This is a genomic window from Streptomyces sp. NPDC003042, assembly GCF_053591315.1.
In genome coordinates, this window is the sequence record NZ_JBSFTP010000067.1 from 1 (window position 1) to 40,619 (window position 40,619).

General features: G+C 71.3%; 37 protein-coding genes and 2 pseudogenes. 20 read left to right on the forward strand and 19 right to left on the reverse strand.

Annotated elements, in window-relative coordinates; all coding sequences use genetic code 11:
- Positions 1-100: 100 nt before the first annotated feature.
- The gene (locus tag ACWDYJ_RS27145; RefSeq protein WP_451568210.1) at positions 101-1,687 is read right to left on the reverse strand and encodes an amidohydrolase; all 1,587 of its coding nucleotides are present in this window, start codon (positions 1,685-1,687) and stop codon (positions 101-103) included.
- On the reverse strand, positions 1,663-3,168 hold the full coding sequence (locus ACWDYJ_RS27150) for an APC family permease (RefSeq protein WP_451568211.1): 1,506 nt from the start codon (positions 3,166-3,168) through the stop codon (positions 1,663-1,665). The genes ACWDYJ_RS27145 and ACWDYJ_RS27150 overlap by 25 nt, the downstream gene beginning before the upstream one ends.
- Before the next feature lie 122 nt (positions 3,169-3,290).
- Here ACWDYJ_RS27150 and ACWDYJ_RS27155 point away from each other — a divergent pair, with 122 nt between their 5' ends.
- Positions 3,291-3,926: a TetR/AcrR family transcriptional regulator gene (locus ACWDYJ_RS27155; protein WP_451568212.1), complete on the forward strand. Its 636-nt coding sequence runs from the start codon at positions 3,291-3,293 to the stop codon at positions 3,924-3,926.
- 184 nt (positions 3,927-4,110) lie between these two features.
- Here the strand turns inward: ACWDYJ_RS27155 and ACWDYJ_RS27160 are convergent, their stop codons facing one another.
- Positions 4,111-4,686, reverse strand: a complete 576-nt coding sequence (locus ACWDYJ_RS27160) for a rhodanese-like domain-containing protein (protein WP_451568213.1) — start codon at positions 4,684-4,686, stop codon at positions 4,111-4,113.
- 342 nt (positions 4,687-5,028) lie between these two features.
- Positions 5,029-5,415, reverse strand: a complete 387-nt coding sequence (locus tag ACWDYJ_RS27165) for a VOC family protein (RefSeq protein WP_451568214.1) — start codon at positions 5,413-5,415, stop codon at positions 5,029-5,031.
- Positions 5,416-5,478: 63 nt separating this feature from the next.
- On the opposite strand from ACWDYJ_RS27165, the gene ACWDYJ_RS27170 reads away from it, so the two are divergent.
- Positions 5,479-6,444 carry a helix-turn-helix transcriptional regulator gene (locus tag ACWDYJ_RS27170; protein WP_451568215.1) on the forward strand — a complete coding sequence of 322 codons (966 nt, stop codon included), beginning with the start codon at positions 5,479-5,481 and terminating at the stop codon, positions 6,442-6,444.
- A 125-nt stretch (positions 6,445-6,569) separates the two neighbouring features.
- On the opposite strand, the gene ACWDYJ_RS27175 is transcribed toward ACWDYJ_RS27170, so the two are convergent.
- On the reverse strand, positions 6,570-6,872 hold the full coding sequence (locus ACWDYJ_RS27175) for a hypothetical protein (protein WP_451568216.1): 303 nt from the start codon (positions 6,870-6,872) through the stop codon (positions 6,570-6,572).
- A 287-nt stretch (positions 6,873-7,159) separates the two neighbouring features.
- On the opposite strand from ACWDYJ_RS27175, the gene ACWDYJ_RS27180 reads away from it, so the two are divergent.
- Both ACWDYJ_RS27180 and ACWDYJ_RS27185 read left to right on the forward strand, forming a co-directional pair.
- Complete coding sequence (locus ACWDYJ_RS27180) at positions 7,160-7,378, forward strand: MafI family immunity protein (RefSeq protein WP_451568245.1); 219 nt, start codon at positions 7,160-7,162, stop codon at positions 7,376-7,378.
- 84 nt (positions 7,379-7,462) lie between these two features.
- Positions 7,463-7,892 (forward strand): annotated as a pseudogene (locus ACWDYJ_RS27185) (hypothetical protein).
- A gap of 79 nt (positions 7,893-7,971) precedes the next feature.
- Here ACWDYJ_RS27185 and ACWDYJ_RS27190 read toward each other — a convergent pair.
- Positions 7,972-9,699, reverse strand: coding sequence for a cytochrome P450 (locus ACWDYJ_RS27190; protein ID WP_451568217.1), 1,728 nt, complete (start codon positions 9,697-9,699; stop codon positions 7,972-7,974).
- 271 nt (positions 9,700-9,970) lie between these two features.
- On the opposite strand from ACWDYJ_RS27190, the gene ACWDYJ_RS27195 reads away from it, so the two are divergent.
- On the forward strand, positions 9,971-10,273 hold the full coding sequence (locus tag ACWDYJ_RS27195; RefSeq protein WP_451568218.1) for a hypothetical protein: 303 nt from the start codon (positions 9,971-9,973) through the stop codon (positions 10,271-10,273).
- Positions 10,274-10,512: 239 nt separating this feature from the next.
- Here the strand turns inward: ACWDYJ_RS27195 and ACWDYJ_RS27200 are convergent.
- The 3 genes and pseudogenes from ACWDYJ_RS27200 to ACWDYJ_RS27210 form a co-directional block, all read right to left on the reverse strand.
- Positions 10,513-11,240, reverse strand: a pseudogene (locus ACWDYJ_RS27200) (hypothetical protein); the annotation flags it as partial.
- Positions 11,241-11,572: 332 nt separating this feature from the next.
- Positions 11,573-11,830 carry a DUF397 domain-containing protein gene (locus ACWDYJ_RS27205; protein ID WP_451568219.1) on the reverse strand — a complete coding sequence of 86 codons (258 nt, stop codon included), beginning with the start codon at positions 11,828-11,830 and terminating at the stop codon, positions 11,573-11,575.
- Positions 11,827-12,684 carry a helix-turn-helix domain-containing protein gene (locus ACWDYJ_RS27210; protein WP_451568220.1) on the reverse strand — a complete coding sequence of 286 codons (858 nt, stop codon included), beginning with the start codon at positions 12,682-12,684 and terminating at the stop codon, positions 11,827-11,829. Before ACWDYJ_RS27210 ends, ACWDYJ_RS27205 begins: the two co-directional genes overlap by 4 nt.
- A gap of 111 nt (positions 12,685-12,795) precedes the next feature.
- On the opposite strand from ACWDYJ_RS27210, the gene ACWDYJ_RS27215 reads away from it, so the two are divergent.
- Together ACWDYJ_RS27215 and ACWDYJ_RS27220 are read left to right on the forward strand one after the other, a co-directional pair.
- A complete protein-coding gene (locus ACWDYJ_RS27215; protein ID WP_451568221.1) occupies positions 12,796-13,281 on the forward strand; it encodes an ATP-binding protein in 486 nt (161 codons plus the stop codon).
- 178 nt (positions 13,282-13,459) lie between these two features.
- Positions 13,460-14,344, forward strand: a complete 885-nt coding sequence (locus ACWDYJ_RS27220; protein ID WP_451568222.1) for a helix-turn-helix domain-containing protein — start codon at positions 13,460-13,462, stop codon at positions 14,342-14,344.
- A 25-nt stretch (positions 14,345-14,369) separates the two neighbouring features.
- On the opposite strand, the gene ACWDYJ_RS27225 is transcribed toward ACWDYJ_RS27220, so the two are convergent.
- From ACWDYJ_RS27225 to ACWDYJ_RS27240, 4 genes are all read right to left on the reverse strand, one after another.
- Entirely contained in the window at positions 14,370-14,762 is a 393-nt protein-coding gene (locus tag ACWDYJ_RS27225) for a hypothetical protein (RefSeq protein WP_451568223.1), read from the reverse strand.
- Positions 14,755-15,618, reverse strand: coding sequence for a heavy metal-binding domain-containing protein (locus tag ACWDYJ_RS27230; protein WP_451568224.1), 864 nt, complete (start codon positions 15,616-15,618; stop codon positions 14,755-14,757). Before ACWDYJ_RS27230 ends, ACWDYJ_RS27225 begins: the two co-directional genes overlap by 8 nt.
- 1 nt (position 15,619) lies before the next feature.
- A complete protein-coding gene (locus tag ACWDYJ_RS27235) occupies positions 15,620-16,486 on the reverse strand; it encodes a heavy metal-binding domain-containing protein (protein ID WP_451568225.1) in 867 nt (288 codons plus the stop codon).
- 193 nt (positions 16,487-16,679) lie between these two features.
- Entirely contained in the window at positions 16,680-16,919 is a 240-nt protein-coding gene (locus ACWDYJ_RS27240) for a hypothetical protein (RefSeq protein ID WP_451568226.1), read from the reverse strand.
- Between the two features lie 541 nt (positions 16,920-17,460).
- Between ACWDYJ_RS27240 and ACWDYJ_RS27245 the strand changes: the two genes are divergently transcribed.
- A complete protein-coding gene (locus ACWDYJ_RS27245; RefSeq protein WP_451568227.1) occupies positions 17,461-18,225 on the forward strand; it encodes a CAP domain-containing protein in 765 nt (254 codons plus the stop codon).
- Positions 18,226-18,249: 24 nt separating this feature from the next.
- Here ACWDYJ_RS27245 and ACWDYJ_RS27250 read toward each other — a convergent pair whose 3' ends face one another.
- Positions 18,250-21,237, reverse strand: coding sequence for a bifunctional [glutamine synthetase] adenylyltransferase/[glutamine synthetase]-adenylyl-L-tyrosine phosphorylase (locus ACWDYJ_RS27250; protein WP_451568228.1), 2,988 nt, complete (start codon positions 21,235-21,237; stop codon positions 18,250-18,252).
- A gap of 1,064 nt (positions 21,238-22,301) precedes the next feature.
- Between ACWDYJ_RS27250 and ACWDYJ_RS27255 the strand changes: the two genes are divergently transcribed.
- The 3 genes from ACWDYJ_RS27255 (at position 22,302) to ACWDYJ_RS27265 (ending at position 25,450) form a co-directional block, all read left to right on the forward strand.
- A complete protein-coding gene (locus ACWDYJ_RS27255; RefSeq protein ID WP_451568229.1) occupies positions 22,302-24,383 on the forward strand; it encodes a PIG-L family deacetylase in 2,082 nt (693 codons plus the stop codon).
- A gap of 111 nt (positions 24,384-24,494) precedes the next feature.
- Positions 24,495-24,995, forward strand: coding sequence for a MarR family winged helix-turn-helix transcriptional regulator (locus ACWDYJ_RS27260; protein ID WP_451568230.1), 501 nt, complete (start codon positions 24,495-24,497; stop codon positions 24,993-24,995).
- 2 nt (positions 24,996-24,997) lie between these two features.
- The gene (locus tag ACWDYJ_RS27265) at positions 24,998-25,450 is read left to right on the forward strand and encodes a MarR family transcriptional regulator (protein ID WP_451568231.1); all 453 of its coding nucleotides are present in this window, start codon (positions 24,998-25,000) and stop codon (positions 25,448-25,450) included.
- Between the two features lie 111 nt (positions 25,451-25,561).
- Here ACWDYJ_RS27265 and ACWDYJ_RS27270 read toward each other — a convergent pair whose 3' ends face one another.
- A complete protein-coding gene (locus ACWDYJ_RS27270) occupies positions 25,562-26,923 on the reverse strand; it encodes a glutamine synthetase family protein (RefSeq protein ID WP_451568232.1) in 1,362 nt (453 codons plus the stop codon).
- A gap of 174 nt (positions 26,924-27,097) precedes the next feature.
- On the opposite strand from ACWDYJ_RS27270, the gene ACWDYJ_RS27275 reads away from it, so the two are divergent.
- From ACWDYJ_RS27275 to ACWDYJ_RS27290, 4 genes are all read left to right on the forward strand, one after another.
- Positions 27,098-27,568 carry a hypothetical protein gene (locus ACWDYJ_RS27275; protein ID WP_451568233.1) on the forward strand — a complete coding sequence of 157 codons (471 nt, stop codon included), beginning with the start codon at positions 27,098-27,100 and terminating at the stop codon, positions 27,566-27,568.
- 77 nt (positions 27,569-27,645) lie between these two features.
- Positions 27,646-28,296, forward strand: a complete 651-nt coding sequence (locus ACWDYJ_RS27280; RefSeq protein ID WP_451568234.1) for a DUF3105 domain-containing protein — start codon at positions 27,646-27,648, stop codon at positions 28,294-28,296.
- Positions 28,293-29,030 carry a DUF305 domain-containing protein gene (locus ACWDYJ_RS27285; RefSeq protein ID WP_451568235.1) on the forward strand — a complete coding sequence of 246 codons (738 nt, stop codon included), beginning with the start codon at positions 28,293-28,295 and terminating at the stop codon, positions 29,028-29,030. The genes ACWDYJ_RS27280 and ACWDYJ_RS27285 overlap by 4 nt, the downstream gene beginning before the upstream one ends.
- A gap of 132 nt (positions 29,031-29,162) precedes the next feature.
- The gene (locus tag ACWDYJ_RS27290; protein WP_451568236.1) at positions 29,163-29,582 is read left to right on the forward strand and encodes a CBS domain-containing protein; all 420 of its coding nucleotides are present in this window, start codon (positions 29,163-29,165) and stop codon (positions 29,580-29,582) included.
- On the opposite strand, the gene ACWDYJ_RS27295 is transcribed toward ACWDYJ_RS27290, so the two are convergent.
- Together ACWDYJ_RS27295 and ACWDYJ_RS27300 are read right to left on the reverse strand one after the other, a co-directional pair.
- A complete protein-coding gene (locus ACWDYJ_RS27295; protein ID WP_451568237.1) occupies positions 29,567-30,451 on the reverse strand; it encodes an alpha/beta fold hydrolase in 885 nt (294 codons plus the stop codon). The genes ACWDYJ_RS27290 and ACWDYJ_RS27295 overlap by 16 nt on opposite strands.
- Positions 30,448-31,170 carry a DUF998 domain-containing protein gene (locus ACWDYJ_RS27300; protein WP_451568246.1) on the reverse strand — a complete coding sequence of 241 codons (723 nt, stop codon included), beginning with the start codon at positions 31,168-31,170 and terminating at the stop codon, positions 30,448-30,450. The genes ACWDYJ_RS27295 and ACWDYJ_RS27300 overlap by 4 nt, the downstream gene beginning before the upstream one ends.
- Positions 31,171-31,512: 342 nt before the next feature.
- Between ACWDYJ_RS27300 and ACWDYJ_RS27305 the strand changes: the two genes are divergently transcribed.
- Together ACWDYJ_RS27305 and ACWDYJ_RS27310 are read left to right on the forward strand one after the other, a co-directional pair.
- Positions 31,513-32,652, forward strand: coding sequence for a DUF4190 domain-containing protein (locus ACWDYJ_RS27305; RefSeq protein WP_451568238.1), 1,140 nt, complete (start codon positions 31,513-31,515; stop codon positions 32,650-32,652).
- Between the two features lie 126 nt (positions 32,653-32,778).
- A complete protein-coding gene (locus ACWDYJ_RS27310; protein ID WP_451568239.1) occupies positions 32,779-34,533 on the forward strand; it encodes an NAD+ synthase in 1,755 nt (584 codons plus the stop codon).
- A gap of 85 nt (positions 34,534-34,618) precedes the next feature.
- On the opposite strand, the gene ACWDYJ_RS27315 is transcribed toward ACWDYJ_RS27310, so the two are convergent.
- Positions 34,619-35,656, reverse strand: coding sequence for an endonuclease/exonuclease/phosphatase family protein (locus tag ACWDYJ_RS27315; RefSeq protein WP_451568240.1), 1,038 nt, complete (start codon positions 35,654-35,656; stop codon positions 34,619-34,621).
- Between the two features lie 306 nt (positions 35,657-35,962).
- Between ACWDYJ_RS27315 and panB the strand changes: the two genes are divergently transcribed.
- The 3 genes from panB to ACWDYJ_RS27330 all read left to right on the forward strand — a co-directional run bounded on the left by panB (position 35,963) and on the right by ACWDYJ_RS27330 (position 38,817).
- Complete coding sequence (panB, locus tag ACWDYJ_RS27320) at positions 35,963-36,823, forward strand: 3-methyl-2-oxobutanoate hydroxymethyltransferase (protein WP_451568241.1); 861 nt, start codon at positions 35,963-35,965, stop codon at positions 36,821-36,823.
- A 102-nt stretch (positions 36,824-36,925) separates the two neighbouring features.
- Complete coding sequence (locus ACWDYJ_RS27325) at positions 36,926-37,957, forward strand: ATP-binding cassette domain-containing protein (protein ID WP_451568242.1); 1,032 nt, start codon at positions 36,926-36,928, stop codon at positions 37,955-37,957.
- The gene (locus ACWDYJ_RS27330; protein WP_451568243.1) at positions 37,954-38,817 is read left to right on the forward strand and encodes an ABC transporter permease; all 864 of its coding nucleotides are present in this window, start codon (positions 37,954-37,956) and stop codon (positions 38,815-38,817) included. The genes ACWDYJ_RS27325 and ACWDYJ_RS27330 overlap by 4 nt, the downstream gene beginning before the upstream one ends.
- A 75-nt stretch (positions 38,818-38,892) precedes the next feature.
- Here ACWDYJ_RS27330 and ACWDYJ_RS27335 read toward each other — a convergent pair.
- Positions 38,893-40,619 (reverse strand): ATP-binding protein (locus ACWDYJ_RS27335; RefSeq protein ID WP_451568244.1); only part of this gene is annotated, 1,727 nt, incomplete at its 5' end.

Consider the following 40,619-nt stretch of genomic DNA (forward strand, 5'->3'; position numbering starts at 1 on the left):
TCCTCATACTGGGCGTATTCGGGCGCTCCGACAACGCGGCGAGGTGCCGTAGCTGTCGTCGTGCGCCCGCCGGGGATTACGGGACAGCCCTTAGGCCCGTCTATCGGCCTTCCTGGGCGTGGGTGATACGGCCGCCCGACATCGTCAGGCGTACGGGGGCCTCGGCCAGTTCGTCCGGCCCGGCGGTGACCGGGTCGACGGTGAAGGCCGTCAGGTCCGCCCGGTGGCCGACGGCGATCCGGCCAGCCACCGCCTCCTCCCCCGCCGCCAGCGCGGCGTGCGAAGTCATGCCCTCCAGTGCCATCAGCCCGGTCAGGAACCGTCCTCCCGCTGCCGCCCCGCGCGGGCGCAGAGCGGTGGCGAGGACCTGGCGGGCGTCGTGGTGGGCGATGGGCCAGTCCGAGCCGAGGGCCAGCACCGCGCCCGCGTCCCGCAGGTCGCGGCACCGCCAGGCCCGGCCGGCCCGTTCGTCGCCGAGCCGCTTCGACCACTCGTCGCTGTGGTCTGCCCGGGTGTACGCGGCGTGCGGCGGCTGCATCGAGGCGCTCACCCCCAGCTCCGCGAACCGCTTCAGCTGGTCGTCGGGGACGGTCTCGATGTGCTCGATCCGGTGCCGCGCCCCGGAGCCGCCGCCCAGCGAGGCCACGGTGTCCAGGACGTGCCGGACCGCCGCGTCGCCGATGGCGTGGGTCGCGGTGCCGACCCCGGCGGTGTCGAGGACCCGTACGGCCCGTGCGTACTGCTCCAGGTCCGGCCAGAAGGCGTCGGTGCCCTGGCCGTGGCAGTCGGCGTGCTCCAGCCAGGCGGTGCCGCCCTCGACGGTGCCGTCCATGAAGAACTTCACGCCGCCGACCTGCCAGTGCCGGCCGCCCAGGCGCTGGAGGCCGATCAGCTCCGCCAGCTCCTCGTCCCCCGCCCCGGGCATGCACCAGGGGGCCAGGCGCAGCCGCAGCGGCAGGTGCCCCTCGTACTCGACGGTGGCCAGGAGGGCCGGTACGTCACCGTCGCCGAGGTCCATCACGTGGGCGCCGGTGAGGCCGGTGGCGGCCATGGCGCCGAGCAGTTCGACGAGGCGGGTGCGACGCTCGGCGGAGGTGGGCTTGGGGGCGAGGGCGCCGACGAGGGCCATCGCGGCGTGCTCGATCAGGTGGCCGGTGGGCGTGCCGTCGGCGTCGCAGACGATCTCCGAGCGCTGGGCGAAGGTACGGGGGCCGGTGATGCCCGCGGCGGCCAGGGCCGGGCCGTTCGCCAGGGCGGAGTGGCCGTCGTAGAGGCGCAGGAAGGCCGGGGTCGGGCCGAGCGCGTCCTCGATCAGGGCCCGGTCGACGGGCCGGCCGCCGAAGGCGTTGTGGTCGAGGCCGTGGCCCAGGACCCAGCCGCCGGTGCGGTCGGCGGTGCGCAGGGCGGCGCGGAGCTGGTCGAGGTCCCGGACGGGCGAGAGGTCGGTGCCGGTGGCCATTTCGACGCCCCAGACGGGGTGGCTGTGGGCGTCGGTGAGGCCGGGGGTGAGGGTGGCGCCGCCGAGGTCGACGATCTCGGTGCCGGGGCCGAGCCAGCCTCGTACGTCGTCCTCCTGGCCGACGGCGACGATCTCGCCGCCGTGGACGGCTACCGCGCCGGCTTCGGGGCGGGCGGGGTCGAGGGTCCGGACGCGGGCTCCGGTCAGGACGGTGTCGGCAGCGGGCACGGCTGTGCTCCTTCGGGGAGGGCCTCGTCGTGGAGGGCGTCTTCGGGGAGGGGTTCTTCGGCGAAGCGGGCGTAGACCTCGGGGCGGCGGGTCTTCAGCCGCTGGGCAAGGACGAGGCCGATGAGGAAGACGGTGGGGACGAGGGCGACGAGGACGGTGTTGACGGTCGGGGAGGCCATGGTGAAGAGGTCCACCTTGGAGACGACCAGGAAGATCGCCACGGCGAGCAGGGCGGCGGCGGTGACGGGTGCGACGACGGTCCGCCAGGGGCCCTCCTCGTGCGGGACGCGCCGGAAGTAGACGGGTACGGCGATGGCCGCGAGCAGCATCAGCGCCATGAGGCCGATCATGCCGGGTGTGTTCACCCAGAGCAGCAGCTGCTGGTACGGGTCCGCGTCGGCGAGGGCGAAGCCGACGACGATGACGGCGCCGAGGGCGGTCTGGGCGAGTCCGGCCAGGTACGGGGAACGGTGGCGGTGGTGGACCCGGCCGAGGGCGGCGGGCAGGACGCCTTCCTCGGCGAGGGCGAGGACGTAGCGGTTGATGGCGTTGTGGAAGGCGAGGAGGGAGGCGATGACGCTGGTGACGATGAAGACGTGCATCAGGTCGGCCGCCCAGGGGCCCACGTAGGTGGTGATGGCGGCGAAGAAGAGGCCGCCCGGGTCCTCGGCGGCGGCGGCCATGACCTCCTCGGCGCCGAAGGCCTGGATGACGGTCCAGACGACGAAGGCGTAGAAGAGGCCGAGGAAGGCGACGGCGATGTAGGTGGCGCGCGGGATGGTCCGGTCGGGGTCGCGGGCCTCGCGGCGGTAGATGACGGTCGACTCGAAGCCGGTGAAGGCCGCGAACGCGAAGGCCAGGACGGCCGCGGTGCCGGGGACGAGGACCGCGCCAGGAGCGAAGGAGGCGGCCGACAGCCCGTGGGCGCCGCCCTTGATCAATACTCCCGCGGCGAGGAGGACGAGTATCCCCGTCTCGGCGACGAGGAGGACGCCGAGCAGCTTGGCGCCGAAGTCGATGGAGCGGAAGCCGCCGTACCAGATGAGCGCGAGGCCGGCGAGGGAGACGGGCAGCCAGGGGATGTCGAGGCCCCACAGGGCGCGGCCGGTGTCGGCGGTGGTGGTGCCGAGGAGCCCGTAGACGCCGATCTCCATGCCGTTGTAGCCGATGAGGGCGAGCAGGGCGGCGCCGATGCCGACGCGCTTGCCGAGGCCGCGGGAGATGTACGCGTAGAAGGCGCCGCCGCTGCGGACGTGGCGGCTCATGGTGGTGAAGCCGACGGCGAAGACGGCGAGGGTGAGGCCGGCGATGAGGTACCCGGCGGGGGCGCCGATGCCGCCGAGGAGGATCGCGACGGGGGCGACTCCGGCCATGACGGTGAGGGGGGCGGCTGCGGAGACGACGAAGAAGGAGATGTCGGCGGTTCCGAGGGCGCCCTTGCGCAGGGCGGATCCGGCTGGTGGCTCTGGCGTTTCGGGCATGCGGAGGCACCCTTCTGCGTACGGCAGGCGGCGGGGGGACCGGAAACCTAAAGGCTTTCGGTTCGCGGCAATGTAGCCTCCGGTTTTGGCGTACGGGAAGACCTGACGGCGGGAGAACATCGATGGCACGGCCGCGCATCCCCCTCCTGGACCGGGAGCGGATCGCCACGACCGCGCTGCAACTCGTCGCGGAGCAAGGGGAGTTCAGCGTCCCGCAGATCGCCCGGGCGCTGGGCGTGCAGACGGGCTCGGTGTATCACCACGTGGACGGCCGGGCCGGGGTGGTGGAGCTGATACGGGAGCGGGTGTCCGACCGGATCGCCGACGACGCCCTGGCCCTGACCCCCTGGGACCGGGCCCTGGAGGAGTGGGCGCGGTCCTACCGGGCCGCCTTCGCCGCCTACCCCCGGGCCATCCCGCTGCTTATGACCACGCCGGTCCGGGCCCCGAAGGTGCTGGCCCACTACGAGCGCGCGGTGGGTCTGCTGCTGGCGGCCGGTTTCCCCGAGGAGCGGGTGATGCCGCTGCTGACCGGCCTGGAGAACCTGATCCTCGGCTCGGCCCTGGACCTGGCGGCCCCCGAGGCCATGTGGGAGCCGTCCCCGCAGACCCCGCTCCTGACCCGCGCCCTGGCGGCCGTCGGACCCCACCGCGCGGACACGGCCTTCGACCTGGCCCTGGCCGCCTTCCTGACGTACGCGCGCACGCTGCGGGACGAGGCGGAACCGGGCGGCCCCCCGGGGCCGGAGCCGACGTAGGCCCGGAGCCCTGGACGGCCCTGATCGAGGTCTGGACGCTGCTCGAAGACGACATGAAGCGGGTGCGGAACAAGTCCGGCGCACACGACTGATCACGAACACCAGGACGGCCCTCACCCGCCTGCCGCCGCCCAACGCTCAACGCTCACGTGGCACCGTAGGCGGTCCTGCTCAGGCCTGGCTGTCAGTCGGTCAGGGCGGCGAGGGTGGCGAGGGTGGCGTCGAGGTCGGTGGCCTTGGGCTGATTGTGGGGGAGCTTGGCGAGGATCATGGCCATGCCGCAGGTGTTGGTGAGGGCGGAGAAGACCAGGCCGGCGGCCACACCTGCGGAGAGCCAGCGAGCCTTGTTCCAGCGCTGCCCGGCGATGATGCCGGTCAGGACGAGGGATCCGGCGGCGAGGCGGACCTGGCGGTCCATGGCCCAGGGGGCGGGGGTGCCGGTGGGGCGGTGGGTGTCGTGGCCGAGCTGAGTCCAGGCGGTGGTGCCGCCGGTGAGGGTGGCGGCGGCGACCCCCCGCTCGGCCAGGCGCTGGCAGGCGGTCGCGGAGCGGGCGCCGGAGGCGCACACGACGAGGAGGTCGCCACGGTCGGCGGCCGTCTTGAGGGCGGGCAGGGCGGCATCGAGGTGGTCGAGGGGAATGTTGTGGGCGCCGGGCAGGTGGCCGGAGGCGTATTCGCCGGGGGTGCGTACGTCGATGACGGTCAGCTCGTGAAGGCGGGCGTGGGCCTGGACGGCGGTGAGGGAGGTGGTGGGTGCCATGGGGGACTCCGTTCGGGATGCGCGCAGCGACAGGCAATAGGTCCAAGACCCACTCCTGCTCACTGATGAGGAACGGTAACCCCAACCGAGCAAAGGAAACCGTGCCCACCGCCCCCCGCTACTGGCTCAAGCCCTGTCGTTCTGTCAGCACCCACGTCATCAGTGGCGCGACGGGCATGTCGGGGCCGGGTCGTACGCGACCTGGCCGCAGGAATGACCTCCGAACAGGCCGTTCCTGTGGCCGGGGGCGTGTGTCAGAGCTGGCCACCCTCAGCAGGACAGCGGCGAGTTCGCCGCCTCCGCCTGCGTGCGCTGTCATGGTCATCAGTCTGCCGATCATGCTCAGACCAGGGTGGTGATGCAGAACGGGTGACCTGCGGGGTCCAGCAGGACCCGCCACCGGTCGGGTTCCGGCTGGACGGCGGGCTCGACGGCCCCCAGGGCGAGCAGCCGGGCCTGGGCGTCATCCAAGTTGTCGACGCCCAGTTCGATGTGGGCCTGCTTCTCCTGGGAGGGGTCCGGCCAGGTGGGCCGTCGGTAGTCGGCCAGGCGGTTGAACCCCAGTCCGGCCGAGCCCTCCTGGCCAAGCAGGATGAAGTCTTCAGTGGAGTAGGCAACGGGCAGGCCAAGGGCGTCGCCGTAGAAGCGGGCCAGTTCGGCGGGGTCCGGGCAGTCGAATGTGACGGCCGAGTAGCGGATCGCGGGTGCGGACGTGTTTCCAGTGCTCATGGGAAAGACGCTATGACGGGACCAGGACAGATTCGGTCCTGGTCATGCGGGACACTTCACGATGTGATCAGCACCTCCGCCCGCCTGCTGCGACTGGTCTCACTGCTGTCCGCGCGGCCCTCGTGGACCTGCGGTGAGCTGGCCGCCCAGATGGCGGTCACTGAGCGCACGGTGCGGCGGGACGTCGCCAGGCTCCGGGAACTCGGCTACGGAGTCGAGTCCGACCCCGGGCCGTGGGGCGGCTATCGCCTCAGTGCCGGGGCCCGGGTGCCGCCGTTGATCCTCGATGACGAAGAGGCACTCGCAGTGGCTGTCGGGCTACGGGAGGCGGCGCTCAGCGGCGTTCTCGGCGGCGACCAAGCCGCGCTGTCTGCTCTGCTGAAACTGCGGCAGGTTCTGCCACGCCGGATCGCGGACCGGCTGGGCGAGATGGACGCCGCCTTTGTTCACACCCCAAGGCCCGATGAGGCGCAGATCGCGCCCGGCATGCTGCTGGAACTGGCCGCCGCGTGTCGCCGGGGCGAGCGCAGCCGCCTGTCGTACCGCGATCGGGAAGGAAGGGCCACGGTCCGGGACGTCGACCCGTACCGCCTCGTGCACACGGGACGCCGTTGGTACTTCGTCGCCCGGGACGTGACGCGGGACGATTGGCGGACCTTCCGGGCCGACAGGGTTGGCCAGCTACAGCCGACCGGGCGCCCGGTGGAATTCATCGACCCACCTGACCCGGCGCTGCTTGTCTCCCGCTCCATCGCGGCCGGCGCCTACCCGCTGTACGTGACGATCCGCCTCCCTTTGCCCGTAGAGCAGGCACTGCGGCTGATCCCGCCGACGGTCGGTACCCACCGCCCGGAAGGCCCCGGCGCCACGATCGTCGACATCGGCGGCCCCGACGCGGACGGGCTCGCCAGGTACCTCCTCAGCCTGGCCACACCGCTGCGGGTCCTGTCACCGGACGGCGTACGGGAAGCGCTGCTGCGCCGTACCCGGGAACTGTTCGAGGACAACGTGAACGGTCAGACCCGGTAGAGAGACGTTGCACCGGGAACGAACGTTGGGCCCCGTCCGGTGCCGGAGACTGCTCGGTGCCGTCTGTCTGTTCGCCATGCCGGTGACGAGGACGTTGGCTTCTGGCCAAGGTGTGGTGGGGGGCGTCAAGGCAGGTCCAGGGCCCCGCGTTGGGTCAGCAGTTCGGCAAGCTGGGCTTCGAGTTCGGCGACACGCTTGTCGAGAAATCGGTTGTTCTCGCGTGCCCCCTTCAACCGGTCTTCCAGGCTCCTGCGTTCGCTGGTGAGTTGCTGGATCCGGCGCTTGAGGGTGGTGTTCTCCGTCATCACGCGCTGGACGGCATCCCTGGGCAGATCCTGTTCCGGCGCGGGATGTCGAGCTGGCCGAACAGGGACTTCGCCGAGGCGTAGTTGGAGACCGGCGCCGGACATGCCCGCCTGGAGGTCCACGACAGCCGTAACCGGCGCACACAGAATCCCGAGGGCGCCCCACCCCGCCGCCACCGACGCCAGCGGCCGGGGCCTGCTGATCGTCGAGGCCCGACCGCGCCCACCGCCCCCGCTACTGGCTCACGCCCTGTCCGCCGTGGGCACCGGTCGCACGGACTCGGCCTTCGACCTGGGGCCTGTCCGCGTTCCTGACGTACGCGCGCACGCTGCTGAGCGACAAGGCCGAGAAGAAGCTGACCGGGATGCTCCGCAGCGGACTGGCCGACGCGATGAGTCCACAGCCCCTGATGCCTGCTGGTTCTCGACCGCTCACCTCGGAGGCGGTCGTCACGGATCTGCGCCATCTGCTCTCGCACGGAGAGGAGGCATTGGCGTTCGACACCATGTGCTCGTGGATCTACGAGGACGCTCTGCCGATCACGCGGCAGTATCACGCGGCCCTGGTCGCCATGGCCGATGAGAGATGGGCACTCCGCGTTCCGTCCAGCGTCTTGACGAGCTGTTGATCGACTGATTTCACCTCTCGGCGATCTCGACGAGGGGTGATCTTTCGCGTGATTGGTGTGATCACGGCGTCGGAGCCGTCCTGGATGGGCCCGTTCAGCGGTCTGAGCCCGCGCTGCTTCCGCAAGCTGGTGACCGCACTGCGGCGGGAGGGAGCGGACGCGGCCCGGCGGGGCCGGCCGTGGATCCTGCCGCTGGAGGACCGTGTGCTGCTGGTCGCTGCCTACCAGTCGTCGTGGACGCCGACACCCGGCTCGTCGTCGTGGTCGGCCGACCGCTGCCGGGTAACCGCAACGACTGCAAAGCGTGGGAGCTATCCGGCGCAAAGGCGGCCGTCGGCAACACGACAGTGATCGCCGACGGCGGCTGTCGAGGCACCGGCCTCGTCATCCCGCACCGCCGGGAACGTGGCCAGACCGCCCTGAGATCCTCCGTGACTGCCGCCTCAAGGGCGACGGCGTCCATCACGCAATGCTCGGCATCGCCCGCCTCCACAACATCACCCTCGCTGGATAGACCGAGGAGGCCCCGGCCACAGACCATGGCCACAGACCTGGCTGGCTCAGCTACTCGATCATTGCGGGACAAACCTTAGTCATCTGCAAGCCCTTAGCGGCTGGAGTCTCACGGGAATACATGAAGGGACAACGGCAACTTTCGCAGTGAGGGTCATGGCTGCGTCATTAACCGGTTCCACAGAAAATGCTCTGAGGATGTGGGACAAGAGCGCAATGCAGAGTTGTTCTGCAGCCTGACTGCCGATGCAATGGCGGGGACCGGCACCGAACGGCAAGAAGTCTGCCAAGCTAGCCCCCTCCTCGAACCTGCTCGGATCAAATCGGAGCGGTTCCTCGAATGTCTCGGGGTTGACGCCAATCGCCGGTTTCGCCCAAAGGAGATTCGTTCCGGCTGGTATGAGGATCCCGCCCTCTTCCACGTCTAGTCGATCTGAACGCTTGGAGCTGAACGGAACCGGGGGGTGGAGTCTCAGCGTCTCATAGAACACCGCCCGCACAATCTCTGACGCCTCCTTGTTTTTACTGGGTTCCCCGTCCCCTGCCTGAGCCCAGGAGGCCTGCACCTTGCACTGAATTTGTGGATTGCGTGATAGTTCGACAAGAGATTGAGTGATGGCGTACGTCATGGCGTCGGTACCACCAAGTACTAGCGACATCGCTTCTTCGATTCGCTGCCGCCGCCTCCAGCCACCCTCTTTCCTTATTCGTTCAGCGACAGTCGCGCGATCTTCTCCAGTGCCTTTAGTGGCGACAGGGCACCCTCGATTATCCAACATCGCACTTAGGGTTGAAGCCAGATATCTGTATGCGGATCGAGTCTGAAGGGTGCGGTGCAGGAAGATGAAGCGGCGGAAGGATGGATGGAAAGCGCGATAGCCGATCTCTTCTTCGATTCGCCCGAGGCAATCCAGGTACCTGGGAAGATCAGGAAGACGCCAGGATGTCCCAAAAAGTAGACTCCCCAGAGAGTTGGCACTCCAGCTTTGCACTTCACGGAGGAGGGCCGTCGGGCTTTCGGGACCCTCTGCCCCGTCCGCTCCGTTTCTCTTGGTGAACTGAACGGCGAATGCGTCTGCCTCGTGCTTGAAATGGCCTAGCGCGTTCCTGTTGAGAAGGCCACCGATCGAGCGTCGGTGGCTTTGCAGTTCTTCCCCGCCGGGCATCCCCATCATGCTGATGGGGAGAACGGTTTTATCTGCTTGCCGATTGGAGTCGAAAGATCTGTTGTGGAGGTTCTTGGATGCCCTATTAGCTGAAACATAAGGGCGGGAGCCCCACCCTAGGTGAATGCGAACGATCGGCCCATATTTTTCGTGCAATTTCCTCAGGGCTAGATCCCGGTGCCCCTGCCCGAACGTCAAAAGATCTGCTAGATTTCCCATGAAGAAGGCGGGCTTCGGACCTGGTATGTGTTGCCGCAAGCGGAATTCTCGATGTCGTTTATGGTATGCGAGAAAAAGAGTCAAGCCCGACACTGCCGCGATGGGCCCGAAGATCCAAGGCTGCACATTGCCAATCGCCATCAATGCGGCAGTAACTGCAACAAGAACAAGCACTCCGGTTGCTGTAAGGTAAATCGCTAGATACAGGCGGAGGAGGGTTCTGTCGGCTGAGCTTGACGCCCTGGATATCCTTGATCTTGCGTTCGACATGCCTGGCCCCCTCGGATGTTCGGTGTCGGTGGTGACCCTTGCGGTTGTCGTGGTGGGAGCGGCGAAAGCCGTGGAGGAGAGCGAGGCGCCTCCGCCGGCCAGGAGGGTGGCGATCAGGAGGGGGACGACACGTCGGGTCCGGGTGGCGGTCATGGGGGAAAGGCTCCTCAGGAGAGGTCGTGGAATTCGGTGGGGCGCTTGCCCGTCCGCCGTCTTTCGGCGTCAACCGTCACTCCATTGCGCCCCACCCACGGGCCTGCGGTCACGGCACGGAAGCTCGGGACTTGACAAACCAGCCCACCCGGCCATTCACGGGCTGTAGGCGGTGGCCCACCACTACCCCGCGTTCGGAGCGCGCGGGGAGGCGGAGGCCGCGCCGGGCCGGCCCGTGGGACGCGACGAGCAGCCCTGCGTTGTTCCCGGCATGGACGAGACGCTGGAGGTCTGGCCCGGCGAGGCAGCAGGCAAGGTCCGCGCCACCAGCGGCGTGCAGCTCGACAACGCGGTCAACGGCGGTACCCGTCGGCGCACACCCGCGGAATCGGCACGGCCTATGCCGGCGGGCAGGACCGAGGTGTGGATGGACACCGCCGTGCATGTGCTGCTGTACCGGTTCACCTGCGGCATCGCCGACTCCATCGCTGCGCTCGGAGCCAAGGCCTCGGGAGTCGTTGCGCGACGTACGGAGTGGTACGAGGAGCTGACTAAACAGACGGGTCGCCGGTAGTCCGCCTGCCACGGCGGAACGGCGGTCGTCCAAATTCAAGCGCGACGCGGGCCTGCTGTGAGCCGTTGGGTGGGCGCGGGCTGGAATCGCCGACGCGCTTCGGGGGCGACCTGGCGTGAGCGTGTCAGGCTGCACCCGCGACCATCCGGCGATCTTCGTGTGGTAGAGGCGGCCTGCGGTGCCCATCAGCTTCAAGAGTCCTGAGACATTCGCTCTCGCGCCGGCCTGTTCCCCCCTGGTCACCGTCGCCGGGGGCCGGCGGCCCCCTCGCTCATGGCCCTAATGCCCTCGATGCTGGCCAGCATCATCGAGGGTGGCGGGGTCGGACAGCAGGATGTGACCGTGGGGCGGTTTCCAGGCGGACCCGCTGCATCGGAGCGTCGGTCGCGGCCGTGCTGCGGGCGATGTCGATGAAGTGCAAGGCATGGGCCAGGTCACCGGACCCCCAGTGGGCCAGGGCGAGCTTCTGGTGGGCGACCGACCAGTCCTCGGGCTCGGCGAGGTCCTCGAACTCCCGGGTCGCGGCGAGCATGACGCGGGAGGCATAGCTGTGGTTGCCGTCCTTGCTCAGGGCGGTCCCCACCCACAGCCGGGCCCTGGCCCGGTCGCGGCGGGAGAGTCGGTCGTCGACCGCCAGGGACTCGTACTGCTGGGCCGCGATCTCCAGCCTCCCCGACATCTCCGCGACGACCGCGAGGGACAGATCGAGCTGGGCGATGCGGCGCGGGATGTCGAGCTGGCCGAACAGGGACTTCGCCGAGGCATAGGAGTGCTGGGCCGAGAGCGGGCCGATCACGGACCCTTGATCGCGCTGGAGATCACCGAGGAGGGCGGTTGAACGGGCGAAGAGGTACCGGCCCTTGTCATCGAGCCCGTTCGGCTTGAACCTGCCGAGCCAGCGGCGGATCAGGCTGTCCGCGAAGGTGAAGTCCTGCCGGGAGAGGGCCACAACGGCCCGATCCACGTCCAGCAGCTCGCCGACCCTGCCCCTCCGGGTAGCCGAGGTAGCGGCCGACCGCGCACCGGACTCGCCCTGTCGGTGACTCGCGTCCTGCGGCCCGGAGCCACGGCGCCGGACGCCCACGGCATGTCACGGCGACGTGGCACGACCTGGACGGCACGTCGACCCGGGGCGTGTTCGCGGTTCTGCGTGCGTGAGACCTCCCACCCCGATCATTCGGGGCGGGAGGTCTCACGATGTACGTACGCACGAAGGCGCCGACGGCGGTGACCACCGCTCTGCCCTCACAGCGACCCCGGCCCTGGCGGGCTGCGGCACCACGAAGCCGTCGGCTGACGTCAGCCTCGGGCGTAGCGGACGAAGCCGGTCCAGATGGCGGGGGCCACGGCCAGGTGGGCGCCGTCGGCGTTCTTGGAGTCGCGGATGAGTACCGTCCCCGGGACGGTCGCGACCTCGACGCAGTCGTTGCTGTCGCTGGCGCTGTAGCTGCTCTTCGTCCAGGCGACCTCGACGCACTCATTGCTGCTGCTGGCGCTGTAGCTGCTCTTCACCCACTTCAGTGCGGAAAGATCGCCGACCGAGGGCTTGATACTCATGTCTCTCCCAGCACTTTCTCGATGCAAGCTCTCGACTCCCGTGGACTGAGAGCCTGTGAACGGATGATCCCATACCGGAGTTCCAGAAGCTGGATGTCCTTCGGGTCGGTGATCGGGCGGCTCACCAACTGCACTTCGAGGTAACCGACCGTAGAGCCGTCCCGGAGCTTCAAGACGTCGATCTGACCGCCCATCCCTGCGTGATCCTCACAGTCCGTCGGCATCACCTGGATCTCGACGTTACGCATGTGCCCAACGTCGAGCAGGTGCTCCAGCTGCCTGCGGAGCACTCCCCGACCTCCTACCGGCCGCTCCAGCGTCACCTGCTCAAGTACGAAGGTCAGCGCGGGCAGCGGCCTCCGGTGAAAGATGTCCTGTCGCGCCATGCGGGCAGCGACGTAGCGCTCCACCTCGTCCGGGGAGTAGGCCGGCCGCCGCATCTCGTACAGCGCGCGCGTGTACTCCTCAGTCTGCAGCAGACCGTGCAGGTTGTGGTTCCCGTACGCCCCCAGCTCAACCGCCTCGGACTCCAACTTGGCCAGATCCCGGACCTTCTTGGGATAGCGAGCCCTTTGGACATCCGTCTTCATGGCGGCGATTTTGCCGCCCGCATCGAGGACCTCGTCCGCCTTGTCCAAATACTCGGGCCGTGGAGTCCGAGCTCCCCGTTCGATCTTGTAGATCAGGTTCGGCCCGTAACCCATGCGCGTACCGAACTGCGTGCGGTCAAGCCCGGCGGCCTCCCGCCACATTTTCAACTGGCGGCCGACGGTGGCGATAACCGCCCCCGATTCGTCCTCCGGATCAAGTTCCCAACTCGACTCACTCGACTCATCGGCGCCGTCTGCGTTCACTTCCACCTCCGAGGGGACCGGCAGGGACAGCGCGGGACCGCCCTGGACGGCCGCCGTACACAGCGGCCTCAGTCCTGTTCAGGTTACGCACGGATCGCCACGCTGAGTCACGTGAATCAGGAAATCGCCTTCACCGCCACCCTCCCCGCCACCCCGCACGGCGCTCGCGCCGCCCGGCAGCTCGCCGCCGCCCAACTGGCGGACTGGGGGCTTCCGTTCCATGACGCGGCCCATGTCGTCGCCGAGCTCGCGAACAACGCCGTCACGCACGGTCGGGTCCCCGGTCGGAGGTTCCAGCTCCGGATCACCGCCGCAGGCGCCACGCTCCGTATCGAGGTGAGCGACACCCGAAGGGAGTGCGCACCGCCCTCCACCGCCGAACTCCCGGATCCCGACGCGGAATCAGGCAGGGGGCTGGTCCTCGTCGCGACGCTGGCGGACCGGTGGGGAACTTCCCTCGGCCCGGTACCCCTGAAAACCGTCTGGGCCGAACTCGCCCTACCGGTACCCGCTCCACCGGACCTGGGTTTCCGCGTCCCGGTGGACCGACGGCCGGTTTCGCTCGACGTAAACCAATACAACAACCTTGGGAAATGACCTTTCCCAACCAAACCCCGCCCCGTCACCCGGTCGGGTGAATGCGGCCAATCTGGCTGGCGCATATGCCAATTCGGGGTGCAGGCTCAGCCTCGACAACCCCATAAACGCGAACGGCCCCCGTACGGGACGGCAATCCCGCCCGAGGGCCTGACCGCTGAGGAAGTAAGGCTTCCCCGTGGCTGAGCAGCACCTTAGCGCGCCTGCACGCGCTGCGTACGGCAATCCGACCTCCGGTGTCGGGCACATCAACCACCCCCACCGCGAGCGTTACGTCAAGATCGGCAACCACCTCGCCCAGCACCGCGAGCTGAGCCTGACGGCGATCGGACTGGCCACGCACATCCAGTCCCTGCCCACCGGCGCCAAGGTGTCCATCGCGGCCCTGTCGGAACGCTTCAAGGAGGGCGAGGTCCGCATCGGAACCGCTCTGCGCGAACTGGAGGCGCACGGCTACCTGTCCCGGACCCGGGAGCGACTTCCGTCGGGGCGGGTGATCACCCGTACGGTGTCGTACAACAACCCGGCGGCCCTGCGAGCAGATCCGGACCCGGAGCCGAAGCCACCCGCCCCGAAGCGACACGAACCGGCACCGCCCGCACCGGCACCGGCAGAGACACCGGCACCCCGGCCGCCCGCCGAGGCTCCGCCCCTGCCCACCCCCACCACCGCGCTCACCCCGGAAGCCCATGAGGCGGCGGCCGATCTGCTCGCCCGCCTGCGGTTGCGCGATCCCCGGCTGATGCTCTCCGAGCGCGACGTGGCGCGGCTCGCACCCTCCGTCGGCACCTGGCTGGAGCGCGGCCTGAGCCCCGCCGCCATCAGCGGCACCCTGGCGGGCTGCCTCCCGGCGGAGCCGATCCGCTCACCAGCCGGGTTCCTGGCACACCGGTTGGCGGTGCTCCTGCCGCCCCTCCTCCGGCTGCCCCGGCTCGGCCCGTCGCCCCACCCGGACGGAGAGGTCCACCCGTTCCAGACCTGCGACGGCTGCGAACGCGCCTTCCGCGCCCCCACCCCGGGCCACTGCGAAGCCTGCTCCACAGCCACGGCCACGGCCGCCTGACCTCGTATGCCGAGCCCGGCCACGGTCAGGCCAGGAAGCGTTCGACGGCCTCGCGGGCACGGGCGTTCGAGGCTGCGGCGTCAGCCAGAGACCGGGCCAGGGCATCGATCCACTCGTCCAGGCCCACTGGGCGCCGCGAGAGCACGATGCCCCGTACCTCGTGGCAGATCTCCCCGGTCACCCGGCCCCGGTCCATCCGCAGCGAGAGCCGCTGCTCCCCGAGCGCGACGTCCAGTTCGACGACCGAACCCTCGCGCCCGGCCACCCGTTCCGCGACGGAACGGCTGCGCTTGACCCGCACAGCGCCGGGCGGCAGCGAGTCCGCCAGGTTCGCCGACAGCACTTTGGCGTAGAGGTTCACGTCCGCGCTGTCCTGGCGCAGCGCGGCGGCCAGCAGTTCCACGTCCCTCTCAGGCATCGAGGCTCAGCACCATGGTCGGTCGGTCGATGACGTGGTCGTCACGAAGCGGGCGCACCGCTGTCCCGATGGCGAAGAACTCGGTGGTGTGCGAGCCCCAGGTATGCGAGTGCTGCCTCAGCTGGACCGCCACGATCCCTTCGGCCTCCAGGGCCGTCCCCTCTGCCCGCATGCGGCTCATCGCCAGCTCGCGTGCGTCGTAGAGCGCCTGGGTGAACGGCTCGATCTCGACGTTGCGGCCCGCCGTGCTGAGCACCTGGGCGAAGCGCTGGTGCGCCACGTGGTAGACGCACGACCCCATGACCATGTCCAGCGGCGCGTATCCGGCCCGGATCAGTGTCCAGAAATCCTGGCCGGACAGGTCCGAGGTGAACGGCTTGCCCTTGTTGTTGAGCCAGGTCCCGGCCGGTCCCGGGTCCGCGCCGACCGCCTTCACCGCCGTGCCGATCGCGATGAACTCGGCGATGTCCGAGCCGAACTCCTTGAACTCGATGTCCAGCCGCACCCCCACGATCCCGTCCGCCCCCAAGGCGCTCGCCTCCGCCTCCATCCGGCTCATCGCCAGCTCGCGCGCGTGGTACATGGCCTCTGACAGCTTGGTCAGTTCCTGGTTCTTCGACCACCGGCCGAGCTGGATGCCGACGTGGTAGACCGAGGAGCCGAGGACCAGGCCGAGCGGGCGGAAGCCGGCCTCGCGCACCAGCAGGAACTCGTTCACCGTCAGGTCCGAGGTGAAGAGCGAGCCCTTCTCCCCGGGTTGGAGCCGCGCGAGCCGCCGCATCGCGTCCTCGGCCATGCCCTCCGCAGCCGGCTGCGCGGCTTCCCCGGCCAGTTCCCGCCCCGTTCGCTCGCTCATGTCAGCGCTCGCGCTCCAGTCTCATGATGGTCAAGGGTCCAGGCCCGGCGGGCCGCGCGGAGCGGCCGAACCGGGCGATGGTGGTGCCGACGAGGACGGCCTCCGCGCTGAGGTCCCGCCCGGACGTGGGGCACTCGCTCTCACGCACGCTCAGCTCCACGTCGTCCACCACCACCCCGTCCCCGCCGTGCTTGGCCGCATCGACGGCCAGTTGTTCGCGGGCCTCTTGGCGGACGTGGCCGATCAACTGGGTATAGCCGTCGACCTCCTGGTTCCCGGCGGTCCAGGGAATCAGGCGGGAGGCGCGCCAGTCGTCGTGCCGGATCTCCAGGCCGATACCGAAGGCCAGTCCGGTCGGCACCCATCCGGCGTGTACGAGCTTGGCGAAGTCCTGGCCGCTCAGGTGCGACGTGAAGGGCTGGCGCGGCCGGATGCGCGAGCGGGCCCGGACCGCGGTACCGAGCGCGGTGAACTCCAGACACTCCTGCGCGAACTCATCGACCCGCAGCTCCACCCCGACGATCCCGTCGCCGCCGAGCGCGCGGCACTCGGCCACCGCGCGGGCCAGCGCCAGCCTGCGCGCCGCGTACATCGTCCTCGCCAGCTGCGACAAGGACGACGCCCAGATCGAGGACGGCACCTTCGTGCCGCCTGTGACCGACCACGCGCCCGGGCAGCCCCAGACGCCGGTGTACCCGATGTTGAAGACGGCCGTGCCGACTACCTGCCCGACCGGCTCGAACCCGGCACCCTTGATCGCAGAGAACTCCTCGGACGACAGCGCCGAGTCCCAGGTATCACCGGCCCGGGGCCTTGCCGTCCCCCCGGCGGCGGGCCCCGCCGGACCGGCGTCTCGTCCGTGTGTCATCGACCCCTGTGCCATCGACCTCTCGGCTCACCGCGCGGATCGCGTGGCCATGCGGCAGCGTATGCCATCGGATGGATCAACGAAACGATCCTCCCCGCCTCCAACGACTCTTCCCGTCAAGGCCCTTGGGCCAGAGCGCCGTCACCACGCTCGGGCGGCGCAGCCCGGTCGGAGGGCACCACTGCGGCCCGCGCTACGTCCGGCCGGGCGCGAGGGTGATGTGCCAGTCGCCGGTGGAGTGGAGGTGGACAAGGGCGGGGCCGGTCAGGTGGGCCTGGCCGGTACAGGTGCCCTTGCCCGTGAGCAGGCGTTCGCCCGGCTCGAAGTCGTCCGTCAGCTCCTCGATGCGGAGGGTGCCGCCGCCGCGCTGGGAGATCCGGAGGGCGGCCCGGCCGTGCCAGTTCCTCCGGCCGCTGCCGCCGGAACAGTCCACGCCACGCACGACCCATGCCGCCGCCCCCACAATGCCCGTCCCCGCGTACCACGCGGCCCGCCGGCCCTGCGGCCCGCGTCCACGAGATCGTGGTAGAGGGCTGCCCGGTGACCGGCCGCCCCTCCAGAGCTCCGATCGGAGACAGGCCGAAGGCCGGACCGGGAACGCGTGACATGCGTCACGGCATACACGTCGGTGCGGCACGTCCCTCACAGGGCGTCACCCCGTCGACATTTCGATATTTGTCTGTTTTGGAATCGACATTCCCCTCTCCGGCGGGAAGAGAATCCGCGGTTCCGATGGACTCGCTCCCGACCGGCCTGGTCACAGCCTTTCCTGAATGCCCATCAGGCGGTTGCGGGAGTGACCGAATCGTGACCATGCACGATCACGGGCCCGTTTCAAGCCGGGCCTCGAATCCCCTGGGTGGATGGCCGGCGGAGACTTGCCAGGCCGTTGGGGGGCTTTTAAGAATGGCGGCTCCTCCGGCGCCTTGCGGTTCAGGCGCCGGAAGCTTCGCGATCACCGAATGAGGTCACGCATGCAGAAGCATCGGAAGAAGAAGCCCTTCAAGCGAATAGCCATCGCCGTCGGCGCTCTGGGAATCGTGGGTGTCCCCACTGCCGCCATGGCCTGCCTGGACACGGAGGACACCGGTCGCGTACGGGCCACGAGCCAGCAGGAGACGCGTCCGTGGGACAGCGTCCCCTCGGCGACCCCGAGCTCCGAGGCGCCCGTGGACGTCCAGCCCCCGAGCAGTCCCCCGGCCTCCTCTCCCAGCAGCCCCGCAGCGCCCGCGCAGCCGGTCGTACAGACGTCCCCACCCCCGCAGCAGCGGCCGCAGCCGCAAGCGCAGCCGACGAAGCCGCCGGCCGTCACCAAGAAGCCGCAGGCACCCGAGCCCCCGAAGACCTCGGCCCCGCCGGCCTCCGACGCCGCCGCCGCAGTCCTCTCCCTCGTCAACCAGGAGCGCGCCGCCGCCGGGTGCTCGGCCCTCACCCTCAACGCAAGGCTCACGAAGGCCGCGCAGGACCACAGCGAGGACATGGCCGACCACGGCAACATGTCCCACACGGGCTCCGACGGCTCCGACCCGGGCCTGCGCATCACCCGCGCCGGATACACGTGGAGCACGTACGGCGAGAACGTCGCCTACGGCTACAGCTCTCCCGAGAAGGTCATGGAGGGCTGGATGAACAGCCCCGGCCACAGGCAGAACATCCTGAACTGCTCCTTCAAGGAGATCGGCATCGGCCTGGCGCAGCCGAACCACTACTGGACGCAGGCCTTCGGCGCGGCGCGCTGACACCGCCGCCGGGCCCGTGACCACTCAGCCCCCGTAGAACAGCTCGTCGACGACCGCCCGCGCGCGGCGCGTCGTACGGCGGTAGTCGTCCAGCAGCTCGCCGACCCTGCCCTCCGGGTAGCCGAGGTAGCGGCCGACGGCGGCCAGTTCGCGGGCCTCGGACGGGAAGGTGTCCCCGGCGCGACCGCGGACCAGCATGACGGCGTTGCGGACCCGGGTGGCGAGCACCCAGGCCTCGTCGAGGATCGCCGCCTCCTCGGTCGGGATCAGTCCGGCGGCGTGGGCGGCGGCCAGCGCCTCGCGGGTACGGGTGGTGCGCAGGCCCGGTTCGGCCCAGGCGTGCCGCATCTGGATCAGTTGGACGGTCCACTCGACGTCGCTGAGGCCGCCGCGGCCGAGTTTGGTGTGCAGGGTCGGGTCGGCCCCGCGCGGCAGCCGCTCGGACTCCATCCGCGCCTTGAGCCGGCGGATCTCCCGTACGGCGTCCTCGCCCAGGCCCTCCACGGGGTAGCGCAGCGGGTCGATCAGGTCGATGAAGCGGCGGCCGAGCTCCTCGTCGCCGGCGACCGGCTCGGCGCGCAGCAGCGCCTGGCTCTCCCAGGTCAGGGACCAGCGGCGGTAGTAGGCGGCGTAGGAGGTCAGCGTGCGCACCAGCGGGCCGGAGCGGCCCTCGGGCCGCAGGTCGGCGTCGATGAGCAGCGGCGGGTCGGCGGTGGGCAGTTGGAGCAGCCTGCGCATCTCGGAGACGACGGTCTGGGCGGCCTTCGCGGCCTCCTGCTCGTCGACGCCCTCGCGGGCTTCGTGGACGAACAGGACGTCGGCGTCGGAGCCGTAGCCGAGCTCGTGCCCGCCGAAGCGGCCGACGCCGATGACGGCGAAGCGGGTGGGCAGGGTCTCGCCCCAGTGGGCGCGTACGGCGGCGCGCAGGGCTCCGGCGATGGTGGCGGCGGTGAGGTCGGAGACGGCTTTGCCGACGCGGTCGACGAGGGCGCCGGGGTCGGTCTCGGCCGGGCTGTCCTCCGTACCGTAGGAGGAGATGATGTCGGCGGCGGTGGTGCGGAAGAGCTCGCGGCGGCGCACGCCGCGGGCGGCCGTGACGGCGGCTTCGGCGCTGTCGGCGCGGCCGACGGCGGCGAGCACCTCCTGTTCGAGTGCCTCGTGCGTACGGGGCTCGAGGCCTTCGGGGTCGCCGAGCAGGGCGACGGCCTCGGGGGCGCGCATCAGCAGGTCGGGGGCGAGCCGGCCGGCGGAGAGCACGCGGGCGAGGTTCTCGGCGGCGGCGCCCTCGTCGCGCAGCAGCCGCAGGTACCAGGGGGTTTTGCCGAGGGCGTCGGAGACCTTGCGGAAGTTCAGCAGCCCGGCGTCCGGGTCGGCGGAGTCGGCGAACCAGCCGAGCAGGACGGGGAGCAGGGTGCGCTGGATGGCGGCCTTGCGGGTGACTCCGGAGGCCAGGGCTTCGAGGTGGCGCAGGGCGCTGGCCGGGTCGGCGTAGCCGAGGGCTTCGAGGCGCTGGCCGGCGGCGCGCGGGGAGAGCCGGGTCTCGCCGGGTGCCAGCTGGGCGACGGCGTCGAGGAGCGGCCGGTAGAAGATCTTCTCGTGCAGGCGGCGGACGACGGTGGCGTGCCGTTTCCAGGCTTTGTTGAGCTCGGCGACGGGTTCGGTGCGCAGGCCCATGGAGCGGCCGAGGCGGCGCAGGTCGTTCTCGTCCTCCGGGACCAGGTGGGTGCGGCGCAGCCGGTAGAGCTGGATGCGGTGCTCCATGGCGCGCAGGAAGCGGTACGCGTCGCTCAGCTGGGCGGCGTCGGCGCGGCCGACGTAGCCTCCGGCGGCGAGGGCCTGGAGGGCGTCGAGGGTGCTGCCGGAGTGCAGGGTGGCGTCGCTGCGGCCGTGTACGAGCTGGAGCAGCTGGACGGCGAACTCGACGTCGCGCAGGCCGCCGGGGCCGAGTTTGAGTTCGCGGTCCACCTGGGCGGCGGGGATGTTGTCGACGACGCGGCGGCGCATCTTCTGGACGTCGGCGACGAAGTTCTCGCGCTCGGCGGCCTGCCAGACCAGGGGGCTTATGGCGTCGATGTACTGGGCGCCGAGGGCGGGGTCGCCGGCCACGGCACGGGCCTTGAGCAGGGCCTGGAACTCCCAGGTCTTGGCCCAGCGCTGGTAGTAGGCGAGGTGGGAGGCGAGGGTGCGGACGAGGGGGCCGTTGCGGCCCTCCGGGCGGAGGTTGGCGTCGACGGGCCAGATGGTGCCCTCGACGGTGGTCTCGGAGCAGATCCGCATGAGGTGGGAGGCGAGCCGGGTGGCGGCCTGGACGGCTTTGCCCTCGTCGGCGCCGGGCGCCGCGTCGGCGACGAAGATGACGTCGACGTCGGAGACGTAGTTGAGCTCGTTGCCCCCGCACTTGCCCATCGCGATGACGGCGAGGCGGCACAGCACCGCGTCCTCGGGGGCGGCGGCGGTCGCCATCCGCAGGGCCGCGCGGAGGGTGGCGGTGGCGAGGTCGGCGAGTTCGGCGGCGGTCTGGGCGACGTCGGTCGTGCCGCAGACGTCGCGGGCGGCGATGGAGAGCAGGCAGCGGCGGTAGGACACGCGCAGGGCGACGGGGTCGTGGGCGTCGGCGAGGCCGCTCTCGAAGTCGGCGAGGCCGGGATGCAGGTCGGCGGCCTCGTAGGTGACCAGGGCGTGCCAGTCACGGGGGTGACGGGCAAGGTGGTCGCCGAGGGCTTCGGACGCGCCGAGCACACCGAGGAGGCGGTCGCGCAGCGGCTTGGCGCTGACGAGGGTGTCGAGGAGCCCGGCCAGCTCGCCCGGCGGCTGGGCCTCGGCGAGGCGTACGAGTCCCCGGAGTGCGAGGTCGGGGTCGGCGGTCGCGCCGAGGGCGTCGAGGAGGACCGGGTCGGTGCGTACGGCGGCCAGCGCGTCGCTGTCGAGGAGCCGGGCGGCGGCGGAGGGGTCGGTGAAGCCGCTGCGCAGCAGCCGGCTGAAGGTGCTGCTCCTGCGTCCCGGGACTGTCATCCCACCGCCTCCCGCGTGCGTCGCTGCCGGTGGCCTGGCCGGCCGTGTTGTGAGCCTAGCCGGAGCGAGCGCTGGACTCACGGGCACGCCCGGGGGCGGGGGTGGGCCGCAGGCCGAGGTCGTGGGCCGGGCCGGGCCGGGGCCAGCAGTTGGCCGAGCCGAGGCCAGCCGCCGGGGCCGGGGTCCGGGGCTGGGGCCGGGGGCGGGGGCCGGGCCGGGAACCGGGGGCCGGGGCCGCAGGGCAGGCCGAGCTCAGGGGGCCTGGCCCGCAGGCCGGGGCCGGGGTCGCAGGGCGCAGGCAGGGGCCGCAGGCCGAGGAAGGGCCACGGGCCTGGAGTCGAGGCCGCAAGCCAGGGCCGGGGCAGGCCGGGCCGGGGCCGCAGGCCGAAGTCAGAGGCCGGGGCGCAGGCCGGGCCGGGGGTCGCAGGGCGCAGGCAGGGGCCACAGGCCGAGGAAGGGCCACGGCCGAGAATCGAGGCCGCAGGCCGGGGCCGGGAGTCGCAGGCCGCAAGCCAGGGCCAGGGCCGGAGTCGCGGGCGGAGGGCCACGGCCGAGAGCCTGGCCGCCAGGCCGCGGGCCAGGGGGACGGGGGCCCCGGGGACGGGGGCGTAGGCCAGGGGGCGCCCGGTGGGGGCGCCGGGGGCTCCCCCACGTCCGTACCGCCGCGCTGAAGGGGGACGAGCGGGCGGCGGCGCGGGGGCACGTACTGGCGCACTCGTCGGCAGACGTCCCGCACGCGCACCCGGCGCCGTGGCAGCCGGTGGGCCCGCGCGGCACGGGCCCGCACAACGCACATGAGGCCCAATCAGGCGTTCAACAGCCCACAGCCGCACGCCCGTTGCCCGTCCGCCGGATGAACGACGTCCTTATGACGGGCCCCTGCCCATGCCCCGAACCGCACAAGGCACAATCACATCCGGTCGTTCGCGAAGAAAAACAGGAGCCATCGCACAGTCATCGCCGGAGCCATCGGGGAAATCGGTGAACCAAGTTCGCCGTATTGGCCTCCTTCTGACTGACTGACCGCCAGGGTTTCCGCCCGCGACGACCAAAAGGCGTGACCGATGCCCGATGCCCGCCGCCGCATCCGCCTCGCGGCCCTGCTCGCCGTGCTGACCGCCACCACCACCGGGGTCCTCGTCGTCGCCTCGGGCCGGGAGACGTCCGCGGGCGCCACCCAGGACAAGAACCAGCCCGTCGTTCGGCCCGTCAGCACCACCGCCGGTACGGTCGTCCAGATCGTCGCCCACCCCGACGACGACCTGTTCTTCATGAACCCCGACCTCAGCCGTTCCCTGCTGGCCGGCACCCAGGTCACCACCGCCTACCTCACCTCCGGCGAGGCCGACGGCCGCAACGAGGCCCGCGGCGGCGAGGCCAAGGACCCCGAGCAGCCCGCCGACCACGCCCACTACGCGGAGGCCCGGCAGAACGGCATACGCTCCGCGTACGCCCAGATGGCCACCGGCGACCGCACGAGCGCGTGGAAGCGTACGGTCATACCCACCGCGGGCGGCGGCAGCGCCGAGCTCGACGTCCTCGTCGCGAAGCCGCAGGTCAACCTGGTCTGGCTGCAACTGCGCGAGGCCCGCAGCCCGACCGGGAACAACCCGGACAGCCTGCGCGGCCTGTGGAACGGGAAGATACCCGCGCTCGGCGCCCAGCTGACCTCGGGCACCCCCGTCAAGGAGCCGTACGCGTACACCAAGGACCAGGTGATACAGGCGATAGCCGGGGTCCTGGAGCGGTACGGGCCGACGACGATACGGATGCAGGACCCGACGCCGGGCCGCTACGAGCACACCGGCAAGTACACCGACCACCAGGACCACATGTACGGGGCACGCTTCGTGCAGGCCGCGACCGAACGCTACGCCGAGGTCCAGGGCCGCCCCCACTTCACGCTCCAGAGCTACCTCGGCTACCACAACGGCAGCCTCCCCCACGCCCTGGACCCGCAGACCGCCGAGACGAAGACCGGCTACCTGCGGACGTACGCCTGGCAGGACCGCGCCGACCACTGCGGCAGCCCCTCGGGCTGCGGGGACCGCAAGGTGGCGGGCAGCCCCACCGGCCGCCACTGGGCCCAGTCCCTGCGCTACGCCCGCGCCGACCACACCTCCTGGCTCACCGAGGGAACCCCCGGCCGGCTCTGGGCCTTCTCCACCCTGGACGGCCGGATGGCCGTCTGGACCCGCGACCCGAACGGCACCTGGACGGGCCCGTCCCTGCTCCCCGGCACCGGCATCGACCCCGGCGCGACCACCGCCCGCTTCCCCGACGGCCGCATCGCGGTCCTCGCCACCCGCACGGTCCTCGGCTCCGGGCCGTCCGACTACCTGCGCGAGGTCGTGTACGCCGTCCAGTCCGCGCCCGGCGGCCCGTTCGGGGCGTGGCAGTCGCTCGGCACCCCCGAGGCGGGGGACGAGCCCGGCACCTCCGCGATCAGCGCCCCCTCGGCCTCGGTGGACGCCGGCGGCCTGCTCACCGTCCACGTCCGCGACGCCCGGCGCACGCTGCGCGCCCGCACCCAGCTGCCGTCGGGCGGCTTCACCGACTGGCAGCGCCTGGGCGGCGAGGACCTGCAGAGCGACCCGGTGGCGGTGGTCGACTCGGCCGGTCGGCGCCACGTCTACGCCACGACGGCGACCTCGGTCCTGGCCTGGACCCAGCCCGCCCCCGGCGCCCCGCTCGCCGGGCCGTTCCCCACCGCGCTCCCCGCCACCACGGTGCCCCTGACGGCGGTCCGGGACGGCGCGGGCATCCGCCTCTACTTCCGCCGCCCCGACTCGGGCGTGGTCCGCAGCGCCCTCGTCACGGCGGGCCCGGACGCCCCGCAGGTCTCCAGCGTCACGGAGTCCGGCGGCCGGGCCGGCTACGGCGCGGTCGGCGTCGCGGGCCGCCTCCTGACGGGGCGCGCGGACACCGGCACGATCAGCACCACCACCCTCGGCGGCCCGCCGGCCTGGACGGAGTCCCGGATGCTCTACGCGGGCGCCCCCTCGGCGGTCCAGGAACCCACGGGCGCCACCACCACGGCGGTCCTCGGCCTCGACGCCCAACTCCACACCACCACAACCCCCGCCACCCCCGCCACCCCCACCCCCCACCCGGCCTGGCACCCGGCAATCGCCCCGACCCCCTGACTTCGCCCGGCCTGCCCGCACTTGCCTGCGAGGGCAACTCCTTGTGGGTACGCGGAGTTGATGCAGTGATTTAGTAGCCATGGCTACTATAGCCATGTACCGTATTTTCCCATGAGCCCAACACCAGACGGCCCGTACGACGACTCGGCCCGCCCACCCGGTCCGACCCCTGGATTCCTCGTATGGCGGCTCTCGATGAAATGGCGGGTCGCCGTGGACCGGGCCCTCGCACCGCTCGGCCTCACCCACGCCCAGTACTCACTGCTCGCCTCCCTGCACGGCATGGCGGCCGACGGCGGTAGACCGAGTCAGCGGCGGCTCGCGGACCACACCGGGCTCGAACCCCTCTACGTGTCCAAACTCGTCCGCACGCTGGAGAGTTCGGGCCTGCTCGAACGCACCAAGGACCCTGAGGACAGCCGCGCGGTCCAGCTCGCACTCACACCGGGTGGCAGCGCGGCCACCGCCGAGGCGATCGGCGTGGTCCAGGAGCTCCTGGACCGACTGCTCACACCGCTCGGCGGGCTCGACGGCCGGCGCACCGGAGCCTTCACCCATGAACTGCGGACCCTGCTCGACGTACCCCTCGAACCCTCCCCGAAGGAGTCGTGACCATGTCCACTGCCACCACACCCAGCGTGAACGGCCAGGTCGTCGCTCTGGCGCACTACGCCACCAAAGCTGTCCTGGAGCAGGCGCTCGCCCCGGTGGGCCTCACCTACCTGCAGTCCTTGTCCTTGAACTTCACTTCGGCGCAAGGCGGTTCCGCGACCCGGGGAAGCATCGCCGGCAGACTGCGGGAAGCCCTGAAGATCGAGGAGGCGGCGGCCCTGGCTCCGGTGGCGGAACTGCTCGAGGCCGGACTGCTCGAGGCGACTGACGGGTCGGTCGTCCGCCTGACGGAACAGGGCCGGTCCCTGCAGGAGGAGACCAGCGGATACGGTGCGGCGATCGCCGCCCGTGTCTACGCCGGCTTCACCCCCGAGGAGCTGGCCACGGCCGGGCGCGTCCTGTCGGTCGTCACGGCCCGCGCCAACGCCGAACTGGCCGGCGAGCAGAGCCAGTAGTCCAGCCGCAGATCGTGATCTCGCCGGTAGGGGTGAGACGGCTCCGGGCCGGTGGTCGATGACCACCGGCCCGGAGTGTCGTGCGCGACCCGCAAGGGCTCTGACCTGGGGTTAGAGGACCGGGAGGTTCTTGCGGAGTTCGAAGGCCGTGACCTCCGAGCGGTACTCCTCCCACTCCTGCTTCTTGTTGCGCAGGAAGAAGTCGAAGACGTGTTCGCCGAGGGTTTCGGCGACCAGTTCGCTGCGCTCCATCAGGGTGATGGCCTCGCCGAGGTTCTGGGGGAGGGGTTCGATGCCCATCGCGCGGCGTTCGGCGTCGGACAGGGCCCAGACGTCGTCGTCGGCGCCGGCCGGGAGTTCGTAGCCCTCCTCGATGCCCTTGAGACCCGCCGCGAGGAGGACGGCGTACGTCAGGTACGGGTTGGCGCCGGAGTCGATCGAACGGACCTCGACGCGCGCGGAGCCCGTCTTGCCCGGCTTGTACATCGGGACGCGGATCAGGGCCGAGCGGTTGTTGTGGCCCCAGCAGATGTACGAGGGGGCCTCGCCGCCGGAGCCGGCGGTGCGGGAGGAGCCGCCCCAGATGCGCTTGTAGGAGTTGACCCACTGGTTGGTCACGGCCGCGGTCTCCGCGGCGTGCTTGAGGAGGCCCGCGATGAAGGAGCGGCCGACCTTGGAGAGCTGGTATTCGGCGCCCGACTCGTAGAAGGCGTTGCGGTCGCCCTCGAAGAGGGAGAGGTGGGTGTGCATGCCCGAGCCGGGGTATTCCGAGAAGGGCTTCGGCATGAAGGTGGCCTGGACTCCCTGCTCCAGTGCGACCTGCTTCATCACCAGGCGGAAGGTCATGATGTTGTCGGCCGTCGACAGCGCGTCGGCGTAGCGCAGGTCGATCTCCTGCTGGCCGGGCGCGCCCTCGTGGTGGCTGAACTCCACCGAGATGCCCATGGATTCGAGCATGGTGATCGCCTGGCGGCGGAAGTCCATGCCGACGTTCTGCGGAGTGTGGTCGAAGTAGCCGGAGTTGTCCGCCGGAACCGGCCGGGAGCCGTCGAGCGGCTTGTCCTTCAGCAGGAAGAACTCGATCTCCGGGTGGGTGTAGAAGGTGAAGCCCAGGTCGGAGGTCTTGGCCAGGATGCGCTTGAGGACGTAGCGCGGGTCCGCGAAGGACGGGGAGCCGTCCGGCATCAGGATGTCGCAGAACATCCGGGCGGTCCCGGGCGCCTCGGCGCGCCACGGCAGTATCTGGAAGGTGCTCGGGTCCGGCTTGGCGATCATGTCGGACTCGTAGACCCGGGCGAAGCCCTCGATCGCGGAGCCGTCGAAGCCGATTCCCTCGTCGAAGGCCTGCTCCAGCTCGGCGGGGGCGACCGCGACGGACTTGAGGAAGCCCAGTACGTCGGTGAACCACAGGCGCACGAAGCGGATGTCGCGCTCCTCGAGCGTCCGGAGGACGAATTCCTGCTGCTTGTCCATGCCTTCATCCTCACAGTTCAGACGGCCTGTGCACCACCGCATCGGGCGGTCGGGGGCACAGTCGGGCCGGCCCAGTATCGCCAGCGGTGGTTTCCGCCACATTACGCACCCCGGAAAGGTCATGACACCCCCGCACTGACCGGCCACCGGTCATGAGCATTACCATCTGCGCCCATGGGGGGCTGGGAGCACACGCGGAACGGGGGCCACGGCCGCCCGGTCCGCAGCGCTGCCGTTTGCCGGGCCGCCGCCCGCGGTGCCGCCGCCCGCGGTGCCGCCGCCCGCGGTGCCGCCGCCCGCAGCACTGCCGTCCGCCGGGCTGCCCTCCTCCTGCTGGTCGCCGTCGGAGTGGCGGCCGGCGTGGCCTTCCTCTGCGCGCGGCCCCCCGAGGCGCACGCGCCGGAGCCCGTTCGGGCGGCGCACGGCGCGCACGCCGTCTGCGTGTCCCCGTACGACCCGCCGGGCTGTTCGCCGATCTCCGACGTGACCCCGGCCGTGCTGCCCGCCCCGCCGCCCCTCGTGAGCGCGTCGGGGGCCTCGGCCGTGCCCGCCGCCCCCCGGGCGACCGCCGCGGGCCCCGTCCGGCCGCCCGGGACGCTCGCGCGCGCCCCTGACCTGTACGCCCTGCGGGTGCTGCGGACGTGACGCGTCCGGCGCCGCACCACGCACAGCAGCACCACCGGCTCCACCCACACCCCCCTCAGCAGAAGGAACCAGGGACCATGGCCAGCAAGGCGTCCGACAACCACTCCCGCCAGGCGCGCATAGCCGAGATGCGCCGCGCCGACAAAGCGCGCGACCGGCGTAACAAGATCATCGCGATCACCGCCTCCTCGGCGATCGTCGCCGGTCTGATCGGCTTCGGCGCCTGGGTGCTGATCGACCAGAAGCAGAAGGACAAGGCCGCGCAGGAGGCCCTCAAGGCGCCGGTGAACGGCGAGCAGACGTGGGACGCGAAGAACCTGGGCCGCAACCACGTCGAGACGCCGGTCAAGTACGAGATGAACCCGCCGGTCGGCGGCGACCACCACCTGCGCTGGATGAACTGCAACGGCGACGTCTACAAGAACCCGATCCCCGAGGTGAACGCCGTCCACTCGCTGGAGCACGGCGCGGTCTGGGTGACGTACAACGAGAAGGCCGCCCAGGGCGACCTCGACAAGCTCGCCGCGACCGTCGGCAAGACCCCGTACACGCTGATGAGCCCGGTCAAGGAGCAGACCGGCACGATCATGCTCAGCGCGTGGGGCAAGCAGCTGACCGTCGACAACGCGTCCGACCCCCGCGTGTCGCAGTTCTTCACCAAGTACGTCCAGGGCCCGCAGACCCCCGAACCGGGCGCGGCCTGCACCAGCGGGCTGGCCGACAAGTGACCGATCCCACCCGGACGACCGATCCCACCCGGACGACCTCTCCCACCCGTACGTACTGGGCCGCCGGCGCCGCCGTCGTCCTGGCCGTGCTGTTCGCGGTGGGGGCCACGGTCGCCACCGCGAGCGGCCCCGACGGCGGTGGCGATGGCGGTGGTTCCGGTACGTCGTCCCGTGCCCCGGCGCTCCACTCGCCGGACGCGGGCTTCGCCCGGGACATGGCCGTCCACCACCAGCAGGCGGTGGAGATGTCCTTCGTCGTCCGCGACCGCACCCAGGACGAGGCCGTCCGCAACCTGGCCTACGACATCGCCAACACCCAGGCCAACCAGCGCGGCATGCTGCTGGGCTGGCTGGACCTGTGGGGGCTGCCGAAGGTCGTGGCCGACGAGCCGCCGATGTCCTGGATGGGGACGGGCGGCGCGGAAGGCGCCGAAGGCGGGCACGACGGCCACGCGGGGCACGCCGCCAAGCCGGGGGCGCTCATGCCGGGCATGGCCTCCAAGGAGGAGATCGCGGCCCTTGCCGCCGCCGGTGGCCGGGGCGCGGAGGTGCTCTACCTCCAGCTGATGACCGACCACCACAAGGGCGGCGTCGCCATGGCCGAGGGCTGTGCGCGCGAATGCCGGACCCCGGCGGAGCGTGCACTGGCCCAGGGCATGGTCGACGCGCAGCAGTCGGAACTCACTCTGATGGCGGACATGCTCCGCTCGCGCGGGGCAGCGCCGCGCGGGTGACGCGATGCGCTCGTACGGTGGTGGGAGGGCGTCCTCGGATCCGCCTTCCGCCCCGTACGGGCGCGCGCTCCTGAGGACGCCACGGCGGACGCGTCCGCGCCCGCCGCGATCCAGCTCAGGGAGGTTGACACGATGACCACAGCCGGAGAGATCATGCACCCCGGAGCCCAGTGGATTCCGGCCACCGAGACCCTCGACCGGGCCGCCGAGCTGATGGACCAGCTCAATGTGGGCGCGCTGCCCATCAGCGACGCCAACGAACGGCTCTGCGGCATCCTGACCGACCGCGACATCGTGGTGGGCTGTGTGGCCAAGGGACTCGACCCCTCGCGGACCACGGCCGGTGACATGGCCCAGGGCACGCCACGCTGGGTCGACGCGGGCGCGGACGTCTCCGAGGTCCTGGAGGAGATGCAGAGCCACCAGATCAAGCGGCTGCCGGTGATCGAGAACAAGCGGCTGGTCGGCATGATCAGCGAGGCCGACCTGGCCAAGCACCTCTCGGACGGCCAGATAGCGCACTTCGTGGAGGCGGTCTACGCACGCGGCTGACCCGCGGCGCTGCCGACCGCCCGGGCCACCTGGTCCGGGCGGTCGAGCATGACCAGGTGTCCGGCGGGCTCGGCGACCTCGAAGCGGGCGCCGAGCCGGTCGGCGAGCGCCGCCTGCCGGCCGAGCCAGCGCAGGGCGGCCCGGCCCGCGGATCCGTCGTACCCGGCCAGGACCGTGGCGGGGGCGGCCAGCGGGTGCGTCAGGCGCAGGGCCAGGACCTCCGCGGCCATGTCGGGGTAGCGGGAGTTCTCCAGGAGCGCGCCGCGCCAGACCCGGCTCGTGCGGTAGCAGCGGCGTACGAGGTCCCGCGCGGCCGGGTCGGGCCCGCCGGTACGGGAGGCCCGTACGGCGCCGCGCCGGGCCGCGGGCCCCAGCGCCGCCGGGAGCCCGGCGGCGCTGACGGCGCGGCCGAGCACGCGGGCGGCGCCGGTGCGCAGCGCGGCGGGCAGGACCGGGCGGCCGAACGGACGGAAAGGAGTCTCCTCGACGCTGCCGTCGACCAGGACCAGCGCGGCGGTGCGCTGTGGGTACAGGCGGGCGAAGGCCTCGGCGTGGAACCCTGCGAGGGAGTGCCCGACGACGGTGACCGGACGGCTGCCCCGGCCCAGCGCGTCCAGCAGGGCGGCGATCCGGTGGGCCTCCCCGGCGGCGCTCGGGGGCCCGGCGGCCGGAGCGCTCAGCCCGTGCCCCGGGCGGTCGTAGCGGACCACGGTGCGGCCCCGGGCGGCGAGAAGGGCCGCGACGGGGTCCCAGTCGAACCAGGCCATGGCGAGTCCGGCGCCGAGTACGCACACCGGGCCGCTGCCCTCGACGACGACGTGCAGCGGGATCCCGCCCACCCGGACGAACCGGCCGGTGCCGCCGCTCACGTACGGCGTTCCCTGTGGACGGAAGCGGCGAGCAGCCCCAGCCAGAGCGCCACGAACAGCACTTGGAGGCGCTGCCCGGCGCCGAGGGCCCAGGTCCCGCGCCCGGCGGTGAACATCGCGACGGCGGTCAGCGTCCAGGCGGTGGCGAGCAGCTCCAGGACGACGAGGGCGGGGCCGTAGCGGGCCAGCGGCGCGAACCAGCCGTAGCGGCGGGCGGCGACGGTGAGGGCCACGATCCCGGTGAGCGCGCCGGTCATGGCGAGGCTGCTGCTGACGGCGTGGGCCTGGTGGGTGGCCGGGACCAGCCCCGCGGTCTCCCGGGAAGCGCACTCGGGGTCCGCGGTGGGCGCGCAGCTCAGCGGCAGCCAGGCGTCGGCGGCGGTGGCCGCGCCGAAGAGGGCGACACCTGCCCAGCCGGTGACGGCCCAGGCGCGGCGGGAACGCGCGTGGCGCACCAGCCGGACCAGGGCGAGCAGCCCACCGAGGAAGGCGAGCAGGCCGGCGGTGAAGTCGGTGGCCCGGAAGAGGCCGCCGAGCGGCTGGTCCTGGGCGGCGAGCTCGCTGACGTAGGTCTCGACGGGGTTGAGGCCGGTGGAGAGGACGACTTCGAGCACCCAGGCGGTGTAGGCGGCCGCGCCGAGGCCGACGAGGGCGGCGACGGGCCGGGCGCCGCGTGCCAGGCGGTGATCCCGCGCGGCCTTTCCGGCCGTGGGGACCATGGGGCTCATGGGGACCATTGTGTGCATAAGGTGACCAATCCTCAGGAGATCCGGGGCCGCTCCTCCGGCCGTCCGGTCGAGTTCCACGCCCGGGAAGACGCGACTACGGGCCGCCGCGTTGCCCGCACCCCTCCCCCGATTGCGCCAGACCACCCCATTTCAGGCCCGCCTGCGAGCGGGCCGAAAGCGCTTGGAGGGGACCGTGGAGCATGGCAGGCTGACGCACGCCCGCACGCCCGCACGCCCGCACGCCCGCACCCCAGCCACCCCGCACGCCCGCCACCCGCACTTCGGCCACCCCGCACCCCGGCCACACCGCACTCCCCAAGGACGCCGCCAGGTATGAGCACGCCCCCGAACCCGCCCAGCAGCCCCACCGGTCCGCCGACGGAGCCCGCGGGGACACCCATACCCGAGGCGGCCTCGGGACCGTCGCTGCGGAAGACTCCGGCGCCCGCCCCCGCCCCTGCGCCCCCGGCCGCCGAGCACAACCCCTTCGCACCGCCCTCCCCCGACGCGTCGCCCGCCCCGTCGGGTTTCGCGCCGCTGACCACCGCGCCCCCGGCGCGGCCCGCGCCCCCGGCCGGTGCGTACGGCGCCCCGGGCGCGCCCGCGAACCCGTGGGGCCGGCCCTCCGGTCCGGGGTACCCGGGCTACCCCGGCCAGCCCGGGTACCCCGGCTACCCCGGCGCCTATCCCGGCTATCCGGCTCCGACCCCGGACACCAACGGCATGGCCGTCGCCGCCCTGGTCCTCGGCATCGTGGCGGTCCCGGTGGCCTTCACCCCGCTGCTCTTCTGGATCGGCACCCTCATCGGCCTGACCGGCCTCGGCCTCGGAATCGCCGCACTGGTCCGCGCCCGGGCCGGCGCGCCCCGCAAGGGGATGGCGCTGGCGGGCACCATCCTCGGCGTGCTCAGCCTCGGCGCCTCGGTGGGCGGCTGGTTCCTCACCGTCGCCTTCATCGACAAGACGAAGAAGGAGATCGACCGCAGCGTCGAGGACTCGTACTGGGACGACGAGGAGGAGCCCTTCACCCTGCCCTCCCCACCGTCCTACAGCATGCCGCCGACGACTCCTTCCGAGGGGCCGGGCATGAGCACCCCGCTCGCCTTCGGCCAGACGTACACGTACCCCAACGGCATCAAGGTGAGCATGTCGGCGCCGAGGAAGTACGTCACGGCCAACAAGTACATGGACGTGGGCAACGCGGTGCAGGTGACGCTCACCATCACCAACACCACGGACAAGCGCCACAGCGTCGGCTACGCGATGCCCAGGGTCACGGACGACCAGGGCGACGCCGGCAAGCTCGTCTTCGACGGCCGGATGCCGAAGACGGTCACGGGCGTCATCGAGCCCGGCGGGTCCTCCACGGGCACCGTCGCCTTCGAGGTTCCCGAGGGCACGAAGAGCATCAGCGCCGAGGTGTCCCCCGGCGTGCTGCTGCCCGCCGCGAAGTTCAGCGGCCCCATTCGGTGACCCCGCCGGGCTGACCCCGCCAGGCTGACCCCGGCCGGCCGACACCGCCGGGCTGCCCCACCGGAAACCGCCGGAAAAGGCCGGGGCCCAGGACATCGCGTCAGAAAGACGATTACACTGGGCCCCGTGCCTCAACTTCGCCTCGCGCTGAATCAGATCGACTCGCACGTCGGCAACATCGCCGCCAACGCCGACTCGGTCGTCCACTGGACCCGGCACTCCGCCGAGCAGGGCGCCCATCTGGTGGCGTTTCCGGAGATGATGCTGACCGGGTACCCCGTCGAGGACCTCGCCCTGCGCGGCTCCTTCGTCGAGGCCTCCCGTACCGCACTGCGCGAACTCGCGGAGCGGCTGGCGGCCGAGGGCCTCGGTGAACTGCCGGTCGTCGTCGGCTACCTCGACCGCTCCGAGAGGGCCACGCCCCGGCTCGGCCGTCCGGCCGGCTCCCCGCAGAACGCGGCCGCCGTGCTGCACCGCGGCCAGGTCGTCCTGCGCTTCGCCAAGCACCACCTCCCCAACTACGGCGTCTTCGACGAGTTCCGGTACTTCGTACCGGGCGACACGCAGCCCGTGATCCGGGTGCGCGGGGTGGACGTGGCCCTGGCCATCTGCGAGGACCTCTGGCAGGACGGCGGCCGCGTCCCGGCCACCCGCGCCGCCGGGGCCGGGCTGCTGATCTCGGTCAACGCCTCCCCGTACGAGCGCAAGAAGGACGACCTGCGCCTCGAACTGGTCCGGAAGCGGGCCCAGGAGGCCGGCTGCACCCTCGCCTACGTGGCCATGATCGGCGGCCAGGACGAGCTGGTCTTCGACGGCGACTCGATCGTCGTGGACGCCGACGGCCAGGTCATCGCCCGCGCCCCGCAGTTCTCCGAGGGCTGCGTGCTGGTCGACCTCGACCTGCCCGCCGCCCGCGCCGACGCCCCCGGGGGCGTCGTGGACGACGGGCTGCGCATCGACCGCGTGATCCTGTCCGAGGAGCCGGTGGCGCCGTACGCGCCGGTCGTGACCGGCGGCGAGGCCGACCGGCTCGACGACGACGAGGAGATCTACGACGCGCTGGTCGTCGGCCTGCGCGCGTACGTCAAGAAGAACGGACTGCGCTCGGTCCTGATCGGGCTCTCCGGAGGCATCGACTCCGCGCTCGTCGCCGCCATCGCCTGCGACGCGATCGGCGCGCAGAACGTCTACGGCCTCTCCATGCCCTCGAAGTACTCCTCGGACCACTCCAAGGGCGACGCGGCCGATCTGGCCGAGCGGACCGGCCTGAACTTCCGGACCGTCCCGATCGAGCCGATGTTCGACGCGTACATGGGCGCGCTGGGCCTCACCGGCCTGGCCGAGGAGAACCTCCAGTCCCGGCTGCGCGGCACCATGCTGATGGCGGTCTCCAACCAGGAGGGCCACATCGTGCTGGCCCCGGGCAACAAGTCCGAGCTGGCCGTCGGCTACTCCACGCTCTACGGCGACTCGGTCGGCGCCTACGGCCCGATCAAGGACGTCTACAAGACGGACATCTTCCGGCTCGCGGAGTACCGCAACCGGGCCGCGGCCGAGCGCGGCGAGACCCCGCCGATCCCGGAGAACTCCATCGCGAAACCGCCGAGCGCCGAACTGCGCCCGGGCCAGGTGGACACGGACTCGCTGCCGGACTACCCGGTGCTCGACGCGATCCTGGCGCGGTACGTGGACCGGGACGAAGGCTTCGAGGCGATCGTCGAGGGCGGCTTCGACCGCGAGCTGGTCGCCAAGACCCTGCGCATGGTGGACATGGCCGAGTACAAGCGCCGCCAGTACCCGCCGGGCACGAAGATCTCGGGGAAGGGCTTCGGCAAGGACCGCCGGCTGCCGATCACGAACGGCTGGCGCGAGCACGCGTAGCCGCTGCGCTCGGCCCGCACGGGAAAGGGGCCTCGCCGCTGATGCGGCGAGGCCCCTTCACGCGTAGGACGCGGCGCGGTACGGCCTACTTCCTCACGGTCAGCCGCGCGGCGAGCGGCAGGTGGTCGCTGCCCGTGCGCGGCAGGGTCCAGGACGCCTCCGGCTTGACCCCGCGCACGAGGATCTGGTCGATCCGGGCCATCGGGAACTGGGCGGGCCAGCTGAAGCCGAAACCGTCGCCCGCCGCGCCCTGGGTGGAGCGCACCTGCGAGGTGACCTCGGACAGGGCGCGGTCGTTCATGGTGCCGTTGAGGTCGCCGAGCAGTATGACCTTCTTCAGCGGTTCGGCGGCGAGCGCGGCGCCCAGCGCGTCGGCGCTGTTGTCACGCTGGTTGGCGGTGAAACCGGCCTGGAGCTTGACCCTCACCGAGGGCAGGTGGGCGACGTAGACGCCGACCTCGCCGAAGGGGCCGGCCACGGTGGTGCGCATGGCGCGGGTCCAGCCCATCTTGATGTCGACGGGCCTGCTGGAGGTCAGCGGGTACTTGCTCCACACGCCGACCGTGCCCTCGACGGCGTGGTACTTGTACGTGCCGGCCAGGGCCTTCTCGTAGACGGGGACGACGCCCCCCTTGAGCTCGGTCAGGGCCAGCACGTCGGCTCCGGACTTGGCCACCGACTCGGCGGTGCCGCGCGGGTCGGCGTTGTCGGCGTCGACGTTGTGGGTGGCGACCATCAGATTGCCGCCGGAGCCCGACTTGTCGGTGACAAGCCCGCCGAAGAGGTTCACCCACACCACGGCCGTCAGCAGTATCGCGATCAGCGCGGTGGCGGACTTGCGGATGACGGCGACGACCAGCAGCACCGGCACGGCCAGGCCCAGCCAGGGCAGGAAGGTCTCGGTGAGGCTTCCCAGGTTGCCGACGTCGTTGGGCAGCTCGGCGTGCAGGACCATGACCAGGGAGACCAGCGCGGCCAGCACGGCGGTCACGATGCCGCGCTTCCAGATGCCCGGGTCGTGGCGCAGCTCGGCCAGCTCGGCCAGCCGGCGCCGGAGGCCGGGTCGGGAGGGCCCGGGCTCGGAGCCGCCGTTCCCCGTCTCCGTCATGTACGCCTGTGCCATGCCATGTCCTCGCTGCCGTGCTCGCGCTCCGTCCCCGCCCCTTGACCCTAGGCGATGTACGAAGCCTGCCATGCCGTCCGCTGCGGCCGTACGACCGGGAGGACGAACGGCCGTACGGCCGGGGTTCCGCTTGTCACGAAACGCGCACATTGGCTCGGGCGCGCCCGGAGACGGGCCGGGAGCGTGACGGACCGGTCGTCGCGCCACACCCTCGCCACTTCCGCACCGGGCCGTACGGGTGCCACCATGGTGGGTGAGTCCGGGGACGCCGTAAGGGTGCCTCGAGATGAACAAGGAGCCGTTGCAATGACGCATGCCGTTTCGCCTGCCCGCGAAGCCGCCTCCCCCACTCTCTACGGGGGCACGGGCACCCGGCGCATCACCGTCCGCGACCTCACTCTCGCCAAGGAGCGCGGCGAGAAGTGGCCCATGCTCACCGCCTACGACGCGATGACCGCGTCCGTCTTCGACGAGGCCGGCATCCCGGTCATGCTCGTCGGCGACTCGATGGGCAACTGTCACCTCGGCTACGAGACCACCGTCCCCGTGACGATGGACGAGATGACCCTGCTGTCAGCGGCCGTGGTACGGGGTACCAGCCGCGCCCTGATCATCGGCGACCTGCCGTTCGGCTCCTACCAGGAAGGCGCCGTGCAGGCGCTGCGCAGTGCGACCCGGCTGGTCAAGGAGGCCGGGGTCGGGGCGGTCAAGCTGGAGGGCGGCGAGCGCTCGCTGGCCCAGACCGAGCTGATCGTCCAGTCCGGCATCCCGGTCATGTCGCACCTGGGTCTGACCCCGCAGTCCGTGAACGCCATGGGCTACCGGGTGCAGGGTCGCGGCGACGAGGCGGCGCACCGGCTGTTGCGCGACGCGAAGGCGGCGCAGGACGCGGGAGCCTTCGCGGTGGTCCTGGAGCTGGTTCCGGCCGAGCTGGCCGCCGAGGTCACCCGGTCCCTGCACATTCCGACGGTCGGCATCGGCGCGGGCTCGGAGTGCGACGCGCAGGTGCTGGTGTGGACCGACATGATGGGTCTGACCGGCGGGAAGATGCCGCGGTTCGTGAAGCAGTACGCGAACCTGCGCGAGACCATGGGTGACGCGGCAAAGGCCTTCGCCGAGGACGTGGTCGGCGGAACGTTCCCGCAGGAGGAGCACGCCTTCCACTAGGGGTTCTCGGGTACTCCCCTACAGCCCGCCGACATGGGTGTCGGCGGGCTGTAGGGCTTCTGTCGGTCGTCTGTCGGAGCTTTGTCAGTGGCGGATGTTCCCATGGGGCACATGACGCGAAACGACAAGAATCCCAACGCCGTAGAGGTACGGGGGCTGGTCAAGCAATATGGCGGTCCCCAGGGAACACGAGCCCTCGACGGTGTGGACCTGGATGTCCGTGAGGGCACGGTCCTCGGGGTGCTCGGACCCAACGGCGCCGGCAAGACCACCCTGGTGCGCTGCCTGTCCACCCTGATCACTCCCGACGCCGGCACCGCGACGGTCGCCGGCTACGACGTGGTCCGCCAGCCCCGCCAGCTGCGCCGGACCATAGGCCTCACCGGCCAGTACGCCTCGGTCGACGAGAAGCTCTCCGGCTGGGAGAACCTCTACATGATCGGCCGGCTGCTGGACCTGTCCCGCAAGGACGCCCGCCGCCGTGCGGACGAGATGCTGGAGCGGTTCTCCCTGACCGAGGCCGCGAAGAAGGCCGTCATGAACTACTCCGGCGGCATGCGCCGCCGGCTCGACCTCGCCGCCTCGCTGATCGGCAACCCGGCCGTGCTCTACCTGGACGAGCCGACCACCGGTCTGGACCCCCGTACCCGCAACGAGGTGTGGGACGAGGTCCAGCGGCTGGTCGCCGAGGGGGCCACCGTCCTGCTCACCACCCAGTACATGGAGGAGGCCGAGCAGCTCGCGAGCGAGCTGACCGTCATCGACCGCGGCAAGGTCATCGCCAGCGGCAAGGTCGACGAGCTGAAGGCGCGCGTCGGCGGCCGCACCCTGAAGATCCGCCCCGTTTCCTCGTCGGACCTGCCGGGCATGGCCCGCTCGCTGGCCGAGGCCGGGCTCGACGGCGTGGCCGGCTCCCAGGCGGTGCCGGACGAGGGCGTGCTGCTGGTCCCGATCCTCAGCGACGAGCAGCTGACCGCCGTGGTCGGCCTGCTGGCGGGCCGCGGGTACGCGATCGCCGACCTCGGCACCTACCTGCCCAGCCTGGACGAGGTGTTCCTGTCCATCACCGGCCAGAAGCCCGCCGACGCCGGGGACTCCCTTCCCACCGAGCAGACCGAGGAGGTCGCGGCATGAGCACCGTAACCACGACGAAGCAGCCCGCCGATACGGCGCCCGCGCCCGCCGCGGCCCCGGCGGGAGCCGCGCCTCACGGCGAGGGCCGGATCGGCCTGCGGGCCAACCTGCGGCACATCGGCGCCCTGGTGCGCCGCAACGCCCTGCAGATCAAGCAGGACCCCGAGTCGATGTTCGACGTCCTGTTCATGCCGATCATCTTCACGCTGCTGTTCGTGTTCGTCTTCGGCGGCGCCGTCTCCGGCAAGGGCAACCAGGGCGAGTACGTCAGCTATCTGATCCCCGGCCTGATGGCCATGATGGGCATGAACATCGCCATGGCGGTGGGCACCGGGGTCAACGACGACTTCAAGAAGGGCGTGATGGACCGCTTCCGGTCCATGCCGATCGCCCGGTCGTCCGTCCTGCTCGCCAAGATCGTCGTCGAGGTCGGCCGGATGCTGGTCGCCATCGCGATCCTGCTCTGCGTGGGCTTCATCCTCGGCCTGTCGATCCGGGGCTCGGTTCTGGACCTGTTCCTCTCCATCGGCCTGTCGGTCGTCTTCGGCGCCTCCCTGATGTGGATCTTCATCCTGCTGGGCCTCACCATGAAGACCGCCCAGGCCGTGCAGGGCATGGCCATGCTGGTCCTGATGCCGCTGCAGTTCGGCAGCTCGATCTTCGCCAAGCCGTCCACCATGCCGGGCTGGCTGCAGGCCTTCACGGACTACAACCCGCTGTCCAACCTGGCCGACGCGGCCCGTGCCCTGATCAACGGAACCCCGGTCGGCAACTCGGTGTGGATGACCCTGGCCTGGTCCATCGCCATCACGGCGGTCACCATGCCGCTCGCGGTGCGCAAGTTCCGTCAGAAGACCTAAGCCCGCCCATGGACCTGACCCACGGCCCGGTCCGTTCCGGATCGCGTCCCGGACGGGCCCGGGCCGGTCGTCGGGTCAGATGAGGGCGGTGGCCTCCTCCAGGGTGAGGTCACCGCCTTCGGCGTACGCGGCCTCGTACGCGGTGTCACCCAGCGCGGCCCGCGTCAGCTCCTCGGCGAGGGCGGCGTCCGCGCGTTCCGTGGTCACCGGGACGTGCCCGGGGGGCAGATGGGCCCGGTAGGCGCCGAGCAGCCGCGCGGCGTCGTGCTCCCGCCCCGGGCCGCCCGGCGAGGCGAGGGCGACCGCCGCCGTCAGCAGGTAGACGGCGGGCAGCTGCGGGGCGACCATCAGCGCGAGCGGATCCATGGCCGAGTGCGTGGCCTCGCGGATCAGCGCCAGCGCGTCCTCGTGCTTGCCCTCCTGGTTGTCCAGCCAGGCCACCGTGGCCAGGAAGAACACGTCGAAGACCGCGTACGCGCCGAACGCGAACTCCTCGCGCAGCGACCGGAGCTGGGTGCGGGCCTCGCAGATCCGCCCGGTGCGGCCGAGGATGCCCGCGAGGAACAGCCGGGCGGCGGGCAGGGCCTCGTTGCCGTAATGCAGTTCGGTGGCGAGGACCTCCCTGAGGATCTCCTCGGCCTCCTCGATCCGGCCGTTCTCGGAGAGGGTCCCGGCCATCCGTACCCGCAGCACCGTCACGAACGCCTTGGCACCCAGGCGTTCGGCGTGCTCGATCGCGGCGCGGTAGTCCTGCCCGGCCAGGGCGTACTCGCCGCACTTCTCCCGGGACTCGGCGCGGGCGGACAGCGCCTCGGCGCAGCCCCAGTCGTCGCCGAGCGCACGGAAGAGGGCATGGCTCTCGTCGGCGTCGCGGGACGCGTCGCCGGCCCAGTCGGCGCGGTTGGCGAGGATGTTGGCACGGAGTTGGAGGGCGGAGGCGAGTTCCCAGCGGTAGCCGAGGTCGCGGGAGCTGTCCACGGACGCGTCCAGGACGCGCTGGAGCAGCGCGGCGTCGCCGGAGATCATGACGGCGTAGACCCAGAAATTGGCGGGGACCCGGCAGGTCTGCGGGAGTCCGGGGCGGTAGGCGGCGAGTATGCCGTCGATCTGGGTGCGGACCTCGGGGCTGTTCCAGTTGTCGTTGTTCTGGTCGCGGGCGACCAGCCGGATCATCTGGATGCCGCGCCAGCCCTCGGTGAGCAGTTCGCCGCTGTAGGGCGGCGGCGTGTCGACGATCCGCTCGTGGACGGGTTCGGCGGGGACGACCGGGGGCGCGAAGGGGTCGGGTCCGAGCGCCGCGGCGGCGTTCGACCAGTGCCGGGACTCGGTGCGCAGGTCGTGCGTGTACCAGTACCAGACGAGCGAGTGGACGAGGCACAGGACTTCCTGGGCGTCGCGGCCCGCGACGGCGCGGCGCAGGGCGGTACGGAGGTTCTCGTACTCGGTGGCGAGCCGCTCGGCGGCTGCCCGCTGGGTGTGGGAGCGCAGCAGGGGCTCGTGGGCGCGGGCGAGTTCGCGGTAGTGGACGAGGTGGCGGCGCTCGGTGGCCGCCCGGTCGCCGTCGGCCTCGGCGAGCCGCTCGGCAGCGTATTCGCCGACCGTCTCCAGGAGGCGGTAGCGCATGCCGGAGCCGTCGGGGGTGGCGACGACGAGGGATTTGTCGACGAGGGAGCCCAGGGTGTGGGCGACGTCGAGGCGGACTCCGTCTGCGCAGACCTCTTCGGCGGCGGCCAGGTCGCAGCCGCCCGCGAAGACGGACAGCCGGCGCAGGACGGTGCGCTCGTCCTCGTCGAGGAGGTCCC

Excerpts from the sequence above, each read along its gene's own strand:
- ACWDYJ_RS27150 (WP_451568211.1), bottom strand. The coding sequence starts at position 3,168 with ATGCCCGAAACGCCAGAGCCACCAGCCGGATCCGCCCTGCGCAAGGGC.
- ACWDYJ_RS27155 (WP_451568212.1), top strand. The coding sequence starts at position 3,291 with ATGGCACGGCCGCGCATCCCCCTCCTGGACCGGGAGCGGATCGCCACG.
- ACWDYJ_RS27160 (WP_451568213.1), bottom strand. The coding sequence starts at position 4,686 with ATGGCACCCACCACCTCCCTCACCGCCGTCCAGGCCCACGCCCGCCTT.
- ACWDYJ_RS27165 (WP_451568214.1), bottom strand. The coding sequence starts at position 5,415 with ATGAGCACTGGAAACACGTCCGCACCCGCGATCCGCTACTCGGCCGTC.
- ACWDYJ_RS27180 (WP_451568245.1), top strand. The coding sequence starts at position 7,160 with ATGCCTGCTGGTTCTCGACCGCTCACCTCGGAGGCGGTCGTCACGGAT.
- ACWDYJ_RS27190 (WP_451568217.1), bottom strand. The coding sequence starts at position 9,699 with ATGACCGCCACCCGGACCCGACGTGTCGTCCCCCTCCTGATCGCCACC.
- ACWDYJ_RS27195 (WP_451568218.1), top strand. The coding sequence starts at position 9,971 with ATGGACGAGACGCTGGAGGTCTGGCCCGGCGAGGCAGCAGGCAAGGTC.
- ACWDYJ_RS27205 (WP_451568219.1), bottom strand. The coding sequence starts at position 11,830 with ATGAGTATCAAGCCCTCGGTCGGCGATCTTTCCGCACTGAAGTGGGTG.
- ACWDYJ_RS27225 (WP_451568223.1), bottom strand. The coding sequence starts at position 14,762 with ATGCCTGAGAGGGACGTGGAACTGCTGGCCGCCGCGCTGCGCCAGGAC.
- ACWDYJ_RS27230 (WP_451568224.1), bottom strand. The coding sequence starts at position 15,618 with ATGAGCGAGCGAACGGGGCGGGAACTGGCCGGGGAAGCCGCGCAGCCG.
- ACWDYJ_RS27235 (WP_451568225.1), bottom strand. The coding sequence starts at position 16,486 with ATGACACACGGACGAGACGCCGGTCCGGCGGGGCCCGCCGCCGGGGGG.
- ACWDYJ_RS27245 (WP_451568227.1), top strand. The coding sequence starts at position 17,461 with ATGCAGAAGCATCGGAAGAAGAAGCCCTTCAAGCGAATAGCCATCGCC.
- ACWDYJ_RS27250 (WP_451568228.1), bottom strand. The coding sequence starts at position 21,237 with ATGACAGTCCCGGGACGCAGGAGCAGCACCTTCAGCCGGCTGCTGCGC.
- ACWDYJ_RS27255 (WP_451568229.1), top strand. The coding sequence starts at position 22,302 with ATGCCCGATGCCCGCCGCCGCATCCGCCTCGCGGCCCTGCTCGCCGTG.
- ACWDYJ_RS27260 (WP_451568230.1), top strand. The coding sequence starts at position 24,495 with ATGAGCCCAACACCAGACGGCCCGTACGACGACTCGGCCCGCCCACCC.
- ACWDYJ_RS27265 (WP_451568231.1), top strand. The coding sequence starts at position 24,998 with ATGTCCACTGCCACCACACCCAGCGTGAACGGCCAGGTCGTCGCTCTG.
- ACWDYJ_RS27270 (WP_451568232.1), bottom strand. The coding sequence starts at position 26,923 with ATGGACAAGCAGCAGGAATTCGTCCTCCGGACGCTCGAGGAGCGCGAC.
- ACWDYJ_RS27275 (WP_451568233.1), top strand. The coding sequence starts at position 27,098 with ATGGGGGGCTGGGAGCACACGCGGAACGGGGGCCACGGCCGCCCGGTC.
- ACWDYJ_RS27280 (WP_451568234.1), top strand. The coding sequence starts at position 27,646 with ATGGCCAGCAAGGCGTCCGACAACCACTCCCGCCAGGCGCGCATAGCC.
- ACWDYJ_RS27290 (WP_451568236.1), top strand. The coding sequence starts at position 29,163 with ATGACCACAGCCGGAGAGATCATGCACCCCGGAGCCCAGTGGATTCCG.
- ACWDYJ_RS27300 (WP_451568246.1), bottom strand. The coding sequence starts at position 31,170 with ATGGTCCCCACGGCCGGAAAGGCCGCGCGGGATCACCGCCTGGCACGC.
- ACWDYJ_RS27305 (WP_451568238.1), top strand. The coding sequence starts at position 31,513 with ATGAGCACGCCCCCGAACCCGCCCAGCAGCCCCACCGGTCCGCCGACG.
- ACWDYJ_RS27315 (WP_451568240.1), bottom strand. The coding sequence starts at position 35,656 with ATGGCACAGGCGTACATGACGGAGACGGGGAACGGCGGCTCCGAGCCC.
- panB (WP_451568241.1), top strand. The coding sequence starts at position 35,963 with ATGACGCATGCCGTTTCGCCTGCCCGCGAAGCCGCCTCCCCCACTCTC.
- ACWDYJ_RS27325 (WP_451568242.1), top strand. The coding sequence starts at position 36,926 with ATGGGGCACATGACGCGAAACGACAAGAATCCCAACGCCGTAGAGGTA.
- ACWDYJ_RS27330 (WP_451568243.1), top strand. The coding sequence starts at position 37,954 with ATGAGCACCGTAACCACGACGAAGCAGCCCGCCGATACGGCGCCCGCG.